The organism is Oceanobacter antarcticus (assembly GCF_044962685.1).
GTDB classification, from domain to species: Bacteria; Pseudomonadota; Gammaproteobacteria; order Pseudomonadales; family Oceanobacteraceae; genus Oceanobacter; species Oceanobacter antarcticus.
On sequence record NZ_JBBKTX010000013.1, the window covers coordinates 1 to 57,671 of the forward strand.

A 57,671-nucleotide genomic window follows, 5' to 3' on the forward strand; every position below is an offset into this window, starting at 1 on the left:
CGTGAATTGGAAGCCTCCATCAGGGAATATTTGGCCGTTTATAACAATGATCCGAAGCCCTTTGTGTGGCAAAAAACTGCTGACCAGATCATCGAGTCCATTGCTCGATTATCAGATAAGAACAATACCAAGTGAACTTTTGTTAAGGGACACTAGTGGGTATAGCAGTGCGTTCTTTGCTAGGTTGTGTGAGTTGATAGAGCCTATCTAGCGAATCAAGTGTCTGCCAAAGCAACAGCAATTGGCGAAATGAAATTTGCCCAGTCAACTCAAACTTCTTAATGGTGGCCGCAGGTACACAGCTTCGCTCTGCCAATGCCGTTCGTGACAGTTTTGCGCGTTGGCGTAACTCACGCAAATAAGCAGCATAGGCTTGGCTTACATCGGTATCATCAAGTAAGGTGAAATTCATCCGCAACGGCTCACTGGACACAGTTATATCCATTGTAGCGGTAAAAAACCAAAAATGGCCACTATTGTATCCACAAAAAGAAAAGGTGTTGAAAATTTACTCGATAAGCTTTTCAAAGCTGCTATTTTTTTAACCCTGACAGCAGCGTAAAAACGGCACTGTTTTTACATTGCTCACCACTACGATTCAGCAAAAGCCAGAGGCAACTGGTGGGCAAATCCAAAATATAGAATAATAAAAAAGCCAGTCAGAGACTGGCAAAGATATAAAACGAGGAAGATTGGAACTTACTTTCAGCGTTCTGCCTATGGAATACCAGGATTAATCCGACCATTCGACAAGCAACTCGGCTGATCGATAATTTTTCAACCGAGCGCGAATAATACTATACAAACAGCCTCAGGCAATCAATATAAAACCAATAACAATAAAAACCATAAAATAAAAATGTAAGAATAATTCGAGCTATAAATAAATAATTCATCCAACGGTAACATAACAAAAGAAAACACTAACTCATTGATTTAAAAGCCTGAATTAACATATGATTTATTGGCATTAACAACGCAATATTCATCCATACGTCATAAAACTGCGGAAGAATCATTACCCCGGCCTGCACCATACCCACCCTTGAACCCGATGGTTTGACAGGCAGCAAAAGCTTCAAGAACCCAGGTGTCGAAATGAATCTGTATCAGGATGCCCTAGTACTACCAGCCCGGCTGCTGCAAGAAGAAAAGCCAAGGCTGCTGCGTTTCATAAAAAACAGAGTACCTCCCAACCAGGAACCGGAAGACATTTTTCAGGAGGCCGTGGCACGCTCGTTGGGACGCTTCAAGGAAGGCCACAGCACCTCCGATCCGGTGGGCTACACCTATCGGGTCGTGATGAACATCATCAATGACTTTTACCGCAACCAGGAAGAAGTACAGTCACTGCACGAGTTGCCAGAAAACACATTTGCCAGCGAAGCCCCACAACCCGAACGTGTGATTGCTGCCAAGCAGAGGCTAGAAATGTTCATGACCTGCGTTGCCAGCCTGCCGGAGGAAACCCGCAACCTTATCATACTGCGCAAGGTGCACGGACTCACCAATGGCCAGATAGCCGCGCGACTGGGGGTTTCCGGCAAGACCATCGAAAAGCGCATCAACCGGGCGATGAAATCCATCGAAGGACGCATGGAACAAAGTATCGAATACCGTCCATCCAGCATTCGCAACAAGGTCAAATAATGAACAGGGCGACATCACTTCCCACGCTGACACATCATGAAGAAGAGCGCATCTGCCACTGGTTCTTACACGGCGGTCTGGAACAGGCAACTGACCAGCAGCGGCTGGAATTTGACCACTGGCTGGCAGAAAGTGAAGCCCGCCAGCATAAGGCTGACGCTATTTCCGGCATCTGGAACGATCCCGAATTCAGTGCCGCGCTGGCGGCCTTCGACACCAACACACTCGCCGATGAACAACCAAGCCCTCAAAGCTCTTATGCCTCAAGCAACCGCTACCGTTGGCCAGCGGCCATTGCCGCCTGCTTGGTGCTGGCAACAGCCATCGTTCTGCACCTCGCACCCAGTGGCAGCCGCCTGCTCAGGCTCCAGACTGAGCGTTTACAAACCAGCCAACACCCACTTGAAGATGGATCAATTGTGGATATGAGCAGCAACACTGAGCTGCTGGTTCGCTATGAGCGTGCCGAGCGCCACATCGACCTGACCCAGGGCGAAGCCAAGTTTTCCGTCGCCAAAAATCCGCAACGACCATTTATTGTCCAAACCCGGCAGGCAGCCATGAAAGCGCTGGGGACGGTCTTTAACGTCGACCAGCGCGGCTCGATTACAGAGCTCACGGTGCTGGAAGGTCGGGTCGAAATCAGCCCCATGAGCGGTCAGGGTCAAAAGACCGTGTTAACAGCGGGTCAACGCATTCGGGTCAGCCAACGCGCGTTAGGCGTCATCAGTCACCTGGACACTGACGCAACCAGTGACTGGGAACATGGCCTGCTGGTCGCCGAAAACTTGCCACTGGCGGAACTGATCATCGAACTCAACCGCTATTCCAACCGACGCTGGGCAGCCGCCGACAACGTCAACGAACTGACCGTGAACGGCCGTTTCAATTTACGCGACACCAATAAAAATCTGGTGATCCTGCAGGCATTATATGGTCTTGAAAATCATCCACGAGCCGTTATAAACACCGATCTCCAGACCATTTACCTGACCCTCCCCGATATAGATCAAAAAGCGAATCAAGAGACGGATAAAGGGATGAACCAAGGCTGACCATGGGCACTGTCAGCCGTGCCCCACTGATCCGCCGTTGCTGTGAATGCCGCCAGGCCAGTCTTTGGATGCCAAGTATTCAGTGGCCAGCTCTGGCGCAGTATCCCGGTATCTGCCTGATCATCGGCCTAGCACTACAATCACAATCACAAGTACATGCACTCAGCAGCCAGACAGCGACGAATCCAGCGGCGTCTCCAACAGCCGAGTGCAGCAATAGCGATCAGCGCTACTTGCAGTTGGCTTCGCCCGGGTTGCAAGAAGCCACCGAGTTATTAGCCAACCGTTTTGGCTTACAACTGGTCAGTAGTGCCGACGTTGTAGCGCTACCAGTTGCAAACAACCCCACCCCGGCCTGCCGAACGCTGCCCCAGTGGCTAAGCCTGCTACTGCCCGACCACATCGGCTATCGAGTGATTGAAGACACCCTGGTGCTCTCGGCACACCTGGCACCAGCCGCACAGACAACAGCAGCAATTACAATAAAAGCGACACCAACCGCCAGCATCGACTTGCCCGATGAAATATTCGTCACTGCCGAGCTACAAGCTGGCGCTTCCCGCCGCAGTGCTCCAGAGCTGACCGGCAACCATGATTTCAAGCTTGACCGTGAGCAACTCCGCCAAACCGGAGTCCGCAATCTGCCTGCAGCGCTGGAACTGGCCTCCGGCGTCAAGATCGAAAATAACCGCTACGCCATCATTCGCGGCATGACCGGACGTTATCAGACCATTCAGATCAATCGAGGAGAGCTCCCAAGCCTGGACCCTGCCGGGCAAAATTTTCCGCTCGACTTCATCCCGCTCGGCATCCTCAACAGTATCGACCTACAAAAATCTGTGTATGCCGACGCCCCCGGTCAGGCCAGTGCTGGTATTCTCAACCTCGATACCATGCAACTGCCCGAACACGACTACGCCCAACTGGCTGCCAACTATCTCTATCGCCAGGGCAGCAACTCTAGCTCGACACTACAGGGCTACAGCAGCAGCAGCGATTGGTATGGATTTGACGATGGCAGCCGACGCATTCCCGACTTACTACTGCACACAGCCCGTCAGGGAAGCCTGGATGATCTGAGTAACACCCAGCGCCAGCAACTGGGAGAAGCCGTGGTCGGCGACATGGGGCTTTATCAGGCCCATAGCCAAAGTAGTGGCGGCCTGGATATCAGCACAGGATTAAGCCGCCAGATCAGCAACGCTACCCTGGGTGGAACCCTATCATTCAACCTGCGGGATCACTGGCAAAACACCTGGATCCAATCCACCAGCTACAGTACAGGAACCGGGTATTCCGGCTCCTCTGCCGACTTCCATCACGAAGACTCAACCCACCAACGCAGCGAACACATCGTCGACCTCAGTGCCATGGCCGCACTGGGTCTCGACATCAACGACGCGCACTACCTCGGATTCAATGTGCTTTGGCTCCACCAAAGCACCCACAGGGCCGAACTGATCGAAACCCAAGGGAAGAGCGAGCACGACATACCCAGCAACACAGCCTACCGCCGCGCCCTGATCAACTGGACTGAACGCAGCCTGTTACAGCGCCAACTATACGGCCGTCATCAATTGACCTCTGCCACCGATCTATACTGGCAAATAGCGTCAACCCAGACCAACTACGACCGCCCTCACGACCTGGACTACCGTTACTCATCCACCTCAGAAAACAGTGATTACCAACTTCAGCTCAGCCCATCCACTACCAACATCGGCTGGCGCAGCATGCAACAGCAAAGCCACTCAATCAGCCTGCATCTGAACCGGATATACAGCTTTGGGATAAACAGCCACCTCCTGACCGGAGAGCTAAAATGGGGATGGGAAAGCAGCCAAAAACAGCGTCACGGCTACAACCTGCTCTACACGTACAGCGGCAGTGACGACCTGACCAGTAATAGCCAACTGATGGAACAACCTAACCCCAACGACATCCTGACCCCCGAACTCATTACCGGCGACGCCTCATCCAGTGGGTTTATACTACAAGACACCCTGCTCGATACCGACAGCAGCACCTCTCTTAGTGGTCGCTTCTATAGCGCCACCCAAATCAATCGCGCGACCTACCTGCTGAACGACCTGGATCTGAGCGAACACTGGCAACTGATCAGCGGCATCCGACGCGAGTACAACCAGATGACAGCAGCCCTCTGGAATACCGAAGCCCACGCCGAAGAACCCTTGCAAACCGCCAGTCGCTGGTTGCCGTCCATCGCACTCGAATACCGCCCAAGCTTTCATCAACTGCGGGCCAATTACAGCCAAACCGTCGTCTGGCCACGATTCAACGAGCTACTGCCCGTGATTTACGAAGACCTGGACACCCGTACCAAAACCATTGGTAACCCAGACTTGAACAACTCTGACGTTCACAACTGGGATTTGTCATGGCAGTGGAAACCACTCGACATCCCACTGCGACTGGGCAGCTCGCTCTACCTGAAACGTATTCACCACCCCATAGAAGGCACCTTCACCGACGACACAGAAGCCACCGACCAAGCCAGCTACAGCAACTACAGCTACCAAAACTCCCCCTTTGGACAAGTACAAGGCCTGGAGCTGGAAGCCGACTACCAATGGCAATGGTCAGGACAACACTTCAAGATTCAAGGCCGTTATGCCAACATCCGCTCCCATGTTCAGCAACGCGTCACCGGCCAACAAAATACCGACGAAACCGGATCAGACTCAGACGTCATCACAGAGACAACCACAAAAACATCAGACAGCCGCCCGTTACAAGGCCAACCCGCCTACATCAGCGCCCTGCGCCTGCAATACCAACCCAGCAACACACACACATTCAGCCTCGTCTACAAGCGCAGCGGCACCCAGCTCTACATCACCAGCGACCGCAACGACCTGCCTGCGGTTTACCAACAGCCCAGAAACCACCTTGACCTGAGCTGGACTTATCAACTCAAACCAGCCCGCCTGACCCTCAACATCAATAACCTCATCAACACCGCCCACCACTACCAACAAGGCGACTACCACTACCTCAGTTACCGCACCGGAAGGGAATATTGGTTAAGCCTTGATGTAGGGTTTTGACAATACTTGAAGATGGATTTTTATATCAAAGCCACGATACAAACCCGATATTCCAAAACGACATCACAAGACAAACAAACGGAAAACTGCCCCCAAAGCCGCCAGAACAAAAAATCACGACCGAATACGGCATGGCAAACCCATAGCAGCGCCAAGGCGCATGACAGCCCAAGAAACACCCCGAAACACCAAAACCACGGCTCTAATCACCATACAAACAGCGGAACACAATGCCACCAGCCCTTTGGAATCCACCTCGTCAAATGGATCCCAATCATCAGACGTTACAATGCTCTCCGGCGGCTCCAATGCCAGGATGGCGGCAGCGAACTCTGGCGCCTCCCAGATATTCACAACCTCCTCGGCCTTCAGCCAACGGCCAGATTGACCTTGCAACCAACACTCAAAAGACTCCAACTGTCGTTCGGTGGCTTGCTCACGCCCACCATGAATAAACCACTGGTATATACGGTATTCCTCGAAGGTTGAGACCTCACTCAACGGATCCGATGTTTTCATCGCGTTACCTTGTAACCAATATCGCAGCGAGGTCTGACACTTGTCATATGTTTTTATTCCTGAATACACCCAACACCATGCACCAATCCAACAACCCAGCCAGAAAATGTACATATTCCACCAATAACCAATAGCGTCTGTGCAGATACCAGAAAGGCCCATACCTTATGATATGGGCCTTGGCCTGGATTACCTTAGATCGCAGGAAAAATTACAGGCAAGCAGGCGCAGTCCAAAAAGAGTTGTTGTATGTAAAGGAGCTGGAACCCGTTGGTACAAATTTACCATCAGCAGCGGCGGTTATTGCACAATCGTAAGAAACTGCTTCGAAGCTGTCAGTAGAGATGTTTGCCGAGCTAATCTCAGCACACTCTTGTCCAGCGTAACCAGTAATTACAATTTCATCGAATAATGGTGTACCACCGACAACACCATTGGCGGTACCGTTGGTGTTACCAGTGCCTTCTTTCAGTTTGAAGATGGCATCGGTCATGGTAGCGGCATTAGAGCCATTGTACTGAACCCAGGCACCAGTAACAGTGGCGGAAGCCAATGGAGTAGCAGCAGAGTTGTTCGGATTGCCAGCCAGCTCGAAAGCGTAGTCTTCCGCACCGTTTTTGTCGCCTTGCTCGATATACACGTTCTCGATAGAACCATGGAAACCGTAATCCCAATCGACGCTATCGTCACCGTTACAAGTCAGCCAGATATCAGAAACAGCCACATCACCACCGAAGAATTCGATACCGTCATCGTAATTTTCATTGATATGAACATATTCGATAGTAGTACCAGTATCGTTCACTGCATACAGAGTCAGACCATTGATTTCATCGCCACCGTTAGCAACATCATCCGGGTCATTCACGTTGATTTCACTGCCACCTTCCGTAATAACAACATACTTCAGGATACCGCTGCCCATGGTAGTACTCAGACTGCCACCGAAATAGTAATCAGAGCTGATACCTTCCATCAGACAGGTATCCGAACCCGAGTTACACTCATTGGCAACACCGAAGCCAGACAGAATTACACCACCCCATTCGCCTTCACCGGTATAATTTTCGTCTGAGCTGGAAAAAACAATCGGGTCGTTGGCAGTACCGACCGCAGAAATGGTAGCACCACGACTGATTACCAGAGCAGCATTAGATGCAGTAGCAATCACGTTAACACCAGACTCAATCGTCAATTCCGCATCGTTGGCAGTGGCCGGAGTTTTACCATACTCATAACCATCACCCACAGTCACGATACCAGGCAGAGCCCACAGAACGGGTTGACCTGTCATAGTGTCATTGCCGTTGAACAAGGTTTCGTCAGTAGTAATAGAAGAAGGCAACTCACACAGAGTGTAAGCAGTACCATTCCAGCTATATGATACAGCAGCAATAGTACCAACAGAGGAGCAAGCACCGCTTGAAGCAAAAGCTCCAGCAGATACTGCCATCAAAGCAGACGCAAGAATCAATTTTTTCATAATTCAATCTCCAAAATGTCGTTCTATGTATTGTGTTTGCAAAAACTGAATACAAACATTCTCGATCGAAGGCGGTGATATAAGCCAGCACCAAGCATATCGGATAATATTTCCGACAACATGCTCTTCAAGAGCCAGTAAACAATGACAGATTTAAAAGACAAAAATATTTCATACTTAAAACATTAAAACGACTAAAAAAACAACATGAAAACCTAATATTATAAAAACTTAATATATTTGTAATATCAAAAAAAATCGAAACAACAATCATAAAAACCCACCACCAATCAGCATAAAACCGGCAATCAATAAATTTAAAAAACACAACAAATAAAATTTTAAATTTTAAATAGACTGCCATTGAATTTTTTAATAAAAAAGGGAGCAAAAGCTCCCTTTTCAATGCAAAACCACCAAATCAATCCAATGCTCTGGTTCTAGTCTTCAATATCCTCACCTGCATCAAAAACCAACGAATAATCAAATGCTCCAATGTAATTATTATCCTCGATAACATCGGCATTTACTGTTTGTGAGCTGGAGTAATCCAAGGACCAAGTATCAGTGACTGGGTTCCAAACAAGATCTGCACCTTTAATAATTTCAAAATACGGGTAATGCAAACTAGACATCCCATTAAGTATACTAATGCTTTGTACATCCTGATAATCTGATGGACTACTTTCGCTCATTGCATACTCATAATAAAATACGGAAGAATTAGCATCATCACTTACCAAGTCTGCGAAATAACTCGATGAATCAGGATTATTCGCCAAATTGTTGATATCACAATCTGTTGTCAAATTGTTAATTACCAAAGTGCTGCCAAGCTGCTTCTTGATAGTATCATCGATATAAAAGCAATAACTCACATTTCCTTCAACTGACGCAGCGTACTCAGTCGATCCCACTACACTGTTGTACAAAAAAAGCCCAGAATCATTACTTAGATCAACTAAAGAAGATATACCATCATCAACAACAAATCCCCAATCAGGGTAGTTGAAATCTTCATAGGCCAACACAAAATTACTCAGAGTTGGCATAGACCTAGGGAGATCTACTGTGGATTCATCCCACTCTTCATCCAGAACATTTTCCCCTCTAATCATAGGATAAAATCGGCTATTATCATCTGCCATTAGTGTCGCTGACGGAGTAACAAAGCCACTGGCACCGGACTCCATACTTACATATTGCAAAGTACCTTGATAGCCATGAGTCCAATACAAATAACTACCCCCTTGAATATTTCCAACTCCTGTAAAATAAAGATATCTAAAGTTAATTGAACCACCATCAATTCGAATAAAATCCATCCCTAAACCAGCATCACCAAATTCAGACAAAGCGTTATAGTTATCCAGATACAGGCTTTCAACCATCCCAGACCCAACTGAATTAAGCCTCAAAATACTGTGCTGATATAAAAAACTAATATCTACATTAGCATACTCATTATCATACCCACCATAATATCCATAGTCACCTTGAATATTGCAAACCTCAATTCCGGACTCGGCAATGTTCGCATTTTCGCATTGATTGTGACGACCAAAGCCGTCGATAATTAGTGGCATAAATAGATGCGCCATTTCTCCAGATTCACTGCTAACACCTTCAACATTCAGGCTTCCGGATCGGGTAATATGTAATACTGAGCCATCAGATTCAGGATTAATTTCTACACCAGCCCCAACAGTTAGCTTCGTCGGATTAGCTTTCATTTCAGCTACGGTATCAATATCAGTAATTTCCTGATGACCATTACCAATATGAACGACTCCTTTAATACTCCAGTGGGTCGGTGCCACTCGCATTACTGCTTCTTCAATATAGCGAGTTTCACCCGTGTTAGTGTTGATTGCCCAACCGCCGGTCAGAGCATCTGCTTGAATTTCCTCCAGGGTGTAACCATCGTTCAGCCATTGTTCAACCGTTTCACCTGACAAGCCCGTGTACTGGCTGATGGTAACGCTGTTGGTATAGATACCACCTAAAATCCGGCACGACTTGGACGCTGGATACCAGAACTCTTCTTCAGTACTGATCTCTCCATCGCCATTAGTATCATAGTCAAATCTATCTCCCACCCTTTCTAGGGCAACTAGAATACCCAGATTATTACATTCATAATCTGGAGCAATAACCACCGAGTCACTCCAGTTGTTATACCAGTTGTCGCTGCTATCCGAGACAGCGCCAATGTAGCCAGCGTCGTTCAGCTGACTATAGCTGTCACCAATAAGACCGGCGTAGCTACTGAGGCTGGCCTGACTGGCCAAGGTATCGCCGGTAATCACATAACTGGTATCCAGTACGGGATCTTCTTCGTAGACACCGCTAGAAGAAGCAACGGTGTAGCCGTAATCGTAGCCACTGTCTTCGGAATCTGCTGCCAAGGTGTTTTCACAACTGAATATCACGCCATCAAACAGAATCCCCTGCGGGTCGCTGCTTTGTAAGGCGGCAGTTTCGGCATCGTCAATATCCAGGCAAGTGGCGAAGTCTGAGAACACCGAATTAAACATCAGTAAACCAGAGCCTTGTTCCAACAATACGGCAGTATTGGCAGAGCCAAAGCCAGCGGCGGTGATATTGGTGATCACAGGACGCGAACGCGGGCTGGCGTCGTAATCTGTGCTGTCGTTGATGCCATGCAGTACATGACCGGTGCTGTCATCTCCTGGGCTGACAATAGCGGTTTCAATGGTGCCGGTATAACCGTTGCTCCAGGCGATCTGATCGCCAGCGATATTGGCCATCACCAGATGATCAAAGTTTACCGCACCGCCGTTGATATTGAGGCCGTCAGCGCCGGCACCATAAATATCCAGATAGGCTATTTGGGAATTGTCATCAACCTCGTTCAGGGTCAAGGCGGCCTGACCGTCTTCACCGGTATCGAACAGGCGCAAGTAGTGAATATCCACTTGGTAATCAGCGTCACTGTGGCCATTAACACTAATACCGCGCCAGCTGGAGGTGATATCACCAGCGCCCAAACCCACAGCACCGACTTCTACCGCTACGGTGCTGGAGCCTGCAACACGCAAGCGCGCATCCGGCTGAATCACCAGTTCGGAATCATTATTGCTGGTAGCTACCAATTTGGTACTGGAAGCCAGTGTCAGTTGTATCGGGCTGGCCAATGCGGCAGCCTGTTCGCTGCTGCTAAGGGAAGTAAAGTCTGTACCGACCTGTACCTGGCCATCAATACGCCAAGCAATATTTTTAGGGTAATAATCCGGTGAACCACCGTTATCCAGCAGTCCTTCCATACTGAAAGAGCCATACAAAGTGACAGACTCGGCCAATTGGGAATTCAGGTCACAAACCTGATACGGCGTGTTATCAAACGCCAGAGTGTCGTCTGCCAGCGTACCAACACCCATACACTGCGGGAACAAAATAGCGGCACTGTAAAGATCGTTACTGGAAACACCAACGTTACCAGCACCTAATTGGCTAATATCCTCAACATTGGCAAAGCTTAAACTGTCGTTGGTTACTGCCCAGATATAGCTAAGCAAGGGATCGGCACCGGTTATCAGGTCGGTGGCATCCGCAATTGCCGCTAATGCATTATCGGTGCTGTTAGTTATATTGCTACAGTTGAGCAAAGCAGAACCAATGCTGATCTGGCTGGCCGAATCCTGTGGTGCCAGGCAGGTATCAAACCCCTGTATCACCACATCATCGATGGACAGCATTGAAGCACTGGTCAATGCCAGTGCACTGCCCGCCTGACTGTACTGGTCGTACAGTGTGGTGTTGATCAGATCAACCTCTCCGCCATTCAGAATAATAGCAGCCGTACTGTTGCTGTGGCTCACCCGAGCAGCAAAGCCGCCCTGATACTCGTTCAGCTCAACCGCTGTACTGGCCGATTCGGTGATATATGGTGTGGGAACAGATCCAGTGAAAGTATCTGTAAACAGGTTCCAGCTACCGCCATAGGCGGTTATCGCGGTATTGCCAGAATAAGCAATCACGTTACCCACTTGTCCTGCTACCGGAGCATAGGCGGTAACGGCGGAATGAATGGTGCCGCCTTCGTAACCTTCGAGCGTTACTTGGGTTTCAGCACCGGCTTCACCAATCACCGAGCTGGTGCCAGAGCCCAGGGTGTATAAACCGGGCAGCCCCTGGCTGGTGTTGGTATTGAACCCCAAACCATAAGTAACCAGGTCGGTGCCGGGGCTGACACCACCGTAATAACCAAATGGGCCTTCGATGTTACACAGTGCTTCCGGGCTGGCAGTTTGCGAGCATTCCGGCGCAGAGCCGATGCCATTGATGATGATACCACCCCATTCTCCACCACCAACCAGATTATCGTCCAGCGATTGAATACTGGCAGAAAGCTGGGCGTTACGATGCACAATCACAACCGTGCCTTCTCTGGCGTAAACCGTGCTTGAGCTGGAACCCAACTGAAACGCTTTGTGATCTGCAACCAGCTCATCCAGTGTTTGGTATTGCTTGCTTTCACCCAGTTGGTAAACGCCATCCAATACCCAGACCAGCGGCTCGTAGTTCCAGCTGGTTTTCAGTTGAATCATGTTCAGGTTATCGGAGATAGAACGGGTATTCTCTAACTCGCCAAAACTAGTACTGAGCAGGCAGGCATTCACCTCTTCGCCATCAACCACTACCGGTTCAGTGGGTGTTCCCACTACGCCGTACTGCAAAATTTCACACTGGGCCAGCGATACTTCCATGCTGTCTTGCATGGCAGTTTCATCGGATACATCGGCACCACAACTGGCCAGTACGGCGGCTGTCAGTGCTGTGGCCAGTACTTTTGGCAGCGGCCGGGGTATATACCGGGTCGCCTGGAACGAATAATTCAATAACATATTGTCACCTGTTACTTATGTTGGATATCCAGTAAATTCAGCATTAAAAGTCGTAGCTGACTTTTAGCTTGTATTTGGGGCCAGATTTATAGCTCAAATACGCCACGTTATATTTTTCGTAATATTGGCGTTTTTCAGAGTCCAGAATATTTTCACCGGATAATGACACTTTCAAATCGTCACCAAAGCGTTTGGTATAGATAATTTTAAGATCATCATAAGGTTCACTATACACATTGGTAACGTTACTGCCTGCATCTGGTGTTACAATGACCAGCTCTTTCCCCTTGCGGTTAAATACCAGTGTGACTTCCTGACCGGTTTCAATATGGTCGTAACCCAATTGTAAGTTAGCAATATAGTCTGGCTGGCCTTGTAATGGACGATCCAAGTCGGTTTCTTTAGAGTCTTCTGCAAGGGTAACTTCCGATTCGATATCGGTGTAGTTACCTTGCACAAAGAAGGCGTGGCTGTAACCCAGGTCAAATTCCGTACGAAAATCCAGCTCCCAACCGCTAACCTTGCCGGAGTCGACGTTGACGAAGGTGTAGTAATCGTAGTCATTACCAATGCTATCGAAAGCATTTTCGATCGGGTTATCCATATCTTTACGATAGGCTCCCAGGCTGACAGATTCGGTATCGCTCGGGTACCATTCCAGTCGCATATCGTAGTTTTTTATGTCCGCGGGCTTCAGATCCGGATTACCTTTATATGCGGTAAGGGTTTCAATGTCCCGATAGGTACGTGGCAGCAGCTCGAAGGTTTCTGGCCAGCTGACGGTTTTGCTGAAAGCACCACGTAATTGCCAGCGCTCGTTAATAAGCCAGGTAGCCCCCACGGATGGCAAGGTTTTGGTTTCGTCCAGCAGTTCGTACAATGGCTCCGGATTGTAGTAGTACTGGTCAGCTTCTACCTTGAAGGATTCACGACGCACCCCAAGATTGGCGGTGACTGTATTCCACAAGTTCCAATCGGTTTGCAGGTACATGGCGTTGGTGTGTTGTTCAACACGGTACTGATAGCCGTTATCGATACCAATATCATCTTCGTCGTTTAAAGAGCCGCCATAATTAACATACAAACCATTACTGCCATTGGTGCCATCACCAATATATTCATCGGTAAAGATGTCTGCAGGATCGGGGTACAACAGAATATCCTCTCTGGTTTCTTGTTCTAACTTATTAGCGTTATAGGAGAATCGATCTTCATAGCCATCCCGGGTGCGGTCCAATTTGTACAAACCGGCTTTAGCAGTAACAGCAATATTGCCAGTTTCGTTAATAGGTAGTTCCAGGTCGATACTCGAGGCATTACCATCTTCTTCAGAATACTCCCAAAGATTATAAGCCGTACTATAGCCAATCAAAAGAGTAGGGTCTGAGGTCTGGCTTCCCTGGTAGGTATAGCGCTGGGCATTGGGACGATCGTATTCGCTGGACGAGCGGGCAATTTGCCAATTGGCCTTAAGATTACCCAAAAGCCCAGAAACTTCGGATATATTAAAGTAGTGCTCGCCCCATAGCTGATGACTGACCAACTGCTCTTCTATCCAATCAATACTTTGGGTCTGGAACTTTTCAATACTTGAGTCAACGGCCCAATCGCGCGGGTCTTCTGGCAGAACAATATCATTTTGGGCAATCCAGTAACCACTGGAAATATTATATTGGTCTTCAAACTCTGCGGAGCTGGTAGTATGGCGCAGCAAAAGATTGTTTATTCCCAGAGTGTGATTTTCTGTAATTCGCCAATCGGCGTTTAGCATGGCACTGAGGTCAATAATATTGTTGGTATCGTAAGTGACCTGGGATGAGGTCAAAGCGATAATATCTTCCTGTTCGCCAGTATCAGAATTATTGACGGTATACAGATCAAAACCATTCTGTATTTTTTCGTCGTTGGTCCATTTATTACTGTAACGGAAGGCCCCAATCACCCCCAGTCGCTGACCGTCTTCTGTCAGCCAGCTGTCACCACCCGCCAGGCTGAAGGACACATCAGCGGGCAGATCACCTTTGTAAACACCGTAGTTTTCAAAGGACTCACCCAGGTCTTCACGGTACTGGAGAAATTCTTCGCTATACCCAACTCCGTTACTGCCATCTGCGTCTGGATCTCCAAAGAAATAAGCGCCTCGGGCTTCTTTGGCTATGTCTGGCATTTCACGAAAACCGTCGTCATAACCGGTCCAGTCGCTGCCGCCACTTTCTTTGCTCATATAGCCTTCTTCGCTGTTGGCTTTGCCGTAGCCCAGCGTGGCCGATATTTTGAAGAAGCCTTCGTCCGGCGTTGGCTTGGTTTTCATTTCAATATGACCAGCGGTGGCGGTACCGGGCACGTCGGCAGTGGCGCTTTTTTGCAACGACAGGGTTTGCATAATGCTGGCCGGGAAGATATCCAGCGGCAGATCACGCCGGGCCGGATCGGTAGCAGGCAGCACTGCGCCGTTAAAATACGTGGATTGGTAACGGCTTTTCATACCCCGAACAATGGCATAGCGGCTGTCTTCCAAACTGACCCCGACCACCCGCTTGAGCGCCGAGCTGACGGTGCTGTCGTCGAAGCGGGCGATCTGGGTAAAGTCCATACTGTCCAGCACCGAGCTAGACATACGCTCCATGTCGACCGGGTTATAAGGTTGATAGCTGGCAGTGGCGACTACCTCTTCGATACCCTGACTGTAGCCGTCGTCACTGCTACTCATATTGGTTTCGAGATTGACCGATAACTGTGACACCACTTTGACGCCAGAGAGCGTCTGGCCACGATAATCAGGATGTTGCAAAGTCAGCCGATAGTTGCCAGCTGGCAGCTGAATTTCGTAGGTACCATAACCGTCTGTACGAGTCGTGATGTCGCTGCCTTCAACCGAGACCACCACATTGGCAATGGCCGCGCCGGTAATGTCGTCGGTGACAGCACCTTCAATCACTCCCACCAGTGCACCATCGTCAGAGCTGACTTGACCATTACGGTGGCTCAACTGACTCAGAGGAATACGTTTAACGGATTTTTCCGCGCTGGCCACGCCACTGGTTTTGCTAATACTGACGAACGCTGCTTCGTCGCTGTCCAGCGTAAAGCTGACGGGGATACGTGTACCCGCCGCTTCAACCACCAGCGCCTTGCGGCCGCCATCAACACTGTCGATCCAAAGGCTGCCATTGGCGTCAGTACGGCCCAATTCCAGACCATCTTCCAACACGATGGCATCACCCACCGGCTGGCCATCCATGACAAAATCTACTTTGATGCCCGCTGCCCACAGCGGACTGGCGATTAACAGCCCTAACGTGCCGGTAATTAGCCGTGTATGTCCAGCCCTCATTACGTCTCTTCCCTTTTGATAAAAGATAAAAGTTTGTGAACACAGCCGAGCTGCGCCCCCAAGGAACAGAGCTAAAGACGGGATTTGGATAAAGTGGCGACATTAAGTTTTTGTGACTGCGCGCAGGAGCATGGAAACGGGGGGGATGAAACGAGAACCAACTGGCCCCACGCTCCGTGTGATAGCCCAAGGCGACGACAACAGCCGCTGTTGCACCAAAGCGTTCGGCAGTGATCAATGCCGCTCAGGAACCAACCCTAGCGCGGAGTGCCACAAAGGTGTTCATTAAAAAAGAGGATCAGCACCATGCTTGACGAATTTCCGATTAGCCAACGCTGGCCTGCCAAGAATCCCGATATTATCCAGCTCTATAGCGTCGATACGCCGAATGGCCTGAAGGTATCGGCAATGCTGGAAGAGACCGGCCTGCCCTACGAGAAACACAGCCTCAGTTTCAGTCATGCTGACCAGCACAGCCCGGAGTTTCTGGCGTTAAACCCGAACAACAAGATTCCGGCCATCATCGATCCCCACGGCCCGGACGGCAAACCGTTGGCGCTATGGGAAAGTGGTGCCATTTTGTTGTATCTGGCGGAGAAGAGCGGTCGTTTCCTGCCTACCGGCCGCCATGCCCGTTATGAAACGATCCAATGGTTGATGTGGCAGATGGGCGGTGTTGGCCCGATGTTCGGCCAATTTGGTTTCTTCCAGAAATTTGGCGGTGCGGATTGGGAGGACAAGCGGGCGCTGGCCCGTTATCAGGATGAAACCGGCCGTCTGCTCAAGGTGCTGAACCAGCGCCTGAGCGATCATCGGTACGTGATGGGTGATAATTACAGCATCGCGGATATATCGCTCTGGCCCTGGGTCAGGGCGCTCAGCAAGGTGTATGACGCCAAACAGGTGCTGGAGCTGGAATCTTACCACCACGTCACCCAATGGCTGAATCTGTGTATGGAGCGCACCGGTAGCGTGGCGGTACTGACGCCCTGATTGGCCGCAACCGGTTTAATAAAGAAGCGGGGCTGTCCTGCAACGTCAATCCATTGCATGATATTGCCTGGCAACGTTTTATTGCTTGAGGGACATTTATTTAATCCGGTAGCCCAGAGTGAGCACCGGATTAAATATATGTCCCCTTGAGCGTTATATTTTCAGGAGATTTTCATGACGATGACTCTGTACGGCAGCCTGGCTTCCCCCTTTGTGCGACGCATCAGAATGCAGCTGGAGGGTACGGAATACCAACTCCAGCCAGTCAACATTCTGACAGACGAAGACCGGGCATCGTTCGCCACCATTACTCCGATCCGCAAAATGCCGGTGCTGGAAGATAACGGCAGCCGTATTTTCGACTCTCACGTGATTCACCACTACCTGCAAAAACGCTTGCAGCAGCCGGAGCTGACGCTTGCACAGGCGAATCAGATCAGCGTGATCGATGCGGTGACCGACTCCATGGTCATCCTGTTAATGAGCAAGCGCTCTGAACTGCCAGTCGCAGAGGATCGCCTGATCTTCAAACTGCAACGGGAACGTATTGAGGATTCCCTCGGCTGGCTCGATCAGCAAGCGGCCACAGGTCAGTTTGATGCCTGGAATTACGCGGCAATTTGTATCGTGTGCCTGGTTGACTGGATTCTGTTCCGCGAGCTGCACACCTTGACGGATTACCCCAATCTGGTGGCTGCAGCCCGCCAGTTTGATCAGCGGGATATTTGCGCCAGCACCCGCCCGCTGTAATCAGCCTGGATTATCAACGGCCGAGCAAGTGAACCACCCGCGAACTAACCGTACGCAGATAGATTGTCTGCCGCCTGCTAGAATACGGCTCCGATGGTTGTCGTACGGTTAATGTTCCATGCTTCAGGCTCTTGCCAGTGCCCTCACCCCGATTTTTTGCTGATGTTATTAGGCATCTTGTTAAGCAGAAAAACCGATTATCTCGACAGCCCGACACTGGGTGCCCTGGTCAGTCATATTGGTGTACCAGCCTTACTGCTGACGTCCGTCCTGTCGATGAAAATGGATGTGCTGGGCATGGCCAAGCTGGTCGGTACGACCGTGTTGATTCTGGCAATAGTTGCCGTCGTGACCCAGGGGGCGCTCTCAATTAGTTAACGCGTCCTGTTATGGAGAAAAAATCCATCAGGCAAGGCGTTGAACGCAGAGAATGGTGGGCCCTTTTCAAGTTCAACAACACCGCATGATGGATTTTTAACCATAACCCTTCGGGCTGAGGCCAGTTGACTCCAGAACGGTGTTATTCGTCGCTTATTGAGCACGCTAAACCACACTCCTCATGCCTTGTTCTGAAGCCAACGGGCTCTCAGCAGGTCCGATTGACCAATTGAGAACGCCCCCTAGATATTTCTGCGTCTGATTGGCCAAAGTCCGCGCTTCTATTTACCACCGCTAACCAATCCGAATACAGGCAATCTGGGTATTCCGGTGTGTTACGCCCTGTTTGGGGATGAAGGTCTGGCCGCCGCCGTGGTGATCTCTTCAGTGGTACAAATCAGCCACTTTACCTTGGGTGTAGGCTGTATGTCGGGGGACTTTTCTCCGCGTCAGCTGATCAAAAACGGGCCGATTCTGGCATTGATCATCGGTGCCGTGGTGTTGTCTCTTGGGCTGTCGTTGCCGGATCCAGTAATGAAAACCCTGTCGATGCTCGGCGGTATTACCTTACCCATTATGTTGATGCTACTGGGCCGTTCCGTAGCACAGTTGAGCTGGTCGGATCGATCGGCATTCGGTCGTACCTTGATGTTTTCTGCCTGGCGCCCATTCATCGGAGTCGCGGTGGCCTTGTTGGTTACCCGGATCGTGCCACTATCCGAGACCGAAACCCTGACCATGCTGGTGCAGCAAGCGATGCCCATGGCCGTCATCAGTTACATGTTGACAGCGCGTTACAAAGGCCCTGCCGATGAAGTGGCCATGATGATTCTGCTGTCCATGCCCTTTTCGCTACTGGTTGTCAGCGGTATCTGGTGGGTGGCCAACTGACCGCAAACAAGCCTGACCAACAGATTTTGATATACTGGCTGAATTCCCGAACCAGCAAGAAGACTTTCCCTGATGATTGGCACTCTGTTTATTTTCTCCGCCCCCTCTGGCGCCGGTAAAACCAGCCTGGTCAATGCCTTGCTGAAAACCATGCCCTATATCGGTGTATCGGTATCCCACACCACTCGTACACCTCGCCCTGGCGAAGACAATGGCATTGCCTACCACTTTGTCAATGTCGATGAGTTTCAGCAAATGATTGGCGAAGGGGCGTTTCTGGAACACGCCCAGGTATTCGATAATTTCTACGGCACCTCCCAACGCTGGGTCGAAAGCGAACTGGCCGAAGGCCGCGATGTGATCCTGGAGATCGACTGGCAGGGCGCGCAACAGGTACGCAAACTGATGCCGGAAGCGGTTTCCGTCTTTATTGCGCCACCGTCCATCAGTGCCTTGCGTCAACGTCTGCAAGGCCGTGGCCAGGATGACGCAGCCACCATCAATCGCCGGATGCGCGATGCCCAGTCAGAAATGAGCCATTACGGCGAATACGATTACCTGATCATTAACGACGATTTCAACAACACGCTGGAAGAACTCTGCGCTATCGTGATTGCCCGCCGTCATCGCATCGAAGCCCAGCAAGCACGGCATGCCGATACACTGACGGCGCTGCTTCAGGGTGATACTCACGCCTGAAATCAAGCGTTAATCATCAGCGTTTTCCATGCCAGCATCGAGCCATCCGACATTTTATGGGTATCGAGCAAATACTCCTCATAGCCAGATGACGGGAAGACAGTATCGTTATAATTGTGCGTGTCTGGCGTTCCCCGGCTACTGTATTCAGCGTGACTGGTGAGAATGTCATCGACCAGGTCATCCACAAAACCCACCTGCGACGTTACGTAGCTGGTATTGTTAATGCTAACAATAAAATGAATGTGCACCGCTCGGCTGCTGTACCAGCCCGGAAAGCAGGTACTGAACCAGACGACACCCTCGGCATCGGTTGTCTGAGTGCCACGAAAGAAATCGTTGCTGGTATATTCGCTATCGCCCCCAGTACAAAAATTTACCGACTGCATCGCATCGCCCGAGTACACCCCAAGGCGGTCGCAGTGCCAAATATCGACTACCGCTCCGGCCACCGGATCGCAGTTAGCATCCACCAGCCGGAAACACAATCGAGTTGGCAAGCCGACCCGACCTTCGGATATATCTTCCCGCGCCACGGTGTCGGAATAACACGGCCCTGCCGTGGTCTGACTGGTCAGATCACAGGTATTGCCATAACCTGCATCAAAAGGGTTCGGGTATTCTGCCGACATGCTGTCGGTGCCACCGGAAGCCCAGTCGATTGCTGAATTATCCTGTGCCAGCGACTCATCTGAGGCAACACTGTCACTGTCAGACGAAGTATCGGTTGATGAATCAGAATCGCTCTCCGCTAAATCAGTAGTATCCGTACGGCTGTCAGAGTCCGATACTGACTCCGAACCACCACATCCAACCAGGCCGGTGACCGGTAGCGTAATGGCCAGAGACGCAGCCAGAGATGTCGCCCGCGCCAGCAATCGGCGACGGCTGAGAATTTTGACCGTTGGTATCAAGGTAACCTCACTTTCATTCTCTGCTTGCAACAGAGATGGACTTTGGTGGGCTTACTCTGTCTGAAAACCCGATGTTTTTGATAATCGCATATTGTCGCCAACAGCTCTGCAACCCTTGCCAGTACTGACCAAATCCTACAAGCGCTGATATAACCCGACAATTTAATACCCGGTTGACCCGCATGATCACCAACAAAGCAGCTTCCATATCCAAGAAAATCAGTTAAAATGCCCGGTTCTACCGATTTCTCATCTGACGGGAACTTTGAATTTTATGGCACGCGTAACTGTTGAAGATTGTCTGACCAACGTTGATAACCGCTTCGAATTGGTAATGCTTGCGACCAAGCGCGCGCGCCAACTCGCAGTCGAAGGCTTTGAGCCACTGGTACCGGAAGAGAACGACAAGCCGACCGTTATTGCCCTGCGCGAAATTTCAGCGGAGCTGGTCACTCCAGCGACGATCGCGGCACAGGAAGAGGCAGCCAAAGCCGAGCAGTACTAAGTCCACGACAGCGCATCAACCCTTCGGAGACCCTCATGCCCACTCTTGATGCCTTGTCCGAACGACTGTCGCATTACCTCAGCCGCCAGCAAATCCAGCAGGTGCGCCGGGCTTACTACTACGCCGAGCAGGCCCATGACGGCCAGCGTCGGCGCAGTGGTGAACCCTACATTATTCATCCTCTGGCAGTCGCCAGCATCCTCGCCGACATGCACCTGGATCACCAGAGCCTGATGGCGGCCATGCTGCACGATGTGATCGAGGACACAGGCGTTCCCAAGCCTGCGCTGGCCACCCAATTTGGCGATGTGGTGACGGATCTGGTGGATGGTGTCTCCAAACTGACGCACATCCATTTTGAAGACAAAGAGCAGCAACAAGCCGAAAATTTCCAGAAGATGGCCATGGCCATGGCGAAAGACATTCGCGTGATTCTGGTCAAGCTCGCCGACCGTTTGCATAACATGCGGACACTTGGGCCGCTGCGTCCCGACAAGCGCCGCCGCATTGCCCGTGAAACCCTGGACATCTATTCTCCTATTGCGCACAGGCTGGGTCTCAACAGCATCCGTGTCGAAATGGAAGACCTCTGCTTTGAAGCCATGCATCCGATGCGCTCAGAGCTGATTCGCAAAGCCGTCAAGAACCACCGTGGCCGCCACGCCGAAATTATTTCGCAGATTTCAAGCAGCATTCGCGGCCGCCTGAGCGAGTACAACATCTCGGCCCGAGTGGTGGGCCGTGAAAAGCATCTGTACAGCATCTACAGCAAGATGGCGAAGTCGAAGAAAAAAGACATCGATGAAATCATGGATGTTTATGGCTTCCGTATCATCACCGATGAAGTCGATACCTGCTATCGCATCCTCGGGCTGATGCACAGCCTCTACAAGCCGATTTCCGGCCGTTTCAAGGACTACGTCGCCATTCCCAAGGCGAACGGTTACCAGTCGCTCCACACCACGCTGTTTAACGCTGGCAACGTCCCCATCGAAATCCAGATTCGTACCGAAGAAATGGATGCCATGGCCAACTATGGCATTGCTGCGCATTGGTTGTATAAATCCGAAAGTGATCAGACCAGTGGCTCCCAGCGGGCGCGCCAATGGGTGCAGAACCTGCTGGAGCTGCAAAAAAACGCGGGCAGTCCGCTGGAGTTTGTCGAGCACGTCAAGGTCGACCTGTTTCCCGATGAGATCTACGTCTTCACCCCAAAAGGCAAGATTCTTACCTTGCCAGCCGGTGCCACTGCCATTGATTTTGCCTACGCCGTGCATACCGATGTTGGCAACCAGTGCATTGCCTGTCGCATCGATCGGCAACTGTCACCGCTCAGCGCCAAGCTGCAAAGTGGTCAGACGATACAGGTGGTGACCGCTCCCAATGCCCAACCGAATCCAGCCTGGCTTAATTTTGTTGTCTCCGGCAAGGCACGTTCCAATATCCGCAGCTATCTGAAAAACCAGCGCCGCTCGGAATCCGTGGCACTGGGTGAACGGCTGCTAAATAAAGCACTGGCCGGGCTCGACAAGTCGTTGGCCGATGTTGATCGCGACCAGATCGATCTGGTGCTGAAAGAAACCGGTCTGGAACAGTTTGACGATCTGCTTGAAGAAATTGGTTCAGGCAATCGCATGGCACCACTAATGGCACGACGTTTCCTGGCCGCTTATCGGGGCACCGATATCGATCTGCAAGCCAGCGCAGAACGTCCCCTTTCTATTCGTGGTACCGAGGGCCTGGTAGTCAGTTTCGCCAAATGTTGCAGCCCCATCCCTGGCGACCCGATTCTCGGCCACGTCAGCTCTGGCAAGGGTCTGGTGGTACACACAGAAACCTGCCGCAATATTGAAGATTTTCGTAATAACCCGGAAAAGTGCGTCACCCTGAGCTGGGAAAAAGACATCGACAGCGAGTTTACCGTCAACCTCAAGGTCTATATGGAAAACCGCCGTGGTCTGATTGTTGATCTCGCCAGTGCCATTCACATGGCGGATGCCAGTATCGACAAGATCAGTGTCGAGGAACGCGATGCCCGCCTCAGCGTTACTCAGCTAAAGGTCAATATTCAGGGGCGCAAACACTTGGCGCGGGTCATCCGCAAGTTACGTAACGTTGCCGGTGTTAACAAAATAGTCAGACTGAAAAACTGACCTGACGTTTTTGCCTGGCTCTCATTCGTAACCCAGCTCACTCAGCATAACGTCATACCCTTCCCGGTAGTTACTGAAGCGAAATACGTAGCCCAACGCCTTGAGGCGATCGTTACGACAACGGCGATTGGCCCGCCGCGTGACTTCTGGCATATCGTGATCCGGATCCACTTCAGCAATACGATCCTTCAGCCATTCCAACACATCAAACAAGGTGGCAGGCTCATCGTCGGTCGCCAGATACAACGTCTCCAACGGCTCACCAGCCAAGGCTTTTTCGCACAGTAACGCCAGTACCCCAACGCAGTCATCACGATGGATGCGATTGGTCCACACCGGTGGCTCAGGGTCGCAATGGCCACCATGACGCGCCTGCTCAATCAGCCGATTACGACCGGGGCCATAGATGCCGGTAAAACGGACGGCTGTACTCTCAAAACGACTGTCTTGCAGTACTTGCTCGGCTTGTAACAGCTCCTTGCCGGCAAAGGAATGAGGCGCGGTCGCCGAGGTTTCATCGACCCATTCGCCATCCATCTGATGATACACACTGGAGCTGGATACAAAGATAAAGCGCCGCAAACGTTGATCTGCCAAGGCCTGCAAAACATGCCGTACCCCGTTGACGTAATAGTCGTGATAGCCCTCTTTCGAAAACACTGGCGATGCCACGCTGTATATCACCAGATCAAGATCCGTTGGTAACTCCTGTAGTGTTTCCGGGTCGGTCACATCGGCCTGTAACCATTGCAGGTTAGCGCTGTTTGCTCCACCACTACGCCGCAAACCCCACACCTGATGGTGCTGAGCCAGTTGCATGGCCAGCGTGCCGCCAACATCGCCTGCGCCCACAATCAGAATACGTGCCATCAAATTCTCCTGGTGATCAAACTGCTACTGAGCGTTGTCTGGTACATCGATCAGCCCGCCGACCACGGCAAGCCGGGCAGAGGCCGTGTAACACAAGCGACCGATAACGCCACCGGGGTAAATTCAGCGGTTCCGCTTTTCCACCCTCTCGTGCGAACGTATTTTTACCTGTTTACTATATTAGTCAACGCCTGAGCACGATCCCGCAGTTCAGGCTTTTACTCCGCCCGTTCCATAGGTAGACTAAATCAAACTTAAAATAGCCATGAAGGCAGCCAATTATGACCCTGACCGAACTCAAGTACATCGTGACGCTCGCCCAGGAGAAACACTTCGGCCGAGCTGCCGAGAAGTGTTTTGTCAGCCAACCCACCCTCAGTGTCGCCATCAAAAAGCTGGAAGGTGAACTGGATATTGCCATTTTCGAACGCAGTAAAAGTGCGGTCTCAATCACGCCCATTGGTGAACGTATCGTCGCCCAGGCACAACGGGTGTTAGAGGAAGCCAGAACCATTCGTGAATTGGCCAGTTCCGGCAAGGATCAACTCAGCTCACCGCTCAAGATTGGCGCAATTTTCACCATCGGCCCCTATCTGTTTCCGCATTTGGTGCCACAGATCCACCAGCGTGCGCCAACCATGCCACTGTATCTGGAAGAAAACTATACCGGAGTATTGCGGCGTCAGCTGCGCGACGGCGATCTCGATGCCATCATTGTAGCGCTTCCATTTAATGAGCCGGATGTACTGACACGCCCTCTCTATGATGAAAACTTTGTCGTGGTGTTACCAAAGAACCATCCGTGGAAATCCCAGCAAACCATCACCCCCGATCAACTGGCCGATGAAGATCTGTTGATGCTCGGCGAAGGCCATTGCTTTCGCGATCAGGTGTTCGAATATTGTCCGGTGCTCGGCCACAAGCACCATACCCGCCTTGGCAGCGTACTGGAGGGCAGTTCACTGGAAACCCTGAAGCACATGGTGGCGTCTGGACTGGGTATTACGGTGTTGCCGGAAAGCGCGGTGAACAACCTTGATCTCACCCTGGTAATCACCCGCCCGTTCACCAATCCGCAGCCATTTCGTACCGTTGCACTGGCTTGGCGGGCCAGCTTCCCACGCGGGCAAGCCGTCGATTTGCTGCTGGATACCGCACGTCAGTGCCGTATTAGCTAAGCCCATCCCGCTATGGACAAACAGCTTGATCTGACCCGGCTCAAGGGTGTCGGCCCAAAACTGCGAGAACAGCTACAACGGCTGAATATTCACTCGCTGGCCGATTTGATGTTCCACCTGCCCTTCCGCTACGAAGATCGCAGTCGTATCCAGATGATTGGCAGCTTGCAACATCAGCAACCTGCTGTGATTCAGGGAGAAGTGCGGTCGGCCGATGTACTGTTCGGCAAGCGCCGCAGTCTGCTGGTAAAAATTGCCGACCATAGCGGCGTATTAAGCATTCGTTTCTATCACTTCAATGCCGCACAGAAAAGCCAGTTCCGGCGCGGCGCACTGGTACGCTGTTATGGTGAAGCCCGCCGTGGTGCCAGCGGGCTGGAACTTTACCACCCGGAATACCAACTGCTGGAAACCAGTCTGGATGACCTGCCAGAACCGCAGCTGACCCCCGTGTACCCCACCACCGAAGGTATCAGCCAACAGCGTATCCGCTTGCTGATGGAGCAGGCGCTGGAGTGGCTGGCAGCCAACAACATTCCACTGGACGATTTGTTACCACTCGACTGGCTGCAACAATGGGGGCTGCCATCGCTCAAACAGGCATTGCTGTTTTTGCACCGCCCACCCCGAGAAGTAGAATTGGCCGAAATGGCCAGTGGCCACCACCCGGCTCAGCGTCGGCTGATTCTCGAAGAATTACTCGCGCATCAACTGTCAATGCAACGCTTGCGCTCAAAGTTGCAACAGCAAGGTGCACCCGCCATTCAGGACACCTGGACGTTGCACAATGCGCTGCTCGAACAGCTGCCGTTTACTCCTACCCGCGCCCAGCAACGGGTAACGGTGGACATTGTTACCGACCTCTCCCAGCCACTGCCAATGCTGCGGCTGATACAGGGAGATGTCGGGTCTGGTAAAACACTGGTCGCGGCACTGGCAGCCTGTCATGTGTTAGAGGCGGACTTTCAGGTCGCGCTGATGGCACCGACGGAAATCCTCGCGGAACAGCACTTTCAGAACTTGAGCGGCTGGTTCGAGCCGTTAGGTATTCATTGTGGCTGGCTGGCCGGTAAAACCAAGGGCAAGGCCCGAGTCGCTGCACTGGAGTCCATCGCCAGCGGCCAAGCCAGGCTGATTGTAGGCACTCATGCCCTGTTTCAGGATGAGGTACAGTTTCATCGCCTCGGCTTGGTGATTGTAGATGAGCAACATCGCTTTGGTGTCCACCAGCGCCTGGCATTAAAAGAAAAGGGTAACCTCGGCGGCCTCTCCCCTCACCAGTTGATTATGACCGCAACCCCTATTCCCCGTACTCTGGCGATGAGTGCTTATGCAGATCTGGACACGTCGATCATTGATGAACTGCCACCTGGTCGTACCCCTATCACCACGGTGGCGGTGTCTGACCAGCGCCGCGAGGAAGTGATTCAGCGCGTCGATAACGCCTGTCGTGAGCAGGCCCAGGCGTACTGGGTGTGTACCTTGATTGAAGAAAGCGAAGCCTTGCAATGCCAGGCCGCAGAAAACACCGCCGCCGAGCTGGCCGAACAACTGTCCCATCTGCGTATCGGGTTAGTACACGGGCGTATGAAAACCAGCGAAAAAGCCGCCATAATGGCCGCCTTCAAAGCTCACGAGCTGGATCTGCTGGTCGCCACCACCGTGATCGAGGTGGGGGTTGATGTGCCCAATGCCAGCCTGATGGTGATCGAAAACCCGGAGCGCCTGGGCTTGGCACAACTGCACCAGCTACGTGGCCGCGTCGGCCGTGGTTCCCTCGCCAGCCATTGTGTATTGCTGTACAAGGCGCCGTTGTCACTCACCAGCAAGCAACGCCTGCAAGTGATGCGTGAAAGTCAGGACGGTTTTTATATTGCCGAACAGGATCTGATGTTGCGCGGGCCGGGCGAAGTACTTGGCACCCGCCAGACCGGACTGCAAATGTTGCGGGTGGCCGACTTGCAACGCGATGCCGAACTGCTCCCCCAGGTACGGGAGATGGCAACCCAGCTCTGGCAGCAGCATCCTGAACGGGTCGAGCCGTTGATCCTGCGCTGGCTCGGAGATGCCGAACGTTATGCCGCAGTATAAGCCGTTCATGATCCGTTGATTGTTCAGAACGGGCAAAGACGACTATCTGATCTATATTGTCTGTACTAACACTGAAATCAACGGAGTGGTCATGGCGTTTCTGGCCTCAGTTAAAAAGGCACTCGGGCAATGGAATATTCATCACACAACCAGCGACGACACAACGGGTGATCCAACCATGATCATGGATAGTGCAACGCCAGCGCCTGGCAGCCTGGCAAAAGTTATTTTTCTGAAAGATGTCCACGGCAGAGTACAGGTGCTGATTCCATCCAATCGGCTACTGGATCTGAACCAGCTGGCACATCAGCTGGGACGGCAATTTACAGCCCTGTCACCGGATGAATTGCAAGCGCTGAAGCAAAAACTGGGGCTTGATGACTCTCCTGCGCTGCCACAACTGACCCAGATAGAAAGCCTGATTGATCACTCATTGCTGGAGCTGGATGAGCTGTATATACAGTCCAGTACGACCAACACTTGCCTGCGCTTGCCTGCGGATCAATTCCGGGCACTCACCACACGTTCGCATATTGGCCATTATTCGGCCCCGATCCAGACCGATCTGTATCATGCGACCACCGCAGAAGATACCAATGACATCAACGCTGCCGTACGGCAATTCACTCCATTGCGTATTCAGCAGCGCCTGCAAGACACCCTCGATTTGCCGCCACTGCCAGAAACCGCTCGCCGTATCATTGAATTGCGGATCGATCCTAATGCCGACACGGTATCGTTGGCACAGGCCGTTGAACTGGATCCCAGCATGAGTGCCCAGATCCTCAGCTGGGCTCGTTCACCCTACTATCGATCCAGAGGCAATATTACCACGGTCGAAGAAGCCGTCTTACGAGTGCTAGGGTTTGACCTGGTGATGAACCTGGCTCTCGGCCTGGCGCTGGGGCGCAGCCTTGATGTGCCTCGTGAAGGCCCGAAAGGCTACACTCCTTTTTGGCAACAAGCCGTACTGGGGGCCGCTTTGGCCAGCGACCTGGCCCGCCGTTGCAAGTTAAAAAACCGCCCGGATAGTGGCCTCGCCTATCTCTGCGGACTGCTGCATAACTTTGGTTTTCTGGTGCTGGCGCACGTCTTTCCGCCGCAATTTTCGCTGATAAATCGCCATATAGAAGCCAATCCTCATATCAATCGCTGCTATATCGAGCGCCACCTGCTGGCGCTTACCCGCGAACAGATCGCCGCCAGCTTGCTGCAGCAGTGGGATCTGCCGGAAGAAGTCGTGGTCGCCTTGCGTCAGCAACATAATCCCCACTACGACGGTGAACACGCCGTTTACGCCCGGATTCTGAACGTCACCACTCGCAGCTTACGCGCCCACGGTTATGGTGATGGCCCGCAAGAAGCCCTCGACCCGGACACGCTCAGCGCGCTGGGTCTGAGTGACAATGCTGCCGGAGAGGCGATCGAAGAGCTGGTCTCCCATGTTGGGGAATTAAGCGATTTGGTGCAGGCACTGTCGGCCTAGGGGGCGTTCTCACTCACCGGTCACTTGTCTCTCGCAGTGAATATTCAAGTGTTGCGGTTAATCGTTGAATTCAGGTGTGAATTCCACATCGTTTGATCAGAAGAGCCACAGCCATCAGGGGTAACCTGCACCGACTACTCCTGCGGCGAACACCGGCCCGCAGGTTGATCAGACAGTACGGCGGTATCCGCCAGCGCCGGCATTAATGCCAGCACACCCTGAATACCCAAGCGTCGCAGATGTTTCTGGTTACGCACGGGAATACGCTCAGGGAAGGGCACCGACGCCAGCGCCTGTTCAATATGTGCTTCACGAATAATGTGCAGCATGGGAAAGGGTGATCGATTGGTGAAGTTGCCTGGATCATCCAGCGGTTCACCATCAAAACAGTAGTTGGGATGAAATGTGGCCAGTTGTAACAGGCCTTCATACCCCATTTGTACCAGTAACTGCTCGCAAATCAGGCTCCAGTTCCAGTATTCATCAAATTCCTTGACCAACCCTGGCACTACAAACAGGGCAGTTGGCAGTGCATCCGCATCGGCCCTGGCCACTTCGGTGAGTAAATCCATAAACTCCGCAGTGGCCTGATCAAGATCCGGATGCTCGCAGACGTCAATCCGCAGACCTGGCATCACTGGCTCGGCAAAAGGACACAGTCCTTCACCTACCACCAGCAGTTCGACCCAGCGCCGGGTGAGCGTTGCGGCATCCGTCATGGCGACTTACTGCACCGAGTCTTTCAGCGCCTTGCCAGGCTTGAACGCAGGTACCTTGGCGGCAGCAATGGTAATTGGCTCGCCGGTCTGCGGGTTTTTACCCTGACGCTCAGCGCGCTGACGCACCTCAAACGTACCAAAGCCGATCAGGCTTACGTTGTCGCCTTCAGCCAACGCCTGGGCAATACGATCGGTCACCACGGTGATGATTTCTGTCGCTTTTTCCTTGCTCAGGTCGGTTTTTTCAGCAATGGCTGCCGCCAGTTCTGGTTTACGCATGGAGTTGAATCCTCTCAATAAGTTGGGCATAACGCCCGGATTGTACGGGCCTGCAGCGCAGGCTCAGAAAAACAGTGGTTATCGGTCAATCGGTATTGGAATACGGCTTGTTCGTCAGCGACGCATGCGCTAAAGCATAGTCGAGCAATCAAGGCATGAATCCTGAAATTCTGCTATATACCACGATCATCAATATCAAGATGCTGATACGCTTCATGGTTTGTCAGCAAGGCAGCAATCTCCCATCACTCAGGCGTCCGTCGCCAGCATCAGCCGCTCAAACACAAAACGCCCCAGTGGTGTCTCAAGGTTGCCGTTGAGCCGGTCGATCTCGGTGACATGAGTATTATTCAGTACGGCGATGCCCAGCGTATCTGCCATCTCGGCGGCACTGGCCTGCAGCAGTTGCCCGCCGTCAGGGCAAATCAGCAGTACTGTGGCGTCTGCGTTACGCTGGCGGTATTCGCGAGCCAAACGGTAGCCTGCCATTCCGGCACCCAGAATGATCAATGACCAAGGGGCTTCAGGGAGAGTGACCGGGGATGAAGGAGAGACAGGAGCCAATGATCAAATCTCGATCATTTCAAAGTCGTCTTTGCCAACACCACAATCCGGGCAGGTAAAGTCATCCGGTACATCCTCCCAGCAAGTCCCTGGTGGAATACCTTCTTCCGGTGCGCCTTCGGCTTCATCATAAATCCAGCCACACACCACGCACTGCCACTTTTTCATGCAAATACCTGTCAATCGCTTGTTTACCCGCCGTTTATCACTCGTGTCAGCGGTAAAGGCGCCTAAGCTACTGGCCAACCCGGATAAAATCAATGGACAGGGCAATCCTCTTGCCAGTAAATGCGATTTGCCGCATGCTGCGCCGCCATGAAAAGCACTACACCCCGATACCACGCCCGGCTGTTGGCAACCGCGCCTCGCTGGAGTGGACGTTTTCAAACTGCGCTGGCGGGCATTCCCCGACCCTGGCGCTACTGGCTTGATGACGCCGGATCGCTGACCAAACGTTTGCAGGCGCTGAATCCCGCTGAGTTTTCGGTCGATGTCGTCAGACAATATCACGGCCCAGCCTTGCCCTCTGAATGTGCCGACCTGAAATTGCGCTGGCGGCAACCGGTATGGGTACGCGAAGTATCACTGCGCCAGGGGCAATACGAGCTGGTAAGAGCCCGTACCGTCATTCCCTTGACCAGCTTGGCAAGGGTTGGTCAGCCAATTCGTCATCTTGGCAATCGTTCTCTTGGCAGCTACTTATTCAGCCAGGCCAGCTTGCGCCGACAACCATTGAAGTTCAGTCAAGCCTGTCAACCGGTAACCGACAGTGCGCATTGTTTTTGCTGGACAAGGCGCTCCGTGTTTACAATCAACGGTGCGCCTCTACTGGTAACGGAGGCGTTCTCTTCGCTACTGCTATCACCGCGCTTCCATTCGCCAGACGACACAAGGCATTGATTATGCAATCACCTCTGTCTGCCACACTCGATAAACTCTGGCCACGCTGGCATCAGTGGATTCAGCTGACCCGGCTGAACAAACCGGTCGGTTCCTACCTGCTGTTATGGCCGATGCTATGGGCGCTATGGGTGGCCGCCGAAGGTTTGCCATCGATTGCCAACCTGGTGATTTTTACCCTCGGAGTATTTGTGATGCGCTCCGCCGGTTGTGTCATCAACGACTACGCCGATCGTCATATCGACCGCCACGTCAAACGCACGCAGGATCGGCCCCTGACGCAGGGCCGCATAGCCGACCGCGAGGCGCTGATCGGTTTTGTTATGCTCTGTCTGATCGGCTTGCTGCTGGTGTTAATGACCAATACCCTGACCCTCTGGCTGTCACTCGGCGGGGTTGCTCTGGCAGCACTTTATCCTTACATGAAACGCCACACGCACCTGCCACAGGTGTTTCTCGGAGCTGCGTTCTCCTGGGCAATTCCCATGGCGTTCGCTGCGCAAGCCAATGAACTGACATCCCTCTGCTGGCTGTTATTTATTGCTAACGTCTGCTGGACCGTCGGCTATGACACCATTTATGCCATGGTCGACCGCGACGATGATCTGTTGATCGGTGTCAAAAGCACCGCAATCCTGTTTGGTGATCTGGACGTCACCATGATTGCCATTCTTTATGGCATGGCGCATTTTTGTCTGCTACTGACAGGCAGCCAATTAGACGCAGGGTGGCCATTCTACCTCGCCTGGTTAATTGCAGGTGGTTATTTGTGGTGGCAATTACGTGCCATCCGCAGCCGTGAGCGTATGGCCTGTTTAAAGGAGTTTCTGGCAGCTCACTGGTATGGCGCGATTATTTGGGTTGGCCTGGTGCTGAACTACGCCCTGGCGACGCCATCTTTGCCCTGATCAGGCAATATGCTTGACGCCAATCTCAGCAGTGTCACATGCTTGTAACACTGGATCAGTGTAATACCCCCGCATTATTCCTATTGTGACATTTGCGTGACGAGCCGTTATGACCAAAGCAGGCAAGACCGTTCTTATTGTGGACGATGAAGCCCCGATCCGGGAAATGATAGCCGTGGCCCTGGAAATGGCCGGGTATGAATGCCTTGAAGCAGCGAATGTACAGGAAGCACATGCGCAGATTATCGACAGAAAGCCAGATATGATTTTGCTTGACTGGATGCTGCCAGGCACCAGCGGTGTCGAGTTTGCTCGCCGCCTCAAGCGCGAAGATCGAACTGCCGAGCTGCCGATCATCATGCTGACTGCCAAGGGCGAAGAAGATAACAAGGTTCAAGGACTGGAAGCGGGGGCGGACGATTACATCACCAAACCGTTTTCACCGCGTGAGCTGGTGGCGCGCCTGAAGGCCGTTTTACGGCGCTCAACGCCGCAAGGCATTGAAGAACCAATCGAGGTCAGTGGCCTGATGCTCGACCCGGTCTGTCACCGGGTGACCGCCCATGGTAACCCGATTGATATTGGCCCTACCGAGTACCGCCTGTTGCAATTTTTCATGACCCATCAGGAGCGCGCCTACTCCCGCGCCCAGCTACTGGATCAGGTATGGGGTGGTAATGTCTACGTTGAAGAACGTACCGTCGATGTCCATATTCGCCGTCTGCGCAAGGCGCTTGGCGAATCCCACGAACAGCTGATTCAGACCGTTCGTGGCACGGGCTATCGCTTTTCGATCAAAGCCTCCTGATTTTGATGACCCCTGTCTGGCGCAGAGAGCTGCGCCGAATCCTTTATCTGCTGATACTTGCCGTTGGCTGTGGCTACTATTATTTTGGCAAGCCACTGGAAGCCCTGTGCCTGATGATGGGCATCTATATCTCCTGGCAGTGGCTGCAGCTCTATCGCCTGCATCGCTGGCTGGATCAGGGACAAACCACCGTCTTGCCACGCACACTCGGTATCTGGGGTTCCATTTTTACGGAAAACCAGCGCTTGCAACAAAGCAGCATCAAACATCAACAGCGCTTGCAGGCCATTATCAACCGCATACAGGATTCAACCGCCGCGCTGCAGGATTCGGTATTGATGGTCGACGCCACCGGGGCACTGGAGTTCTGGAATCAGGCCGCTCAAAACTACCTTGGCTTACGCAGCCCGGTTGATATTGGCCAGCCCATTACCAACCTGATTCGAACGCCGGAGTTCAAGGCCTACTTCGACAAGGCGGACTACCGCGAACCGCTGACCATTCGCTCTCCAATCAACCCGCGTATTTACCTGCAATTCAATATCACCTTGTTTGGCCGTAAAGACCGCTTGATCCTGGTGCATGACGTCACCCGCCTGAAGCAACTGGAAGAAATGCGCAAAGACTTCGTCGCCAACGTCAGCCACGAGTTACGCACCCCCCTCACGGTGATTTCCGGCTACGTCGAAACCATGCAAGCTGCTTCTGAAATGTTGCCACCCCGCTGGGGACGCATGCTGCAACAGATGAGCGAGCAGAGTCATCGCATGGAAAATCTGCTCAAGGATCTGCTGATGCTGTCGCGGCTGGAAACAGGTGAGAATGAGCAGGCTCAGCCAGTGGCGTTGCAACCGCTGCTGGAAGCGATTCGCCGTGACGCAGCCTCTCTCAGCAGCAACAAACACACTCTCTCGCTGAGTATTGACCACGACCAAAAGCTGATGGGGTTTTATAACGAACTCCGCAGTGCCTTTTCCAACCTGGTATTTAATGCGGTGAAATACACCCCCGAAGGCGGCCATGTGAAGCTGCACTGGTACTCAGAGGGCGGCAAAGGTTATTTCAGTGTTACTGACAACGGCATCGGTATTGCTCATCATCATATTCCCCGCCTGACCGAGCGTTTCTATCGCGCCGACCCGAGCCGCAGCATCGCCACCGGCGGCACCGGTCTAGGACTGGCCATCGTCAAACACGTATTGCTGCATCATGATGGTGAACTGCAAATCAGCAGCGAAGAAGGCAAGGGCAGCACGTTTACCTGCGTTTTCCCCGGCAGTCGTCTTTCTGACACTAGCGCGCCTGGCCAATAAACCGCGACAAGGCATCCAGCTTGTCCGGATCGTCATCGACAAAGCGCAGTCGAATCTGGACAGTCTCGGCGTCCGGATGCGGCTCTTGCGCCTGCAACATGCGAACAAACGCATTAATCCGGGCAATATCACCATTGTCAGGATGAATCACATCAACAACGGCCTGCTCCAGTAACACCGGCAGTGCATCCTGACGCCGAAAAACACCAATCATTTCCTGCAAGCTGATGTCCCGGATAACCAGCCGGGCTTCAACGCCAGAGGCAAAACGGACATTGGCCTGGCCTTTTGCGCCGGTTTTTGACACCGGTTCAGGATGCGGGGATCTGGCCAGCAAGGGAGAAACAACGGCGGCTCTGGCCGCCCCTGGTGCAGTCTTGCCCACCAGCGCCTGATTGCCCACATTCCCCATCAACACCGAAGCGCCACTACGGTCTGCTGAAGGTACTGCTTGTTCCGATACGGTAGCTGGTCTTACTTTCAAATGCCGAAACACCATACGGCTCAGCTTGTCGACAAAGGCATCCCGCGTAAACGGTTTGCCAATATAGCTGGAAACACCGGCTTCAACAGCCTTGAGTACGTGATCACGATCACCACGACTGGTGATCATCATAAAAGGCGTGGCTTTGTAATTCGGTTGCTCGCGCATCCATTTCAATACCTCGATACCCGACATCTCAGGCATTTCCCAATCACACAGAACCAGATCAAAACGATGGCTATCCAATAGCGCCACCGCCTTGCGGCCATTGGTCGCCTCAATCAGCTCACAACCGGGATAGGTTTGACGCACGGCTTTTTTCACCAGATCACGAATAAACGCCGCGTCGTCGACTAGCAGAATTGTCAGCTCAGCCATCTGCTGCACCTCGGTCAGCAACTTATATCCTGGCACCCTGACGGTGCCCCGAATCTTCAGCTTAGCCGAGACTGATCAGATTGCCGTTGCAGCTGCCACAAGGTTGCACCGATCACCGCTGCCGGTGGCACCAGGCAGTTCAGCAGCGGAATCGTCATCAATACCGACACCGAGGCACCAAAGCCCCAGGCCGTCCAGCGTTGCGTCGCCACTTGTTCGCGACTGGCACGAAAATCCTGCTGCTGGTTGTCCAGGGTATAGTCGCTGTACTGCAACGCCATCACCCAGCTACCAAACCAGAACCAGGCCAGCGGCATCAACAAATTGAGGCCAGGCACAAACGACAGCAACAACAGCAGCAAATAACGCGGCAGGTAATAACCCATTTTGACCAGTTCACGCATCAGCGTACGGGGAATCAGTGCAGCAATGGATTCATCCTCGACCACATGGCCCTGGCGCCGTTCGATCTTGCCTGCCAGCAAGCCATAAAACGGGCTTGCCAACAGCAACAGCACTGCACTGAACAGATAACCTGAAATCAGTGTCGAGAGTAATAACATCAAGGGCACAACCAGCCAGGCAAGCCATCCGAACCAACCGGAGTCCAGCCACTCCCAGCTGGTAACAGACTCAACCAGCCAATAAATACCCAGCGCCAGCAACACCAGATTAATCAGAATGGGCAGCCAGACGTAACGGCGTATTCCCGGTTCATTCAACAGTGTAAAGCCGCGCCACAAATAGCCGGCTCCTATCAATAAATTGTCTTTCATACCTGTTCCGTGCATAAAACTGGAAGGTTTTATACAATGCCGCCCCGTTTTGAGCCAGAGAGACATCGCCGACCATGACGCCAGAACGCCTGAGTTGTGTCATCAACACCCTCAACCGACGCCAGCCAGACCTGTCGGTGATTACCGATGAAGTCTACAAATCGCACAACCTCGCTGCGATTGCCCGCTCCTGTGATGCCTTTGGCGTTCAGGATGTGCACTGCGTATGGCCAACGACCACCTACCGGCTCAACAGTGTCACTAGCGCAGCCGCTGCAGGCTCAGAGAGCTGGGTCACGGTCAATACGCATCCGGATATCGAAGCCGCCATCCGTAGCCACCAGCAGCGCGGCATCAAAGTCTGTGCAGCCCATCTGACAGACCGGGCTATCGACTTCCGCGAATATGACTTTACCCAACCAACCGCGATACTGATGGGCACAGAGAAAGAAGGGGTCAGTGATGCGGCCTCCGAACTGGCTGACGAACATCTGATCATTCCCATGCTGGGTATGGTACATTCCTTCAATGTCTCCGTTGCGGCGGCAATCATTCTTTGTGAAGCCGCCCGCCAGCGCCAGCGGGCAGGTATGTTTGAACAGCGTCACCTGAACGATGTACGATTCAGTGCTTTGTTATTTGAATGGTGCCAACCATCGGCAGCCAGACTCTGCCAGAAGCATAACCTTCCCTATCCGGCACTGCGAGAAGACGGTGAAATTGCTGATCCGCAAGCTTTTTCACAACAAGTGAACGCACAGAGCGCGCACACCTCCCGGTAATCAGCCAGCGTTATTTTCCTTCCCACGACAGACAAAGAGAGATACACCCACATACCTGTGCGAGATGTCGCACAAACGTGTGGGAAATCCGTAAGCTGGCCTGCAATACTCCTCTCATCCGTCCCAACCAAAAATATAACCCTTTGTTTTTCATGGAATTTATTTTTCATTTCAATTTTATGGCAGGCAATTGGCAGCTTTGTGGAACTTCTGCTCACGGCCAACTTTGGTAAAGTGACGATCACAGGGACAGGAAATCAACGGAAGATGGCCAGGATGGCACCCGCTTCAGGAAGAAGCGGAGCAGGATATAGCACAGGCAAGTGCAGCCAGGACGGCAAAGGAAATGGACATAGCACATGATGTGCCGGACAAACCAGGGATTGGCGATAAGGGATCAGGACGGCTCGGTTGAGCAACACAAGGGAATGTCAGGACACACCTCTGGAAGAGGTTCAGGGATATTCGTCATTGGATGATCAGCCAGGAAGGCAAGGCAAATGGATTGGATTGCCCACGGAAGACCGGCCAGGAGGCCTACCAGGAAGGTAAAAGGACAATGAGAGCAATGGATTTGCTCAGGGATGACCAACACGATGGACTGTGACAAGGACGATGCCAGAGGAACCAGGACTGTTCCAGGGTGCTGTGGCGGCCTGTACAGGATGTACTAGTCGCCCAATTTTTTAGCCCCTATTGTTTCTTCAGCTGCACTCCGCACTATCTGCATCTTGCCAGATTCTCACCGCGCTATTCGATTACCCACCCGGCGTACCAACCAATCACCGTTACCCCTTGTGGTATCTCTCCGCCAGAATCCCCAGCACCAAAAAACTCCCCACAACAGAGGCCACATAGACAGGCGCTGACAGACCGATTAACACTCGGGCCAGTAAAGGTACCAACCAGACCGTTAACGTGCCGTAGCCAAAGGTACAGAGCGCGACAAAGATCAAGACCCGAAAGCCTACCCAGTACTGCCTCACCAGCTTCCGTACCGTTCGATTAATACTGTCTCCAAAGACCACCAGCAGAGTCGCAATAATCGCCAACGCTATTTCATCATTGTAGGGGCGTAACCACCCGGACAAGGAAATCAACAATGCCATTTACGACGGCTCCTTCTATCCAGCACCAATAGTTTGGTCATAATATACTGCGGGTTTACCGTGAACTGTCAGAATAGCAGACATAAAAAAACCCGCGATATACGCGGGTTTAAAGTACTGGTGCCGGCACCAAGAGTCGAACTCGGGACCTACTGATTACAAGTCAGTTGCTCTACCAACTGAGCTATACCGGCTAAGTGGGCAGGGATACTATAGATACTTCCAACACCCGTCAATATTTTTTTTACCTAACCTACTGAAAAACCCACGCTTTCTGGAAAATTCCAGCCCGAACTCGGTTTACTCTCCGGAATGAGGCAAATCATCCTTGTGAGCGCGCTCTTCCATTTCTGTAATGGAGCTATGACGCACATCGGCACCACTGACAACGTAGATCACTTGCTCAGATATGTTCCGGGCATGGTCGCCAATACGTTCGATCGCGCGCAAAATCCAGAGTATGTTAATCGCCTGACCGATGGAGCGAGGATCTTCCATCATATAGGTAATCAGCTCTCGCAACGCGGCAGAATATTGCTGATCCACGAGCTTGTCGTTACGAACCACATCGAGTGCGCCATCGACGTCATTCCGGGCAAAGGCATTCAGCGCTCCTGAAATCATTTTGCCAATTTCTGCGCCCATATAACGAATCGACTGCTGGCAATAGCCACTATTGGTCGAGCCACTGATTTCCAGTGCATGAACGGCAATTTTGGTTGCTTCATCGCCGATACGTTCAAGATCGCGAACCACGCGAGAGACGGCCAGAACCATACGCAGGTCGGAAGCCGCCGGTTGTCGACGCACAAGAATCTGGGTGCATTCCCGGTCGATAGCGACTTCCATACGATCCACGTCATCTTCCCGGCGAATGATGTCATCTGCGGGGGTCGTGTCACCGGTGGTAATCGCTTCAATGGCGTTGGCTACCTGGCGCTCGACCAGCCCGCCCATTTCCATCATCTGGCTACGAATGGCTTCGAGATCCGAATTGAATTGACCGGATATATGCTGGCTGAAGTTCATTTCAACCGGTGCGCCCTTGTTTGGCAATTGTGCTCTCCTTTTAGCCGAAACGGCCAGTAATATACGCCTCAGTCAGTGCATGTTGCGGCGTGGTAAACACGAGATCAGTCGGGTTTACCTCAATCAACTGACCCAGGTGAAAGTACGCGGTGCGTTGGGATACCCGAGCCGCTTGCTGCATTGAGTGAGTAACAATCGCGATAGTGTAGTTCTCTCGCAATTCGTCAATCAATTCTTCAATTTTAGCAGTTGCAATCGGATCCAGCGCAGAACATGGCTCATCCATAAGGATCACCTCGGGATCCACAGCAATTGTTCGTGCTATACACAAACGCTGTTGCTGACCACCCGACAGACCAGTACCCGGTGAATGTAACCGGTCTTTCACTTCCGACCACAAACCGGCCCGCTGCAAGCTGCGCTCGACCACTTCATCCAGTTCATCACGATGATTCACCAGCCCGTGAATACGCGGGCCATAGGAAACATTGTCGAAGATGGATTTTGGAAACGGGTTCGGTTTCTGAAAAACCATTCCGACCCGCGCCCGCAGAGGTACCACGTCGACTTTTGGGCCGTATATATCCTCGTCATCAAGCAGAATATCCCCCGTAACCCGGCAGATATCAATGGTATCGTTCATCCGGTTAAGACAACGCAAGAAAGTTGACTTGCCACAACCCGATGGCCCGATCAATGCAATCACTTCGTTGGCACCAATGTCCAGACTTACGTCAAAGATGGCCTGTTTGTCGGCATAGAAGACGCCAACACTGCGGGCTTTCAGCTTGGGAGAGTCGCAGAACGGTTCGCCGTCGGTTTTGTGGTTTTCGATAATACTCATAACAAAAAATCCGGATAGTTAGCGTTTACCAGCGTCGTTCAAGACGACGACGCAGCCAGACTGCAGCAGTGTTCATCATGATCAGGAAGGCCAGCAATACGATGATGGCTCCCGAAGTCCGTTCAGTGAATGCTTGTTCGGGGCTGTCGGACCAAAGAAAGATCTGCACAGGCAACACCGTCGACGGATCCGTAATAAACCCTGGCACATCGACCACAAAAGCAATCATGCCGATCATTAATAATGGTGCAGTTTCACCCAGCGCCTGAGCCATACCGATAATGGTTCCCGTCAGCATACCCGGCAGCGCCAGTGGCAATACATGATGAAAGACCACCTGCATCTTTGAGGCACCCAACCCGAAGGCGGCCTCACGAATGGAGGGCGGTACGGATTTGATCGCCGCTCGACCGGAAATAATAATGGTCGGCAATGTCATTAATGTCAGCACCAGGCCACCAATCAATGGCGTTGAACGGGCGACACCAAAGATGTTGATAAAAATCGCCAGCCCCAGTAAGCCAAACGTAATACTCGGCACCGCCGCCAGGTTATTGATATTGATTTCAACAATTTCGGTGACACGATTTTTGGGGGCAAACTCTTCCAGATAAATCGCTGCCGCCACCCCGATAGGGAACGAGAGCAGGAAGGTTACCATCAGCGTCAGAAAGGTTCCCATCATGGCACCATGAACACCGGCCAACTCTGGTTCCCGCGAATCACCATTGGTAAAGAAGGTTGTACTGAAGCGACTTTTCAAACGCCCATCAGACGCCCACTGTTCGAGCCAGCCCAGCTGTAATTCGCTCAGGCGTCCGGCACGGCCTTCATCGCGCTCATGCTTGAACCACTGGTCTACATCATCATCCATGATCAGTTCGATATTTAAGGCGGTACCAATCAGATCCGGGTTGTCCAGTACTGCTTTCTGTAACTGCCAATGTGCACCCACACTGACCAGGCTATACAGCGCACGGCGTTCATTGCGGCCAGAAACCGGTATTGACTCTTTCAGGTACTGTTTGATCAGCCCTTCATAGTCCGCGTTGCGACGCTCCTCTACCGACGATTGCGGAGTCAGCTCCAGATAATCTCCGTCGAGGTATACTTCCGATTGCAACACCGTTTGCTCAAACGCAGAACCGCCCTTGAGGATAATACTCCCAAACAGCACAACCAGGCACAGCAAGCCAAACCCTATCGACAGCATGCCATACAGACGAAAACGCACTTCTGCACGACGGCGACGCGTCATGCTTTGCTCTACCCTGGCACGGGTAGTCACTTGATCAGTCATATTGCTCCCGGTACTTCTGTACCACTTTCAGCGCCACAAAATTGAGAATCAGAGTCACCAGGAACAACACCAGTCCCAGCGCAAATGCCGCCAAAGTCTTGGAAGAATCAAACTCCTGATCACCGACCAGCAAGGTTACAATCTGCACCGTCACTGTCGTCACACTTTCCAGCGGATTTGCCGTCAGATTCGCCGCCAGGCCCGCCGCCATGGCAACAATCATGGTTTCACCAATGGCTCTGGAAACCGCCAGCATGACGGCACCGACGATACCGGGTAATGCCGCTGGAATAACAACATGACGTATCGTCTCACTTTGGGTCGCCCCCAAGCCGTAACTGCCGTCACGCAGAGACTGTGGCACGGCATTAATAACGTCATCCGACAAGGACGATACAAACGGGATAATCATTACACCCATCACCAGACCAGCCGCCAATGCACTCTCGGACGAAACCTCCAGGCCCACATCCGCCCCCAGGCTTTTCAGGATAGGCGCCACCGTCAGAGCAGCAAAAAAGCCATAAACAACGGTCGGAATACCTGCCAGCACTTCCAGTGCCGGCTTGGCGTAGTTACGAATACGGGGAGTGGCATACTCAGACAGATAAATAGCAGACATCAGCCCAATCGGGACAGCAATCAGCATGGCAATCATGGAAATCAGCAAGGTCCCGGTAAACAGCGGAATGGCACCAAAACTGCCGGAAGAACCGGACTGATCTGCCCGCAATGCCACCTGAGGTGACCAGGTCGTGCCAAACAGGAAGTCAAAGACATTCACTTTGCCAAAAAACATCCAGGCTTCAAACAGCACACTGCTGAGAATCCCGACGGTCGTCAGTACTGCCACACCGGAGCTGCAGAACAGCAGTGTCTGGACAATGCCCTCCACTTCGTTCCTGGCCCGTAGTGACGGTGCCAGGCGACGCAGACTGACGCCAAATCCAGCCAACGCCAACGCCAACACCAGTGCAGTACTCAATATGCGGTTGCGCGACTGCAGATCGATCAGGTGCAAGACCACAGGGGCCAAGTCCGGATCGGACTCCACATTCGCACCACCCGCCAGATTATGAACCTTGCTCAGCGCCAAGCTCACGCGGTTGCTTCCTTCGGCTTGAATCCCGGCTGGCAACTGCGCTTCCAGCAAACGGTCGATAACAGGGCTTTCGAGCATGCCCCAACACAACATTAACAATAAGGGTGGCAAACAGGTCCAAAGGGCGACCAATGAACCATAGTGGCCCGGCAATGAATTCAACGTGACGCCGGGGCTGACCAGGGAGCGGGCTCGGCGAGCGCCGCCAATGTATGCGATTACAAACAGAATCGCGATGACAAGTAGCAACATGCTGAAGGTCATAATGACTAGCCTGAACAGAACAAGGAACAGCCGTCAATCTTACCGGCCTGAATAACACATCCGTATGACAGAAGCGGAGCCGATAGTATGGCTCCGCACCTGACGCTTACTGGCCGATCGGGGTCAGTGCCTTGACGCTGGCCGCAACCTGCCGACGGCGGGGTTCTTCCATCGGAATCATCCCCTTGTCAGCGAGATAGCCATCTTCACCGATAGCCCGTGCCGAGGTAAATTCAGTGAGGTACTCTTCAATACCTGGAATCACTCCGACGTGAGCCTTTTTAACGTAGAAATAAAGTGAACGGCTGATTGGGTATTTGCCGGCAGCAATATTGCCGAACGTAGGCTCAACGCCATCAACCAGCGAGCCTTGCACCTTGTCTTCATTTTGTTCCAGAAAGCTGTAGCCAAAAATGCCGTAGGAATTCGGGCTGGCAGCCAGTTTCTGTACAATCAGATTGTCGTTTTCACCGGCTTCGACATAGCCACCGTCTTCACGCAATCCATGGCAAATCGCCTTGTATTTGTCTGGATCGGATTTTTTCAGCGCCTTGATAAACGGAAACTGGGTACAGCCTCCTTCCATCGCCAATTCCACAAACGCATCACGGGTTCCTGAGGTTGGCGGCGGCCCCAGTACCGTGATCGGTGTATTAGCCAAGGCAGGGTTTATTTGTTTCCAGGTTTTATAAGGGTTGGCGATCAGCTTAGCTGAACCGTCTGCTGCAGGCACCATTTTTGCCAACGCCAGAAAAATATCTTTGCGCGACAAGGAGGTACGAGGATTCGATGCTGCGTTCGCAAACACAATGCCATCAAAGCCAATCATGACTTCGACAACATCCTTGACGCCATTTTTGGCACACAGGGCAATCTCAGACGCCTTGATACGACGGGATGCATTAGTAATGTCAGGTGTGGTATCACCAACGCCAGAGCAGAACAACTTCAGACCACCACCGGAACCCGTAGACTCAATTTTAGGAGTACGGAATTTGGTCGATTTGCCAAAACGTTCGGCAACGACCGTAGAAAACGGATAGACCGTTGAGGAGCCAACAATGCTGATGTAGTTACGCTCAGCAAAAGCGTTCTGACTAAACACTGAAGCCAGCAAAACCACACCGGCAACGAGAGAATGTTTCATGCTATTTCCTTCAATGTAACCTGATGATTCCCAGCAGGCAGATCGTTTTCAAAAGAGAGGTATTGTCCAGTAACTGTATTACACCTACATGACGCGCACCTGTTTATTACAAAAATGTTTCATTTTAGTTACAGGCGCTTATTTTCGGGCATGACAGCACACAGCTAGGCACGATGTCACCTTTGTCGTGTTGCATGACCGATTTTTGTTCATACCAATCTCCGACCAGTCTGTATTGTCAACGATCAAAAAGAAGTAAACTTCCGAAAAATAATTTGAATCAGGAATCCCTATGAAAGCCAGATCGAAGGACGATTGCGAACCCAAACCCGATGGCGAGTTGACACTCCGTCTGATTCCATCGCGAGGAGATACCAACACCCACGGCGACATCAGTGGTGGCTGGGTAGTGGCACAAATGGATCATGCTGCCGAAACGGTGGCAAGTCGGCTGGCACACGGTCGCATCGCTAATGTGGCTCTGGAATCCGTGGTATTCATGTCGCCAATACGCATAGGCGCAGCGGTGTGTTTTTATACCCGCATGCTGGAGATAGGTTCATCGTCAATTCGTATCGCTATTGAAGTCTGGACCCAGAACCCGAACGAAAGCGAACGCCGCAAAGTGGTCGATGCCGTTTTCGTCTACGTTGCGATTGATGACTTCGGACGGATTCGCCGAGTGCCGCGCTAACTCACCTGGGGCACCACCAGTACAGGCTCGACAGGCAAGATGTGGAGAAGCGGGTGGAAAGCCACTCAGCCAGCATCTCTACCGTCACCCCCATATACTTACACCGGTTTCAGTTTGGCGAAGCTGAGTACCAGCCACTTGCTACCGGCCTCATCAAAATTCACCTGCACTCGCAAGCCTGACCCCTGGCCTTCGAACTGCAATACCGTCCCTTCACCAAACATTTCATGGTATACCCGGCTGCCCAGCCCAAACGGCCAATCGGCCGATATCGCCGCTACCAGTTTATGGTTGCCAGAGCGAGGACGACGCGAACTCAACGGACGGGATACGGTATTTTTCAGGCGCACTTCATCCACCAGCTCGGCGGGGATTTCGCGAATAAAGCGCGACGGCGTGCTGAGATTCTCCTGACCATGCAAGCGGCGGCTTTCAGCATAAGTGATCACCAGATGATCCATGGCACGTGTTATTCCGACATAGGCCAGACGCCGCTCTTCTTCCAGGCCATCAGCATCATCCATCGACATTTTGTGCGGGAATAAGCCATCTTCCAGCCCGGTAAGCACCACTTGGGGGAACTCCAGCCCCTTGGCAGAATGCAGCGTCATCATTTGCACCGCATCTTCATGCTCATCGGCCTGACCTTCACCCGCATCCAGGGCAGCGCTATCGAGAAATTGCACCAGCAGACTGGCTTCTTCGTCATCACCACTGCCTTCAAAAACTCGGGCAGCATTCACCAGCTCCTCCAGGTTTTCCACTCGAGCCTGGCCCTTTTCGCCCTTTTCCTTGCGGTGATGTTCTATCAGCCCCGTCTGGGCAATCACTTGATCCACCAGCTCGTGCAATTCTATGTCATCAATCCCGACACACATCTCGTCAATCAGCGTCATAAAACCCGTGACGGCAGCACCAGCCCGTTTCGGCAAGCCCCCCGTTGCAGTCACCTCGGTACAAGCATCCCATAACGAGCAGCCCTGATCTCGGGCGATTGAACGCAAGGTATCCAGAGTTTTTTCACCAATCGCACGGGTCGGTACGTTAATCACCCGCTCCATCGCAGCATCGTCCTGCCGATTTAACAACAGTCGCAGATACGCCATGGCATTCTTGATTTCCAGTCGTTCATAAAAACGCTGGCCACCATAGATGCGGTAGGGAATACCCGCCCGCAGCATGGCCTCTTCCAGAGTGCGCGACTGGGCATTGGAGCGATAGAGAATGGCCATGTCGGCCCTGGCATGGCCTTTTTTGGCCCAGCTGTCTACCAGGTCGGCGATGTAACGGGCTTCATCTTGCTCATTAAAGGCGCGGTACAAGCGGATAGGGTCACCCTTTTCACCCGTTGTATGCAGTTGTTTCCCCAGCCGTCCGCTGTTGTTACTGATGACGGCGTTGGCGGCATCCAGAATCGTCGCCGTTGAGCGGTAATTTTGTTCCAGCTTGATCATTTCCGCTCCAGCAAAGTCCTGCTGGAAATTGCGAATATTACCGATGTTAGCGCCTCGCCAGCCATAAATGGACTGATCATCATCCCCTACCGCCATCACAGACACCGCATTGCCTGCCAGCAAACGAATCCAGGCGTACTGAATGTTGTTGGTATCCTGAAACTCATCAACCAGAATATGGCTGAAACGTTGCTGGTAATGCTGCAGCAACTCCGGGTTATGCAACCAGAGCTCATGAGCTCGCAGCAGGATTTCACCAAAATCGACCATACCGTTTTGCTGGCAGTTTTCTTCATAGACCTGGTAAAACTGCTGCAAGGTACGGGTAAAAGGGTCGGCGGAGGGAATGACGTGGGCGGCACGCCGCCCTTCATCCTTTTGTTCGTTAATAAACCACTGCATCTGTCGCGGTGGATAGCGGCTATCATCGATATTGTTCGCTTTCATCAACCGCTTGATCAGCCGCAGCTGGTCATCACTGTCCAGGATCTGGAAGTATTGGGGCAAACGGGCTTCACGCCAATGCTGTTTCAGCAAGCGATGAGCCAGGCCATGAAACGTACCCACCCACATGCCGCTGACCGGCACATCCAGCAACTGCTCCAGACGGCCTTTCATTTCCTTTGCCGCTTTATTGGTGAAGGTCACCGCCATCAAGGCAAAAGGCGAGACATTTTCAACCTTGAGTAACCAGGCAATGCGATGTACCAGCACGCGGGTTTTGCCCGAGCCTGCGCCTGCCAGTACCAGCTGATGGGGGGATTGCGCAGCCACCGCATTACGCTGGCCATCGTTTAATTGATCTATTATCAGTGAAGTATCCATGCCGCGAGTCTATCAGATTGCACCCGTTGCGGAAGGTGCTGATCAACAAATCCCCTGTTTATCCGTACAGCAGGATATTTAACAGGACGATGAGGGAGAGGCACTCTATAATCTGTGACCAAATTTCAATTATTCGGACTCATTATTGTGAGAAACAGCCCGATTCTGGCCGAAATATCTGCAGCCATACCCAACTTGCGCAAATCCGAGATCAAAGTGGCGGAATACGTGTTGCGGTCGCCACAGCAAGTGATGCACATGCGCATCGTCGACCTCGCCCAGGAAGCCCAGGTAAGTGAACCAACCATCGTCCGGTTTTGCCGTGGCATCGGCTGCAACAGTTTTCAGGAATTCAAGGTTCGCGTCGCCCAGGAAATGGCTATTACCAACAACATTGGTCAATTTGCCATCGCCACAGACGACAGCATCAGTAATATTTGCAGCAAGATTGCCGACACCACCATCCAGCGACTGCATCAAGTCAAATCGCAGCTGAAATCAGAACAGGTAGGGGTCGCTGCCAATGCCATCAGCATGGCCACCCGTGTCGAATTTTATGGCTATGGTGCCTCTGGGGCCGTCGCTATTGATGCACAACACAAGTTTTTTCGGCTGCAAGTTGCGACAGCGGCTTACAGTGACCCTCATATGCAAGCCATGTCCGCAGTGACTCTGGGGCCTGAAGACGTCGCTGTCGCCATCTCTCAAAGTGGCCGCACCAAGGATCTGCTCAATTCCATTGCCCTGGCCCAGCATCATGGTGCCAAAGTCGTTAGCCTGGCGCCCGCCAATACTGCGGTCAGCTTGCAAGCCGACTACCCGATTCATATCAATATTGAAGAAGACACCGAACAATTTACTCCGATGACCTCCCGTATTGCCCACCTGATGGTGATCGACATGTTGGCTGTCGCCGTCACACAGCGCCGAGGCCCCGAGTTTGCTCGCCACCTCATCAATATCAAACGCAGCATCAAGTCATTGCGGCTGGAACAGGGTAACGAACCCTTCAACCCGAAAAATATTATCGGTTAAATAGCTAACCGGTTGGCAGATACATCAATCCGGGTCATTACTGTCATTCGACTGCAACCTGGGAAATCAAAAATAGTCATAGCCCTGCCAAACCAACCCAAGGAGCGTGACGATGGAAGCTGCAATCAAGTTTGAGACTCATGAACAGGTTGTGACGTTTGACCCCCAAGGTAATGTAGTGGTCAACAAAACCAGCAAAATGCCCGCCAAAGTAGTCGCACGCCGAGCGATTGAAGCGTATAGCGAACGCAAGCATCTGGAGCAAGACCTTGATGATCGCTATTACGATTTTATCGACCTCTGATATTTTTTTTGTCCGGCGGCCCTGCAGCCGGACTGCCGTCCCCACTAGCAATAATATCCAAGAGCCTCGCAGCACTGGCTGGGGTTCTTCACTCACAGACACTCAGACCAAGGCGCTATCGATATTGACCGCGCCGCTTTAAGTATTTGTACTGCACTAAAGGGGACATCTATTTAATCCGGTGCTCACTCTGGGCTAGCGGATGGGGTCGAATCACGAAGCCGGTTTACAGGCCTGACGGGTCAAGTCAAAAACCGGCGACACCGAGTCGGAATCATCCGGCAACACTCGCGCAGAGTCGTGCAGGATTAAATAGATTGTCCCCTAAACAGTAGACATAAAAAAACCCGGCCAACAATGGCCGGGTTTTTTGCGGGAGTCCGTTACCGCATCAGACGAACTTACTTGCCAGTAAATTCTGGGTAAGCTTCCATACCACATTCTGAAATATCAACACCTTCGTACTCGGCCTCTTCGCTCACACGCAGACCCATCACCGCCTTGATGATCATCCAAGTGATGAAAGAAGCAACAAAGACCCATACAAAGATAGTGATTGCACCCATCAGCTGGCCACCAAAAGAAGCACCGTCATTAGTAACCGGTACAACCATCAGACCAAACAGACCCACAACACCATGAACAGAGATCGCACCAACGGGATCATCAATCTTCATTTTGTCCAGAGTCAGGATAGCGACAACAACAATCAAGCCACCCACAAAGCCAATCAAGGTCGCGACAAAAGGAGTCGGCGTTGAAGGCTCAGCAGTAATCGCCACCAGACCAGCCAGTGCACCATTCAGACACATGGTCAGATCCGCCTTGCGGAACAGTACGAAGGCCAGCAACAGAGCACCGATCAAACCACCAGCAGCCGCTGCGTTAGTGTTAGTGAACACAACTGCAACTGCGTTGGCATTGGCAATATCGCCCAGTTTCAGTACAGAACCACCGTTGAAACCGAACCAGCCCATCCACAGGATGAAACAGCCCAGCGTTGCCAGCGGCAGGTTGGCACCAGGGATTGCACGGATTTCACCATTTGGACCGTACTTGCCTTTACGTGCACCCAGCAGAATAACACCCGCCAGAGCAGCAGCAGCACCCGCCATGTGAACAATACCGGAACCAGCAAAGTCAGAGAAACCGAAGTCATCACCCAGGCTGAACATTCCGAACACGGAGTTGCCACCCCAAGTCCAGCTGCCTTCCATTGGATAGATAAAACCAGTCATAACAACGGCAAAGACCATGAAAGCACCCAGCTTCATACGCTCAGCAACCGCACCAGACACAATAGACATGGCAGTTGCTACGAAGACAACCTGGAAGAAGAAGTCAGACGCACCGGCGTAGATTGAACCACCCTGGAAACCGTCTTCACGTGCCGCAAAGTCACCCAACACAGCAGCAGGATCCACATCTGCAATACCGTCCAGAAAGAAACCACCGCCGTACATCAACTCGTAGCCACACACCAAGTACATGGTGCAAGCGATCGCATACAGCGCGATGTTTTTAGTCAGAATTTCGGTCGTGTTTTTGGCGCGAACCAGGCCCGCTTCCAGCATGGCAAAACCAGCAGCCATCCACATAACCAACGCGCCACATACCAGGAAATAAAAGGTGTCCATGGCGTATTGCAATTCGTAAATATTGTTTTCCATTCTAAGCCCCCCGCATCAGGCTAGATTTTATCTGTTAGTTAGAACTGAAAAGGATCAGAGCGCGTCAGCGCCGGTTTCACCGGTACGGATACGTACAACCTGCTCCAGAGTTGTAACAAAAATCTTGCCGTCGCCAATTTTGCCGGTATTGGCAGCTTTGGTGATAGCTTCAATAACCTTGTCTGTCAGATCTTCGGCAACAGCCACTTCGATTTTGACTTTAGGCAAGAAATCGACCACGTACTCGGCACCACGGTACAACTCGGTATGACCTTTCTGACGACCAAAGCCTTTGACCTCAGTCACAGTGATACCCTGAACACCGATTTCAGACAGTGCTTCACGCACGTCGTCCAGCTTGAACGGCTTCACAACAGCAGTAATGAGTTTCATAGAAAACTCCTATTTTAAGCTAAAGGATGGGAATGGCCTGTGCGAGGGCACAGGCCATTGTATGCTTTTTACATCTCGATAGGCAGGCTGTAAGACACAACGTAACGCATGGACTTGTCGTAGCTGTCTTCGTTGGCTTCATCAACAATCTTGGATACAGTGAATCCAACACTGTCGTTGTAAGCGTAAGACACGTCAAGGTGAGTGTACTCATCATCGATATCGCTGTAGTTACCCAGAGCAACAGAGAAGCTGGTATCAGGAATATCAACACCCAGTACGGTGTACAGGCCATCTGCATCAGAATCGCTTGGTACGTAGAAAGTAATACCAACCATGCTGTAAGACAGACCCAGGTAAAATTCTGCAGCGTCGTCGAATTCGTCAGCAGCAGTTTCTGAATAAATGTATGTGACATAACCCAGGTCATAGCCAAAGTCACCGACTGCGCCAGCAAAACCGGCATAGAAGTCAGTTTCATTACCCAGAGAGGAATCACCGGAAGAGGTCCATACGCCAGCGTACAGGCCAGATTCATGGCTGTAGTCCAAAGCGCCGGATACAACTGCCGTGCCCTTATCCAGACCCAGATCCTGACCACGCCACAGGTACATACTGGCAATGTCGACAGAAGCAGAAATTTCTGCCTGGGCAGTTTGAACAGCGGTCAGACCTGCAGTCATGGCACCAGCAAGAACGATAGCTTGAGACAATTTTTTCATCGTTTTTTCCTTCATCGGTTAGCGAAGCTAGTCATTGATCAGACTCGATGCTTTGGGATCCGGAATTGCGACCTTGAGCACCGTTTTAATTCTGTGAGTGAGAGTTAGCAGTGACCGTGCCAACTTTGAAAACCCCGTTATTAGTGGGTTTCCTGATATAATTTTCTGGGTTTTGAGAATCCACTTGCTCATTTATCGAGCACTGTATTTCTTTTAGCACCATACTGGTGCGCATATTCGTAACCATTGGCGCCACAACAGTGCCATGCTAGCCAAGCAGCTCTCTGAGCGTGCAACAGCCGTCAAAACAGCGGGAGATAAAAAATGAACGCCAACGAAATACGCTTTAAAATCGAGCAGTTACTGGCACAGTCACCCTTTGCATCCTTGTCAGAAGAAATGCACAAGAATATGGCATCCCGACTGCAGTTGCTGTTCAGTAGTGCCAATCTGGTGACACGGGAAGAATTCGAGTCACAGCAGCGCGTATTGGAAAAAACCCACACACTGCTGCTCGAGCTGGAAAGCCGACTGGCTCAGCTGGAAAATCAGCCGTCTACCGACGACACCCCCACCTGACGCGCTTTCCAGACATCGTAGCCATTCACGGCCAGATGCAGCGCCAATGCCAACCCTGCTGCGGTAGCAATAGCGCTCAAACCGCGGAATTCGAGCAAAAAGAAGCCGCTCGAGAGCATCAGAAAACTGGGATAAAAAAGCGTGCGTTTAAGGACGAGTTGCAATTTGTTCATGGCGGTTCTCCGGCTGGTATCAGTAAATGTAGTGATTATTAATAGTTAGAGTGTATTCAGCAGCAAGTTTCCGGGCTTGTTCTTCAGCTGCTGCTGACCGTTATCGGATTCATCTTTTAATGCCACCCCGGACAGCTGACGGCGACCGGCTTCCAGCAGCAGGTACATCAGTTTATGAGTTGCTTCTTCATAACGCAGACCTTCGTGACGCACATTGGAGATGCAATTACGGTTGGCGTCGTGCTTGCCACTGGCAGGCTGCCAGGTGAAGTAGATGCCCAGCGAGTCCGGCGAACTTAATCCAGGGCGCTCACCAATCAGCATCACCAGCATACGAGCCTTGAGGATCTCGCCGATAGGATCGCCAATTGCCACCCGCCCCTGCTCAACCATCACCACAGGCCCCACCCGCAGCGGCGTATCGGCCAGCGAAGCCAGCAAACTGCCCAGCAGCGGTGCGGCATGTCGTTGTACCGCCAGCGAAGACAATCCATCTGCAACAACAATCGCAATATCAAACGCCGCCGGTTGGCTGTCAGTCAGCCATTGCGCCAGCCACTCCCGACTAGCAACAGACAGTTGGCGACCATAGTCCGGTCGTTGCAAATACTGAGGTCGATCATTGGCCTGACTGGCCAGTTTCAGCACAGGCCCCTTGAGTCCGGCTTGTAATAGCGTCTGTTCGAGATCCTGCTGCAGCTGCACAAAATCCAGCGGCAAATGCACGGCATCCCTGGCTCGGGCATGAGCCAGCTGGAATTCCAGATGCGCCCGCGTCGGCAGGCTGACACCGGCACGGCCAAGACCAATACGGGCATCGGTATATTCGCGCAGGACTTGCCAGGGGTTTTCCACCAGGAGGGTGTCGGTCATATCATCGGCCTCCCCGCATCACATGCTCAAAGGGAGCGGGTAAACTCTGATTGCCATAAGCCAGATGATTCTGTTGATCAAAAATGCCAATGCGCTGTAACCAGGCTTCAAATTCCGGGGCTGGTTTGAGACCCAGTAATTCACGTGCGTACAAGGCATCGTGGAATGACGTCGTCTGATAGTTAAGCATGATGTCGTCAGAGCCTGGAATTCCCATAATAAAACTCCCCCCCGCCGCCGCGAACAGAGTTAATAGTACATCCATATCATCCTGATCAGCCTCGGCATGATTGGTGTAACAAATATCACAGCCCATAGGCACACCCATCAATTTGCCGCAAAAATGGTCTTCCAGACCGGCGCGGATGATTTGCTTGCCGTTGTACAAATATTCAGGACCAATAAAGCCCACCACGGTGTTCACCAGCAACGGTTTAAACTCCCGTGCAACGGCATAGGCGCGGGTTTCGCAGGTTTGCTGATCCATCCCGAAATTCGCATTGGCCGACAAGGCACTGCCCTGCCCGGTTTCAAAATACATACAATTCTGACCGACACTGCCACGTGCCAGCGTTTGGCCGGCATCATAGGCTTCCCGAAGCAAAGCCAGATTGATGCCAAAACTGTCGTTGGCTTTCTGAGTGCCAGCAATCGACTGGAAAATCAGATCGACCGGCGCACCTCGATTCATCGCCTCGATGTGCGTGGTCACATGGGTCAAGACACAGCTCTGGGTTGGTATATCGTAATGCTGGATCACATCGTCCAGCATTTTCATTAGGGTAATCACCGCTTCGGTATTATCGCTGGCCGGATTAATGCCAATCACGGCATCGCCGCTGCCGTACAACAAGCCATCCAGCACCGAAGCGGCGACGCCAGCCGGATCATCCGTCGGGTGATTAGGCTGCAATCGCGTCGACATGCGCCCCGGCAAACCGATGGTATTCCGAAATTGTGTGGTGACTTTGCATTTGGAGGCGACCAGCACCAGATCCTGCAACCGCATAATCTTGCTGACTGCGGCTGCCATTTCCGGGGTCACTCCAGGGGCGATTTGTGCCAGGGTAACGGTAGACGCCTGCTCACTCAGCAACCAGTTGCGAAAGTCGCCAACGGTCAGATGGGATATCGGCGCAAATGCCAGCGCATCGTGGCGGTCAATAATCAGCCGGGAAACCTCATCGTCTTCATAAGGCACCAGCAATTCATTCAGAAAGGTTTTTAGCGGCACATCGGCCAGCGCCATCTGGGCAGCAACCCGTTCCTGCTCGTCGAGTGCAGCTACACCCGCCAGGCAATCCCCCGAGCGCAGCGGTGATGCCTTTGCCAACAAGGTTTTCAGGTCATTAAATTGCCAGTGCTGCTGGCCAAGCGATATCTGATAACTCATAGCAACGGGTCTTTGCTGAAGGTGTGTTTAACCAGCGGTCGCGGCCACTTACTTGTCATTCGTTCTTGTCATTCGTTCAAACCACTACGCTTTCATATTCATACATACTCACGCATGCGCACTCGCATAACAGTGATCATGTGCATAATGTCTGCCAGATAAAACAGGAAGCGCCCGGAACAAGCCGGGCGTGCGGGGTCAGACTGCTGCGGACGCTTCTGCCATCAAGACTGACCGGATCAGCCTTCGTGCTTGTTGAACGCGTCGTTCTCATGCTTGATCAGTGCGTACATAAACCCGAGAAAGGTCACGACCGCCAGACCACAAAAAAACGCCACCATTCCAGGTTGGTCAGCAAAGGTAAAATAAGCGCCTACGCCTTCCCAGCTATCAATCGGTGAAGTATCCATATGCATTCCTCTCTTTATTTACAGGGTTAAGACAGGCGGGGCAGATGCCCCGCGAGTTAAACAATCAAGACGTCGATCAGCTACCCAATACACCATTGGCAGGCAGACCGGCGGCATCCGCTGGAATCGTGCCTTCAACAATGTCACGAGAAGGAACACGCTCTGGGTAAGGAATGGCGGGAATTTCCACCAGATCCAGACCTGCAGCTTCCACTTTCGGTGGTACTCGCAGCATGCCCATCTTCTTCAGTAACAGTGAGATGGCATAGCCAGGTATAAAGCCGGTAACACACATGATCACAGCACCCAGCAGCTGGCCGAAGAAAGTAATATCTGGCGCACCTTCTGGAACACTTGGGTAACCAGCGGCAAAGATGCCGACCAGAACCACACCCAGGAAACCGCACCAGCCGTGTACGGCAACTGCGCCTACTGCGTCATCAATGCCGCATTTTTCAACAAACTTGCCAACCATTGGCATGGTGATACCACCAACAACGGCCAGGAAGAACGTCAGACCCGGGTAATAAACATCCAGACCAGCAGCAACAGTAATAATGCCCGCCAGACCACCAGACATGGTCATGAATGGCTCACGAGAAGCCAGATAAGCGCCAATCACACCACCGGAGAAACCCATCAAGGTGTTAAACGCAAACGCAGACAAGTTGGTCGGGTTACCATAAATAGTTGTCCAACCGGTATCACCGCCATTAAAGATGATGCAACCACCAAGGAAACCGAAGAAACCGACAATAATCATCATCAGGCCAATCAGTGCCATCGGCAGATTATGCGGCACAATAGCCATTGCCTTGCCGTTGACGAACTTGCCAATACGCGGCCCCAGATTGATCAGCACCCCGAGCGCAAAGAAACCCGCGACGGCGTGAACCACACCGGAAGCACCGACATCGTGATAACCGAGATCCAACAGCAACCAGCCATCTGGATGCCATCCCCAGGCACCTGCCAGAATCCAGACACCCGAACCAACCACAATGGTCAGGATCAGGTAAGCACTCATGCGGATACGCTCAATCACTGCACCCGACAGAATCGAGCCAGTCGTTGCGCCAAACATGGCAAAAGCAGCCCAGAAAATACCGGTGCCCATATCAGTGACATCAGGCCCCATACTGGTTGACCATGGCAGCGCACCCGAAGCATCAATAGGAATCAGACCACCAGGGAAAGCGTTATAGATCCACCAGCCGAAGAAATAGAAAGTCGGTACCACTACCGCCAGTGTCAGAATGTTTTTCATGCCGGATGCCAACGCGTTTTTTACTCGCGAAGCACCGATTTCATACGCCAGGAAGCCTGCATGGATCATGAACATGATGGCGGTACACCACCAATAAAACACCTCGACATTCATTGCCTGGTGCATTTCGAAAGCCGCTTTAAAGGCTTCCAATTCTTCTGGAGTCATGGGAGTTCCCCCTCTCTGATTGAGTAAGTTTTTTAGCCAAACCAATTCAGACTGGTCAGAGTCGCACCGGGTGCGGGAATACTGACCAGACAAAAATATTCTCAGAGGGAATATTGCATGGCCGGTGCCAAGCCAGCATCCGGTTCCAATATTCGAAAAATGACAAATTTGTCCATTTCAGAAGGGGTAGATAGAGGTATAAGGTTGCGTTTAGTGTCCACATTGTCGTTAGTAATGCGATTCTACACCCGTATCAAGAACCTCCGTGCGTTCAAACCACAACAGCTGCGCGCTAGAAAGGTGCGAAAAACACCGACATTCGCCCCAGAAAAGAGCAACGATTCATTCTTAATGCACCGGCCACAGGTAATCGAACAAACCCTGGGCAAAATCAGTATAAACACGCTGAAATCACTGCAGTTGTTACATACATGTAAAGATTCCGCACCACTCTTGATAGATAATACTTTGGTATCACACCATGCACCCCACCGTTCGCCCAGGAGATTCTTCATGCTAAGACGCACCAAAATTGTGGCCACCCTTGGCCCCGCCACCAATACAGATGAAAAAATCGAACAGCTGATCGCAGCGGGCGCCGATGTATTCCGTCTCAACTTTTCTCATGGTGATGCCGATGACCACCGCGACCGTGCCGCCATGGTGCGCCGTGCGGCGAAAAAACTGGGTCGTCACGTGGCGATTCTGGGGGATTTACAAGGCCCGAAAATCCGCATTTCCCGCTTTGCTGAACAAAAAGTCCACCTTGATATCGGCCAGCCATTCGTACTGGATGCGACCCTCGACCGCGATGCCGGCAACAAAGAACAGGTCGGTATCGACTACAAGGCACTGATCGAAGACGCCAAGGTCGGTGACATCCTGCTGCTGGATGACGGTCGGGTCGAACTGGAAGTGACTGAAACCTTTCCAACCAAACTGAATACCCGCGTTCGTATTGGCGGCTGGTTGTCGAACAACAAGGGCATCAACCGACTGGGTGGTGGCCTGTCCGCCAAAGCCCTGACCGACAAGGACAAGGTTGACATCCAGCTGGCGTCCGAGCTACTGGTCGATTACCTCGCCGTCTCCTTCCCGCGTGACGAAAATGACATGATCGAAGCCCGCGAACTGCTGACTGCCGCTGGCGGCCATGCGGGTCTGGTATCCAAAATCGAACGCGCCGAATGCGTTGCCGACGATGCCGTACTGGATGGCATTATCCGCGCTTCCGATGCCGTAATGGTCGCTCGTGGAGACCTCGCCGTAGAAATCGGCGATGCCGAACTGGTAGGCGTACAGAAAAAAATCATTGCCCGTTCGCGCCAGCTGAACAAGCCGGTCATCACTGCGACCCAGATGATGGAATCCATGATCGACAGCCCGATGCCAACTCGTGCCGAAGTCTCCGACGTCGCCAACGCGGTATTGGACTATACCGATGCCGTTATGCTGTCAGCCGAAACCGCCGCTGGTGATTACCCGGTTGAAGCGGTTGCCGCCATGACCCGCATCATCATGGGCGCCGAGCGTCATCCACTGGCCAAGCGCTCCAAGCACCGGCTCTACGAAGACTTTCACGACATCGATGAAACCATCGCCCTGTCTGCCATGTATGCCGCCAATCATCTGGTCGGCGTCAAGGCGATTATTTCCCTGACCGAAACCGGTGCAACACCACGGCTGATGTCACGTTTGCGTTCAGCCTTGCCGATCTTTGCCTTCTGCCGTCGGGAAGACACCCAATCGCGCGTTGCTCTCTATCGCGGCGTGCAAACCGTGCCTTTTTATGCCGATCAACTGGAACCGGATGCCATTAACCCGGCCGCCATCGCCATCCTCAAGGAAACTGGCGAAGTCAGCAGCGGCGACTACGTTGTGATCACCCGTGGCGACTACCTCAACGCCCAGGGTGGCACCAATACCATGAAGATTGTCCGCGTCGACTGACGTTTGTTTGGCCCGGCGCTGCACTCTTGCTGCTCAGCCGGGCAACCTCCCCCTCCTGCAAGACACCCAGCTCCCCATTTCTGGTCGCTACATATTTGCGGTCAAAGCGCATACACTGACAACTTACAAACGCCGAGCTGCTGTCTCTAACAGGCTGTGAATAACACCTC

51 protein-coding genes, 1 tRNA gene and 1 riboswitch (1 of these 53 running past the window's edge) are annotated in these 57,671 nt (G+C 52.2%); of the genes, 23 read left to right on the forward strand and 29 right to left on the reverse strand.

The features are described from left to right. Nucleotides 1-142 precede the first annotated feature (142 nt). Nucleotides 143-445: a helix-turn-helix domain-containing protein gene (locus WG929_RS11355; RefSeq protein ID WP_435873319.1), complete on the reverse strand. Its 303-nt coding sequence runs from the start codon at nucleotides 443-445 to the stop codon at nucleotides 143-145. Between the two features lie 653 nt (nucleotides 446-1,098). Between WG929_RS11355 and WG929_RS11360 the strand changes: the two genes are divergently transcribed. The 3 genes from WG929_RS11360 (at nucleotide 1,099) to WG929_RS11370 (ending at nucleotide 5,773) form a co-directional block, all read left to right on the forward strand. Continuing rightward, complete coding sequence (locus WG929_RS11360) at nucleotides 1,099-1,650, forward strand: RNA polymerase sigma factor (protein ID WP_416206109.1); 552 nt, start codon at nucleotides 1,099-1,101, stop codon at nucleotides 1,648-1,650. Then, the gene (locus WG929_RS11365) at nucleotides 1,650-2,705 is read left to right on the forward strand and encodes a FecR family protein (RefSeq protein WP_416206110.1); all 1,056 of its coding nucleotides are present in this window, start codon (nucleotides 1,650-1,652) and stop codon (nucleotides 2,703-2,705) included. Before WG929_RS11360 ends, WG929_RS11365 begins: the two co-directional genes overlap by 1 nt. A 68-nt stretch (nucleotides 2,706-2,773) precedes the next feature. Next, nucleotides 2,774-5,773: a TonB-dependent receptor gene (locus WG929_RS11370; protein WP_416206111.1), complete on the forward strand. Its 3,000-nt coding sequence runs from the start codon at nucleotides 2,774-2,776 to the stop codon at nucleotides 5,771-5,773. 114 nt (nucleotides 5,774-5,887) lie between these two features. Here WG929_RS11370 and WG929_RS11375 read toward each other — a convergent pair whose 3' ends face one another. From WG929_RS11375 to WG929_RS11390, 4 genes are all read right to left on the reverse strand, one after another. After that, the gene (locus WG929_RS11375; protein WP_416206112.1) at nucleotides 5,888-6,292 is read right to left on the reverse strand and encodes a hypothetical protein; all 405 of its coding nucleotides are present in this window, start codon (nucleotides 6,290-6,292) and stop codon (nucleotides 5,888-5,890) included. 211 nt (nucleotides 6,293-6,503) lie between these two features. Further along, the gene (locus WG929_RS11380; protein ID WP_416206113.1) at nucleotides 6,504-7,775 is read right to left on the reverse strand and encodes a beta-helix domain-containing protein; all 1,272 of its coding nucleotides are present in this window, start codon (nucleotides 7,773-7,775) and stop codon (nucleotides 6,504-6,506) included. A gap of 440 nt (nucleotides 7,776-8,215) precedes the next feature. After that, nucleotides 8,216-12,643: a beta-helix domain-containing protein gene (locus WG929_RS11385; RefSeq protein ID WP_416206114.1), complete on the reverse strand. Its 4,428-nt coding sequence runs from the start codon at nucleotides 12,641-12,643 to the stop codon at nucleotides 8,216-8,218. Between the two features lie 43 nt (nucleotides 12,644-12,686). Beyond that, a complete protein-coding gene (locus tag WG929_RS11390) occupies nucleotides 12,687-15,977 on the reverse strand; it encodes a TonB-dependent receptor domain-containing protein (protein ID WP_416206115.1) in 3,291 nt (1,096 codons plus the stop codon). Nucleotides 15,978-16,283: 306 nt separating this feature from the next. Between WG929_RS11390 and WG929_RS11395 the strand changes: the two genes are divergently transcribed. The 5 genes from WG929_RS11395 to gmk all read left to right on the forward strand — a co-directional run bounded on the left by WG929_RS11395 (nucleotide 16,284) and on the right by gmk (nucleotide 19,688). Beyond that, complete coding sequence (locus WG929_RS11395; protein WP_416206116.1) at nucleotides 16,284-16,970, forward strand: glutathione S-transferase N-terminal domain-containing protein; 687 nt, start codon at nucleotides 16,284-16,286, stop codon at nucleotides 16,968-16,970. 174 nt (nucleotides 16,971-17,144) lie between these two features. Next, entirely contained in the window at nucleotides 17,145-17,720 is a 576-nt protein-coding gene (locus WG929_RS11400; RefSeq protein WP_416206117.1) for a glutathione S-transferase family protein, read from the forward strand. A 162-nt stretch (nucleotides 17,721-17,882) separates the two neighbouring features. Next, nucleotides 17,883-18,098, forward strand: coding sequence for a hypothetical protein (locus tag WG929_RS11405; RefSeq protein ID WP_416206118.1), 216 nt, complete (start codon nucleotides 17,883-17,885; stop codon nucleotides 18,096-18,098). A 330-nt stretch (nucleotides 18,099-18,428) separates the two neighbouring features. After that, complete coding sequence (locus WG929_RS11410) at nucleotides 18,429-18,989, forward strand: AEC family transporter (protein ID WP_416206119.1); 561 nt, start codon at nucleotides 18,429-18,431, stop codon at nucleotides 18,987-18,989. 69 nt (nucleotides 18,990-19,058) lie between these two features. Next, the gene (gmk, locus tag WG929_RS11415; protein WP_416206206.1) at nucleotides 19,059-19,688 is read left to right on the forward strand and encodes a guanylate kinase; all 630 of its coding nucleotides are present in this window, start codon (nucleotides 19,059-19,061) and stop codon (nucleotides 19,686-19,688) included. Between the two features lie 2 nt (nucleotides 19,689-19,690). Here the strand turns inward: gmk and WG929_RS11420 are convergent, their stop codons facing one another. Next, on the reverse strand, nucleotides 19,691-20,602 hold the full coding sequence (locus WG929_RS11420) for a dioxygenase family protein (protein ID WP_416206120.1): 912 nt from the start codon (nucleotides 20,600-20,602) through the stop codon (nucleotides 19,691-19,693). A gap of 274 nt (nucleotides 20,603-20,876) precedes the next feature. Here WG929_RS11420 and rpoZ point away from each other — a divergent pair, with 274 nt between their 5' ends. Together rpoZ and spoT are read left to right on the forward strand one after the other, a co-directional pair. Continuing rightward, nucleotides 20,877-21,107 carry a DNA-directed RNA polymerase subunit omega gene (rpoZ, locus tag WG929_RS11425; protein ID WP_369855935.1) on the forward strand — a complete coding sequence of 77 codons (231 nt, stop codon included), beginning with the start codon at nucleotides 20,877-20,879 and terminating at the stop codon, nucleotides 21,105-21,107. A 35-nt stretch (nucleotides 21,108-21,142) separates the two neighbouring features. Continuing rightward, nucleotides 21,143-23,260 carry a bifunctional GTP diphosphokinase/guanosine-3',5'-bis pyrophosphate 3'-pyrophosphohydrolase gene (gene spoT / locus WG929_RS11430; protein WP_416206121.1) on the forward strand — a complete coding sequence of 706 codons (2,118 nt, stop codon included), beginning with the start codon at nucleotides 21,143-21,145 and terminating at the stop codon, nucleotides 23,258-23,260. 21 nt (nucleotides 23,261-23,281) lie between these two features. Here the strand turns inward: spoT and WG929_RS11435 are convergent, their stop codons facing one another. After that, nucleotides 23,282-24,130 (reverse strand): SDR family oxidoreductase, encoded by an 849-nt coding sequence (locus WG929_RS11435; protein WP_416206122.1) that lies wholly within the window; start codon nucleotides 24,128-24,130, stop codon nucleotides 23,282-23,284. Nucleotides 24,131-24,411: 281 nt separating this feature from the next. Here WG929_RS11435 and WG929_RS11440 point away from each other — a divergent pair, with 281 nt between their 5' ends. From WG929_RS11440 to WG929_RS11450, 3 genes are all read left to right on the forward strand, one after another. Beyond that, entirely contained in the window at nucleotides 24,412-25,308 is an 897-nt protein-coding gene (locus WG929_RS11440; RefSeq protein ID WP_369855938.1) for a hydrogen peroxide-inducible genes activator, read from the forward strand. 12 nt (nucleotides 25,309-25,320) lie between these two features. Then, nucleotides 25,321-27,399 carry an ATP-dependent DNA helicase RecG gene (recG, locus tag WG929_RS11445; protein ID WP_416206123.1) on the forward strand — a complete coding sequence of 693 codons (2,079 nt, stop codon included), beginning with the start codon at nucleotides 25,321-25,323 and terminating at the stop codon, nucleotides 27,397-27,399. Between the two features lie 91 nt (nucleotides 27,400-27,490). Further along, a complete protein-coding gene (locus WG929_RS11450) occupies nucleotides 27,491-28,885 on the forward strand; it encodes an aminoacyl-tRNA deacylase and HDOD domain-containing protein (protein ID WP_416206124.1) in 1,395 nt (464 codons plus the stop codon). A gap of 134 nt (nucleotides 28,886-29,019) precedes the next feature. Here the strand turns inward: WG929_RS11450 and WG929_RS11455 are convergent, their stop codons facing one another. The 4 genes from WG929_RS11455 to WG929_RS11470 all read right to left on the reverse strand — a co-directional run bounded on the left by WG929_RS11455 (nucleotide 29,020) and on the right by WG929_RS11470 (nucleotide 30,615). Beyond that, complete coding sequence (locus tag WG929_RS11455) at nucleotides 29,020-29,604, reverse strand: DUF1415 domain-containing protein (RefSeq protein WP_369855941.1); 585 nt, start codon at nucleotides 29,602-29,604, stop codon at nucleotides 29,020-29,022. 6 nt (nucleotides 29,605-29,610) lie between these two features. Then, complete coding sequence (locus WG929_RS11460) at nucleotides 29,611-29,883, reverse strand: HU family DNA-binding protein (protein ID WP_369855942.1); 273 nt, start codon at nucleotides 29,881-29,883, stop codon at nucleotides 29,611-29,613. A gap of 249 nt (nucleotides 29,884-30,132) precedes the next feature. After that, a complete protein-coding gene (locus WG929_RS11465; RefSeq protein WP_416206125.1) occupies nucleotides 30,133-30,372 on the reverse strand; it encodes a hypothetical protein in 240 nt (79 codons plus the stop codon). Nucleotides 30,373-30,450: 78 nt separating this feature from the next. Beyond that, a complete protein-coding gene (locus WG929_RS11470) occupies nucleotides 30,451-30,615 on the reverse strand; it encodes a rubredoxin (RefSeq protein WP_369855944.1) in 165 nt (54 codons plus the stop codon). 147 nt (nucleotides 30,616-30,762) lie between these two features. Between WG929_RS11470 and WG929_RS11475 the strand changes: the two genes are divergently transcribed. The 4 genes from WG929_RS11475 to phoR all read left to right on the forward strand — a co-directional run bounded on the left by WG929_RS11475 (nucleotide 30,763) and on the right by phoR (nucleotide 34,376). Beyond that, nucleotides 30,763-31,347, forward strand: coding sequence for a chorismate--pyruvate lyase family protein (locus WG929_RS11475; protein ID WP_369855945.1), 585 nt, complete (start codon nucleotides 30,763-30,765; stop codon nucleotides 31,345-31,347). A gap of 2 nt (nucleotides 31,348-31,349) precedes the next feature. After that, nucleotides 31,350-32,255 (forward strand): 4-hydroxybenzoate octaprenyltransferase, encoded by a 906-nt coding sequence (ubiA, locus tag WG929_RS11480; RefSeq protein WP_369855946.1) that lies wholly within the window; start codon nucleotides 31,350-31,352, stop codon nucleotides 32,253-32,255. Nucleotides 32,256-32,364: 109 nt separating this feature from the next. After that, a complete protein-coding gene (gene phoB, locus WG929_RS11485) occupies nucleotides 32,365-33,063 on the forward strand; it encodes a phosphate regulon transcriptional regulator PhoB (protein ID WP_369855947.1) in 699 nt (232 codons plus the stop codon). A 5-nt stretch (nucleotides 33,064-33,068) separates the two neighbouring features. Continuing rightward, nucleotides 33,069-34,376 carry a phosphate regulon sensor histidine kinase PhoR gene (gene phoR / locus WG929_RS11490; RefSeq protein ID WP_416206126.1) on the forward strand — a complete coding sequence of 436 codons (1,308 nt, stop codon included), beginning with the start codon at nucleotides 33,069-33,071 and terminating at the stop codon, nucleotides 34,374-34,376. On the opposite strand, the gene WG929_RS11495 is transcribed toward phoR, so the two are convergent. Both WG929_RS11495 and cysZ read right to left on the reverse strand, forming a co-directional pair. Further along, on the reverse strand, nucleotides 34,357-35,238 hold the full coding sequence (locus WG929_RS11495; RefSeq protein ID WP_416206127.1) for a response regulator: 882 nt from the start codon (nucleotides 35,236-35,238) through the stop codon (nucleotides 34,357-34,359). The two genes, phoR and WG929_RS11495, sit on opposite strands and share 20 nt — an antisense overlap. 56 nt (nucleotides 35,239-35,294) lie before the next feature. Then, complete coding sequence (gene cysZ, locus WG929_RS11500; RefSeq protein WP_416206128.1) at nucleotides 35,295-36,014, reverse strand: sulfate transporter CysZ; 720 nt, start codon at nucleotides 36,012-36,014, stop codon at nucleotides 35,295-35,297. Between the two features lie 74 nt (nucleotides 36,015-36,088). Here cysZ and trmH point away from each other — a divergent pair, with 74 nt between their 5' ends. Continuing rightward, entirely contained in the window at nucleotides 36,089-36,796 is a 708-nt protein-coding gene (trmH, locus tag WG929_RS11505) for a tRNA (guanosine(18)-2'-O)-methyltransferase TrmH (protein WP_416206129.1), read from the forward strand. 788 nt (nucleotides 36,797-37,584) lie between these two features. Here trmH and WG929_RS11510 read toward each other — a convergent pair. From WG929_RS11510 to WG929_RS11540, 7 genes are all read right to left on the reverse strand, one after another. Continuing rightward, nucleotides 37,585-37,905 (reverse strand): DUF3392 family protein, encoded by a 321-nt coding sequence (locus WG929_RS11510; RefSeq protein ID WP_369855952.1) that lies wholly within the window; start codon nucleotides 37,903-37,905, stop codon nucleotides 37,585-37,587. A gap of 118 nt (nucleotides 37,906-38,023) precedes the next feature. Next, nucleotides 38,024-38,099 (reverse strand) — tRNA-Thr (locus WG929_RS11515). 106 nt (nucleotides 38,100-38,205) lie between these two features. Further along, a complete protein-coding gene (phoU, locus tag WG929_RS11520) occupies nucleotides 38,206-38,961 on the reverse strand; it encodes a phosphate signaling complex protein PhoU (protein ID WP_416206130.1) in 756 nt (251 codons plus the stop codon). Between the two features lie 13 nt (nucleotides 38,962-38,974). Next, a complete protein-coding gene (pstB, locus tag WG929_RS11525; RefSeq protein WP_369855954.1) occupies nucleotides 38,975-39,778 on the reverse strand; it encodes a phosphate ABC transporter ATP-binding protein PstB in 804 nt (267 codons plus the stop codon). Nucleotides 39,779-39,803: 25 nt separating this feature from the next. Next, complete coding sequence (gene pstA, locus WG929_RS11530) at nucleotides 39,804-41,078, reverse strand: phosphate ABC transporter permease PstA (protein WP_416206131.1); 1,275 nt, start codon at nucleotides 41,076-41,078, stop codon at nucleotides 39,804-39,806. Beyond that, complete coding sequence (gene pstC, locus WG929_RS11535) at nucleotides 41,071-42,444, reverse strand: phosphate ABC transporter permease subunit PstC (protein ID WP_416206132.1); 1,374 nt, start codon at nucleotides 42,442-42,444, stop codon at nucleotides 41,071-41,073. Before pstC ends, pstA begins: the two co-directional genes overlap by 8 nt. Before the next feature lie 106 nt (nucleotides 42,445-42,550). Next, the gene (locus tag WG929_RS11540; protein WP_416206133.1) at nucleotides 42,551-43,591 is read right to left on the reverse strand and encodes a substrate-binding domain-containing protein; all 1,041 of its coding nucleotides are present in this window, start codon (nucleotides 43,589-43,591) and stop codon (nucleotides 42,551-42,553) included. Between the two features lie 292 nt (nucleotides 43,592-43,883). On the opposite strand from WG929_RS11540, the gene WG929_RS11545 reads away from it, so the two are divergent. Beyond that, nucleotides 43,884-44,285, forward strand: coding sequence for an acyl-CoA thioesterase (locus WG929_RS11545; protein WP_416206134.1), 402 nt, complete (start codon nucleotides 43,884-43,886; stop codon nucleotides 44,283-44,285). A gap of 98 nt (nucleotides 44,286-44,383) precedes the next feature. On the opposite strand, the gene uvrD is transcribed toward WG929_RS11545, so the two are convergent. Further along, nucleotides 44,384-46,564, reverse strand: coding sequence for a DNA helicase II (gene uvrD / locus WG929_RS11550; RefSeq protein WP_416206135.1), 2,181 nt, complete (start codon nucleotides 46,562-46,564; stop codon nucleotides 44,384-44,386). A gap of 147 nt (nucleotides 46,565-46,711) precedes the next feature. Here uvrD and WG929_RS11555 point away from each other — a divergent pair, with 147 nt between their 5' ends. Then, a complete protein-coding gene (locus tag WG929_RS11555) occupies nucleotides 46,712-47,599 on the forward strand; it encodes a MurR/RpiR family transcriptional regulator (RefSeq protein ID WP_369855960.1) in 888 nt (295 codons plus the stop codon). Between the two features lie 112 nt (nucleotides 47,600-47,711). Next, a complete protein-coding gene (locus WG929_RS11560) occupies nucleotides 47,712-47,903 on the forward strand; it encodes a PA3496 family putative envelope integrity protein (RefSeq protein WP_416206136.1) in 192 nt (63 codons plus the stop codon). 401 nt (nucleotides 47,904-48,304) lie between these two features. On the opposite strand, the gene WG929_RS11565 is transcribed toward WG929_RS11560, so the two are convergent. The 3 genes from WG929_RS11565 to WG929_RS11575 form a co-directional block, all read right to left on the reverse strand. Beyond that, nucleotides 48,305-49,573 (reverse strand): ammonium transporter, encoded by a 1,269-nt coding sequence (locus tag WG929_RS11565; protein WP_369855962.1) that lies wholly within the window; start codon nucleotides 49,571-49,573, stop codon nucleotides 48,305-48,307. A gap of 54 nt (nucleotides 49,574-49,627) precedes the next feature. Next, nucleotides 49,628-49,966 (reverse strand): P-II family nitrogen regulator, encoded by a 339-nt coding sequence (glnK, locus tag WG929_RS11570; protein ID WP_369855963.1) that lies wholly within the window; start codon nucleotides 49,964-49,966, stop codon nucleotides 49,628-49,630. Between the two features lie 68 nt (nucleotides 49,967-50,034). Next, nucleotides 50,035-50,703: a TorF family putative porin gene (locus WG929_RS11575; protein ID WP_416206137.1), complete on the reverse strand. Its 669-nt coding sequence runs from the start codon at nucleotides 50,701-50,703 to the stop codon at nucleotides 50,035-50,037. A gap of 309 nt (nucleotides 50,704-51,012) precedes the next feature. Here WG929_RS11575 and WG929_RS11580 point away from each other — a divergent pair, with 309 nt between their 5' ends. After that, nucleotides 51,013-51,267, forward strand: coding sequence for an accessory factor UbiK family protein (locus tag WG929_RS11580; protein ID WP_369855965.1), 255 nt, complete (start codon nucleotides 51,013-51,015; stop codon nucleotides 51,265-51,267). Here WG929_RS11580 and WG929_RS11585 read toward each other — a convergent pair. The 5 genes from WG929_RS11585 to WG929_RS11605 form a co-directional block, all read right to left on the reverse strand. After that, on the reverse strand, nucleotides 51,237-51,440 hold the full coding sequence (locus WG929_RS11585; protein ID WP_369855966.1) for a hypothetical protein: 204 nt from the start codon (nucleotides 51,438-51,440) through the stop codon (nucleotides 51,237-51,239). The two genes, WG929_RS11580 and WG929_RS11585, sit on opposite strands and share 31 nt — an antisense overlap. A gap of 45 nt (nucleotides 51,441-51,485) precedes the next feature. After that, complete coding sequence (gene eutC / locus WG929_RS11590) at nucleotides 51,486-52,313, reverse strand: ethanolamine ammonia-lyase subunit EutC (RefSeq protein ID WP_369855967.1); 828 nt, start codon at nucleotides 52,311-52,313, stop codon at nucleotides 51,486-51,488. Between the two features lies 1 nt (nucleotide 52,314). Further along, complete coding sequence (locus tag WG929_RS11595) at nucleotides 52,315-53,706, reverse strand: ethanolamine ammonia-lyase subunit EutB (protein ID WP_369855968.1); 1,392 nt, start codon at nucleotides 53,704-53,706, stop codon at nucleotides 52,315-52,317. 239 nt (nucleotides 53,707-53,945) lie between these two features. Next, nucleotides 53,946-54,116: a hypothetical protein gene (locus tag WG929_RS11600; protein ID WP_369855969.1), complete on the reverse strand. Its 171-nt coding sequence runs from the start codon at nucleotides 54,114-54,116 to the stop codon at nucleotides 53,946-53,948. Nucleotides 54,117-54,192: 76 nt separating this feature from the next. Further along, entirely contained in the window at nucleotides 54,193-55,551 is a 1,359-nt protein-coding gene (locus WG929_RS11605; RefSeq protein ID WP_369855970.1) for an ammonium transporter, read from the reverse strand. 513 nt (nucleotides 55,552-56,064) lie between these two features. Between WG929_RS11605 and pyk the strand changes: the two genes are divergently transcribed. Then, nucleotides 56,065-57,501 (forward strand): pyruvate kinase, encoded by a 1,437-nt coding sequence (gene pyk / locus WG929_RS11610; protein ID WP_416206138.1) that lies wholly within the window; start codon nucleotides 56,065-56,067, stop codon nucleotides 57,499-57,501. A gap of 118 nt (nucleotides 57,502-57,619) precedes the next feature. Continuing rightward, nucleotides 57,620-57,671, forward strand: a riboswitch (molybdenum cofactor riboswitch) (it continues 121 nt past the right edge of the window).

Bases quoted from the DNA above. Each gene is read 5' to 3' on its own strand.
- WG929_RS11605 (WP_369855970.1), bottom strand. From the start codon at position 55,551: ATGACTCCAGAAGAATTGGAAGCCTTTAAAGCGGCTTTCGAAATGCAC.
- WG929_RS11370 (WP_416206111.1), top strand. From the start codon at position 2,774: ATGCCAAGTATTCAGTGGCCAGCTCTGGCGCAGTATCCCGGTATCTGC.
- phoB (WP_369855947.1), top strand. From the start codon at position 32,365: ATGACCAAAGCAGGCAAGACCGTTCTTATTGTGGACGATGAAGCCCCG.
- WG929_RS11460 (WP_369855942.1), bottom strand. From the start codon at position 29,883: ATGCGTAAACCAGAACTGGCGGCAGCCATTGCTGAAAAAACCGACCTG.
- cysZ (WP_416206128.1), bottom strand. From the start codon at position 36,014: ATGAAAGACAATTTATTGATAGGAGCCGGCTATTTGTGGCGCGGCTTT.
- WG929_RS11540 (WP_416206133.1), bottom strand. From the start codon at position 43,591: ATGAAACATTCTCTCGTTGCCGGTGTGGTTTTGCTGGCTTCAGTGTTT.
- pstC (WP_416206132.1), bottom strand. From the start codon at position 42,444: ATGACCTTCAGCATGTTGCTACTTGTCATCGCGATTCTGTTTGTAATC.
- WG929_RS11385 (WP_416206114.1), bottom strand. From the start codon at position 12,643: ATGTTATTGAATTATTCGTTCCAGGCGACCCGGTATATACCCCGGCCG.
- WG929_RS11435 (WP_416206122.1), bottom strand. From the start codon at position 24,130: ATGGCACGTATTCTGATTGTGGGCGCAGGCGATGTTGGCGGCACGCTG.
- spoT (WP_416206121.1), top strand. From the start codon at position 21,143: ATGCCCACTCTTGATGCCTTGTCCGAACGACTGTCGCATTACCTCAGC.
- WG929_RS11465 (WP_416206125.1), bottom strand. From the start codon at position 30,372: ATGGCAGGCTACCGTTTGGCTCGCGAATACCGCCAGCGTAACGCAGAC.
- uvrD (WP_416206135.1), bottom strand. From the start codon at position 46,564: ATGGATACTTCACTGATAATAGATCAATTAAACGATGGCCAGCGTAAT.
- pstB (WP_369855954.1), bottom strand. From the start codon at position 39,778: ATGAGTATTATCGAAAACCACAAAACCGACGGCGAACCGTTCTGCGAC.
- WG929_RS11595 (WP_369855968.1), bottom strand. From the start codon at position 53,706: ATGAGTTATCAGATATCGCTTGGCCAGCAGCACTGGCAATTTAATGAC.
- glnK (WP_369855963.1), bottom strand. From the start codon at position 49,966: ATGAAACTCATTACTGCTGTTGTGAAGCCGTTCAAGCTGGACGACGTG.
- WG929_RS11575 (WP_416206137.1), bottom strand. From the start codon at position 50,703: ATGAAGGAAAAAACGATGAAAAAATTGTCTCAAGCTATCGTTCTTGCT.
- phoR (WP_416206126.1), top strand. From the start codon at position 33,069: ATGACCCCTGTCTGGCGCAGAGAGCTGCGCCGAATCCTTTATCTGCTG.
- WG929_RS11585 (WP_369855966.1), bottom strand. From the start codon at position 51,440: ATGAACAAATTGCAACTCGTCCTTAAACGCACGCTTTTTTATCCCAGT.
- WG929_RS11475 (WP_369855945.1), top strand. From the start codon at position 30,763: ATGAAAAGCACTACACCCCGATACCACGCCCGGCTGTTGGCAACCGCG.
- WG929_RS11355 (WP_435873319.1), bottom strand. From the start codon at position 445: ATGGATATAACTGTGTCCAGTGAGCCGTTGCGGATGAATTTCACCTTA.
- WG929_RS11400 (WP_416206117.1), top strand. From the start codon at position 17,145: ATGACGATGACTCTGTACGGCAGCCTGGCTTCCCCCTTTGTGCGACGC.
- WG929_RS11375 (WP_416206112.1), bottom strand. From the start codon at position 6,292: ATGAAAACATCGGATCCGTTGAGTGAGGTCTCAACCTTCGAGGAATAC.
- WG929_RS11365 (WP_416206110.1), top strand. From the start codon at position 1,650: ATGAACAGGGCGACATCACTTCCCACGCTGACACATCATGAAGAAGAG.
- ubiA (WP_369855946.1), top strand. From the start codon at position 31,350: ATGCAATCACCTCTGTCTGCCACACTCGATAAACTCTGGCCACGCTGG.
- rpoZ (WP_369855935.1), top strand. From the start codon at position 20,877: ATGGCACGCGTAACTGTTGAAGATTGTCTGACCAACGTTGATAACCGC.
- recG (WP_416206123.1), top strand. From the start codon at position 25,321: ATGGACAAACAGCTTGATCTGACCCGGCTCAAGGGTGTCGGCCCAAAA.
- pyk (WP_416206138.1), top strand. From the start codon at position 56,065: ATGCTAAGACGCACCAAAATTGTGGCCACCCTTGGCCCCGCCACCAAT.
- WG929_RS11440 (WP_369855938.1), top strand. From the start codon at position 24,412: ATGACCCTGACCGAACTCAAGTACATCGTGACGCTCGCCCAGGAGAAA.
- WG929_RS11450 (WP_416206124.1), top strand. From the start codon at position 27,491: ATGGCGTTTCTGGCCTCAGTTAAAAAGGCACTCGGGCAATGGAATATT.
- WG929_RS11395 (WP_416206116.1), top strand. From the start codon at position 16,284: ATGCTTGACGAATTTCCGATTAGCCAACGCTGGCCTGCCAAGAATCCC.
- WG929_RS11390 (WP_416206115.1), bottom strand. From the start codon at position 15,977: ATGAGGGCTGGACATACACGGCTAATTACCGGCACGTTAGGGCTGTTA.
- WG929_RS11510 (WP_369855952.1), bottom strand. From the start codon at position 37,905: ATGGCATTGTTGATTTCCTTGTCCGGGTGGTTACGCCCCTACAATGAT.
- WG929_RS11600 (WP_369855969.1), bottom strand. From the start codon at position 54,116: ATGGATACTTCACCGATTGATAGCTGGGAAGGCGTAGGCGCTTATTTT.
- WG929_RS11560 (WP_416206136.1), top strand. From the start codon at position 47,712: ATGGAAGCTGCAATCAAGTTTGAGACTCATGAACAGGTTGTGACGTTT.
- eutC (WP_369855967.1), bottom strand. From the start codon at position 52,313: ATGACCGACACCCTCCTGGTGGAAAACCCCTGGCAAGTCCTGCGCGAA.
- WG929_RS11495 (WP_416206127.1), bottom strand. From the start codon at position 35,238: ATGGCTGAGCTGACAATTCTGCTAGTCGACGACGCGGCGTTTATTCGT.
- pstA (WP_416206131.1), bottom strand. From the start codon at position 41,078: ATGACTGATCAAGTGACTACCCGTGCCAGGGTAGAGCAAAGCATGACG.
- WG929_RS11580 (WP_369855965.1), top strand. From the start codon at position 51,013: ATGAACGCCAACGAAATACGCTTTAAAATCGAGCAGTTACTGGCACAG.
- WG929_RS11545 (WP_416206134.1), top strand. From the start codon at position 43,884: ATGAAAGCCAGATCGAAGGACGATTGCGAACCCAAACCCGATGGCGAG.
- WG929_RS11565 (WP_369855962.1), bottom strand. From the start codon at position 49,573: ATGGAAAACAATATTTACGAATTGCAATACGCCATGGACACCTTTTAT.
- WG929_RS11380 (WP_416206113.1), bottom strand. From the start codon at position 7,775: ATGAAAAAATTGATTCTTGCGTCTGCTTTGATGGCAGTATCTGCTGGA.
- trmH (WP_416206129.1), top strand. From the start codon at position 36,089: ATGACGCCAGAACGCCTGAGTTGTGTCATCAACACCCTCAACCGACGC.
- WG929_RS11470 (WP_369855944.1), bottom strand. From the start codon at position 30,615: ATGAAAAAGTGGCAGTGCGTGGTGTGTGGCTGGATTTATGATGAAGCC.
- WG929_RS11405 (WP_416206118.1), top strand. From the start codon at position 17,883: ATGTTATTAGGCATCTTGTTAAGCAGAAAAACCGATTATCTCGACAGC.
- WG929_RS11360 (WP_416206109.1), top strand. From the start codon at position 1,099: ATGAATCTGTATCAGGATGCCCTAGTACTACCAGCCCGGCTGCTGCAA.
- WG929_RS11455 (WP_369855941.1), bottom strand. From the start codon at position 29,604: ATGACGGATGCCGCAACGCTCACCCGGCGCTGGGTCGAACTGCTGGTG.